This is a genomic window from Pseudomonas urethralis (assembly GCF_021602465.1).
GTDB lineage: Bacteria > Pseudomonadota > Gammaproteobacteria > Pseudomonadales > Pseudomonadaceae > Aquipseudomonas > Aquipseudomonas vlassakiae.
Map to the genome: position 1 here is coordinate 1 of NZ_BQIJ01000012.1, position 57671 is coordinate 57671.

The window sequence follows — 57671 nt, forward strand, 5'->3', positions numbered from 1 at the left end:
AGCATTGGAACCACCTGATCCCATCCCGAACTCAGTAGTGAAACGATGCATCGCCGATGGTAGTGTGGGGTTTCCCCATGTGAGAGTAGGTCATCGTCAAGATTCATTTCGCAAAACCCCTATCTGCACATGCAGGTAGGGGTTTTGTCTTTAAGTAGGAACTACAGAGATTCGCGGGTACGTCCTCGGGACGGACCGGCACACAGAATTTCTTGACGACCATAGAGCATTGGAACCACCTGATCCCATCCCGAACTCAGCAGTGAAACGATGCATCGCCGATGGTAGTGTGGGGTTTCCCCATGTGAGAGTAGGTCATCGTCAAGATTCAAACAAAAGCCCCTGTCTGCATTGCAGACAGGGGCTTTTTCTTTTCCGGGCTACAGTACCCTGACGTTTGCGCTAGCGGGCGAGTTGTTTGTCCAGGTAGTTTCTGATCACCCGCGATCCATTGTTCAGATGCTGCTCCAGCACCCTTACCGCCTCGTCGACCAATTTGTCAGCGGCAGCATCCACCAGGGCGTTATGGTCGTCCTGGGTCAGCTTGCCCAGCCCCATGGATGACAGGTGAAAGCGCAAGAAGCGTTCTTCCTCGTTCAGCTCGTTCTCGATCAGACGCAGCAGTTTCTGGTTGGATGCCTTGCCATAGAGCGCCATGTGGAAGAGCCGATTGAGACGGCCGATTTCCGCATGGCTGGTTTCGTTCTCCAGTTGCTGGATGTAACCACGCGCACTGGCGATGTCATCGGCATCCAGCAGCGGAATGGATTGGCGAAGCGCTTCGCTCTCCAGGAGCACGCGCAATGCATAGGTGTCGACTGCGTCTTCGCCAATCAAGGGGGCGACCACTGCACCCTTGTGCATTTCCACCTTCAGCAACGATTGCGCTTCCAGCTGGCGCAGCGCCTCGCGCACCGGCATGCGGCTGACACCGTACAAGTCGGCAACTTCCTGTTGGCGCACGGCGGTGCCAGGTGGCAGGCGGCCATCGAGAATGGCACTGCGCAGGCGTTCTTCAATAACGCTACGGGCCAGGTGTGCTGCCAGCTGTTCGCTGGCCAGCACGTTCTTGAGTTTGATTTTCTCGGCCAAGCGAAGTATGCCTCGACGACAAAAAAGTTGGATCCAATGACCCTAGTGACAGGTAGGGGGGCTTGTCAAACCTGCGCTGGCGAAGAAGCGAGCGGCCTGGGTTCACAGTTATGGTGGATGAGATATCCCGGCAAAGGAAGCGACACTTCCTTAGCATTAACTATAAAGTTCTATCTTGCCGACCATTGGCTACATGATTGCGCGGTGCCATTGTCTTTTACGTGGCCAGGCCGCACCATCGCTGCTCTGGACTGATCTGAACAGGGCTTCGCATTGGCGATATCCTGCATGCTCAAAACCCCTGTGCGCCGCGTCTGCCTTGCGCTACTGCTTGGCAGCCTGTTGCTGGGCGGGCTGCAGGCGGATTGGGACTTCACCGAGATCAGCCGCAAGTCCCAGGCCCTCTATGGCCCGCTAGGGCCAGGCAAAGCCCGCATCGATGCCTGGCAGAACCTCATGGTGACGCAGAACCAAGGCACCGAGCTGCAGCGCTTGCAGGTGGTCAACCTGTTCTTCAATCAGCAGCTGCGCTATGTCGAAGACATCGACCTGTGGCATGAAGTCGACTACTGGGCCACGCCAATCCAGGCCCTGATCAAGGGCGCCGGCGACTGCGAAGACTACGCTATTGCCAAGTACTTCAGCCTGCGCCGCATGGGCATCCCTGCCGAGAAGCTGCGCATCACCTATGTCAAAGCCCTTCGCCAGAACCGTGCGCACATGGTCCTGACCTATTATTCAACCCCACAGGCTCAGCCGCTGGTGCTCGACAGCCTGATGGACGCAATCAAACCGGCCAGCCAACGCACCGACCTGCTGCCGGTGTACGCCTTCAATGGCGAAGGCTTGTGGCTGACCGGCGCGGCAGGCAACAAGAAGGTCGGCGACACCAAGCGCCTGTCACGCTGGCAGGACTTGTTGAAGAAAATGCAGGCCGAAGGGTTCCCGGCCGAACCGGTCTATTGAAGGAGCGCAGATGTCACTGTTCAAACAACTGCTGTTGGCCATTTGTCTGTTCCTGGTTGTTGCCTTCAGCGGCAGCTTCATGGTCAGCCTGGAAAGCTCGCGCAGCCAGTACGTCAACCAGCTGCGCTCGCATGCCCAGGACGCAGCCACCGCATTGGCATTATCACTGACCGCTGAGATCGATGACCCGGCCATGGTCGAGCTGATGGTCAGCTCGATCTTCGACAGCGGCTACTATGCCAGCATCAAGGTCATCGACCTGGCCTCCAACGCCGTGCTGGTGGAGCGTCACGCCGAGCCGGACCCAGGTGGCGTGCCTGCCTGGTTCATCCACCTGATCGGACTGGAGGCGGCAGGTGGCGATGCAATCGTTAGCCGGGGCTGGCAACAGGCCGCGCGGGTCGAGGTGATCAGCCACCCCATGTTTGCCATTGGCAAGCTTTGGCGGAGTGCTCTGGGCAGCCTGGGCTGGCTACTGCTGTGCGGTGCCGCGAGCGCGGCGCTTGGTGCTTTGTTGCTGCGCCGGCAACTGCGCCCGCTGGACGCGATGGTTGAACAGTCACACGCCATTGCCCGGCGTGAGTTTCATACCCTCCCGGAGCCGCGCACGCCGGAGCTGCGCCGGGTAGTGCAGGCACTGAACCAGATGGTCGAAAAGCTCAAGGCGCTGTTCAGCGAGCAGGCTGAGCGCAGTGAGCGGCTACGCGCCGAGTCTTATCAGGACAGCCTGACCGGGTTGTCGAATCGGCGTTACTTCGAGATGCAGCTCAACGCCCGAGTCAGCAACATGGAGGAGGCCCGTGCCGGCTACCTGCTGTTGCTGCGTGTACAGGGGCTGGCTGGGCTCAACGCACGTCTTGGCGGACAGCGTACGGACCAGCTGCTGCAAGCGGTGGGTGAGCAGCTGAGGCGCACCTGTGCCACCTTCCCGGAGACCAACGACTTGATCTCCCGCAGCCGTGGGGGTGAATTCGCCGTCTTGGCGCCAGGTATGGTCCACGAAGACGCGGTGCGGCTCGCCCAGGCCCTTGAGGCGGCGCTGCAAAGCCTGCACGAAACCGGAGCCAGCGATATCTCCCCAGTCGCCTGCATTGGCCTGGCACCGTTCAGCCCGGGTGATGCGCCGCAGGCGCTGCTCAAGCTGGCCGACGAGGCCTTGGCACGTGCCGAGCATCAGCCGCTGCCGGGTTGGGTATGCCTGGAGCAAGGCGCCGCCGCTGTTGTGGGTGACACCCAGCACGATTGGCACAAGCGTCTGGACGAGGCGTTCGTCAAAAGCCGCTTCGAGTTGTTCTTCCAGCCGGTAGTCCAGACCAAAGCTCCTGAGCGGGTGCTCCATTACAAAGTCGTTTCGCGGCTACTCGACGAGCAGGGCGAAGCCTTGCCCGCTGGCCGCTTCCTGCCTTGGCTGGAGCGCTTTGGCTGGATGACGCGGCTGGACCTGCTGGTAGTGGAAAAGGTCCTTGCCCATCTGCGCAGCCACGGTCAGGTATTGGCCCTGAACCTGTCTGCCGCAACCCTGGCCGACCAGAAGGCCCTGCAACGCGTCTATGAGCTGCTGAGCCAGAATACGGCACTGGGTGCTCAGTTGATCTTCGAAATCGGCGAGGAGCAACTGCCGGAGCAGGCTGCACTGGAGCAGTTGACCCGGCGCCTGCGCGGGCTCGGTTTCGGCCTGGCGCTGCAGCGCTTTGGTGGCCGCTTCAGCATGATCGGCAACCTGGCGCATCTGGGCCTGGCGTATCTGAAGATCGATGGCAGCTACATTCGCAACATCGACCAGGAACAACACAAGCGGCTATTCATCGAAGCGATCCAGCGTGCGGCGCACAGCATCGACTTGCCACTGATCGCCGAGCGGGTCGAGACGGAAGGCGAGCGCCAGGTACTGCTGGACATGGGCATTGAAGGCATTCAGGGGCAGCTGTCTGGGGAGCCTGCGCCCTGGCGCTGATTTCAGATCAAGCCGCCTTCCTCTTCTTCTTCGATCAGGTTGTTCAAGCTGCCCAGTGCCTTGCGCGCCGTCGAGCGGTTGAGCAACTTGGCCTGAGCTCCGGCAGGCAGATCGGTGATGCTGATCACGCCCTTGGTGGTCAGCACCTCGATCAGGTCTTCGAGCACGCGAATCATGTCCAGGTCGCTTTGCTTGAGTTGCTTGAGGCTGTTCTCGACGACATCGTCGGCAAACCATTCCTGAATCTCCGCATGGTCGGCGGGCAGCACTTCCGTGTACTCGGCGTAGGGTGCGGCTTCGACCCGCGCCAACTGCCCCTCGCCGTCGCGTTGCACATAGAACATGGCGTCCATCCTCATCATGTTGAATCCTTGGGCTTGGCTCTGGCGCAGCATAGGCAACTTTGCCCTGCTGCGCCTGCCAGTCAGCTGTTGTTGTTATCGATCTTGATGGTTGGGTCTGCGCCGCTGATCAGTGAGTTGATGCTGGTGTTCGACCAGTTCACCCCCTCCAGCTTGATCGACACGTCAGCATTGGCCAGCCCGCCGGCTGCATTGAGCTTGCCCTCCGTACTGATCTGCAGGGTCGATTCGCCGCCCACGGTGGTGATTTTCAGGTAGTTGTCGATGGTCGTGCCACGTTCCCCCTGCAGCAGGTCGGTCAGGTCGAGGCGGTCGCCTTCGCTCAGCTTGAAGTCCTTGATCACGTCCTGGCCGATGTCGCCGGCTTTCCACACGAAGGTATCTGCACCGGCGCCACCGCTGAGGATGTCATTGCCCTTGCCACCGATCAGCATGTCGTTGCCGGCCCCGCCGAACAGCAGATCGTTGCCTTCACCACCGAGCAAGGTGTCGTTGCCGGTGCCGCCGAGCAAGATGTCGTTGCCTTTGCCGCCATCGAGGTAATCGTTGCCGCCCTGACCAAAGAGGATGTCGTTGCCACCGCCCCCCATCAGGGTGTCGGCACCGTCGTTGGTGCGCGACAGGTCGAAGTCGGTGTAATGCTCGCTGATGTATTGATGCATCACCTTGGCATCCACCAAGCTCGTGTCCACGCCTAGCTTCGTCGCGACGAAGGCCTGGACTGCCTCGATGCCGCTGCCGGGGATCGAGTCGAAACTCACCAGGTCGCCAAAGATGATGTCGTGTCCATCGCCACCACTGATGGTGTCGGCGCCGGCGATGGTCTGGTCGGTGTGGCCGAGGATCGCATCGGAGATCTTGCTCGGGTCGACGTTGACCTGGGGTACGCCGTCGCTGTCGAACGGTTTCAGGTCGGTGCTGCTGATGCCCGTACCCACGCCGACCGCCTCGACCGACGATAGCGCCGCGAGCAGTGCGAAGCTGGAGGTGGCGTTGCTCAGGGTATCGCTGGTCGTGGTGCTGCCGGTGCCCGCCAGCTTCGACAGCTCATAGCCTCCGTTGCCTTCGGCGTGGATCAGGCCGGTGGTTACGGCGCTCCACTTGTAGCTCAGGCTTAGCAGGTCGAAGCTGCGGGTTTCAGCGGTGAGCTTGCCGGTGGCGTCGATCGACACCCGGTTATTGGTGTCCAGCTGATAGTTGGTCAGGGTGTCGCCCATCTTGTAGCTGATGTTGCCGAGCAGTGTGTCGAGCTTGACCGAGCTGTTGGCCAGTGCCGGGTTGGTCTGCTCGCCGGTCTGGTAGTAGGTCGGCTGGCCGTCGGTGAGGAAGTAGGTCTGGTTGGTGCCGGTGACGCCGGCATTCTTCAGACTCTGGAACCAGTTGGCCGTCGTCTTGAACGCATCCTCGTAGTTGGTGCCGCCGTCCGCGCTCATGCCGCTCAGGGCGTTGAGCAGGGTCTTGAGGCCGGCATCGTTGAGGGTGACTGCAACGGTGCTCTTGACCTGCGTGGCGAAGTCCACCAGCAGCACGTTCACCGTGCCGACCCCGGTGGCCTTGGCATCCGCCAGCAGGGTCTGGAACGTAGTGGCCAGGGACGCCTTGGTCGCCTCGATACCGGTACTGCCCATGCTGCCCGAGGTGTCGACGACGAAGGCGAGGTTGTAGTTGGTACCGGCGGTCATGTGCAAGCCAGCGGTGTCGGCGATGATGATGTCGTCGCCGTAGGTGCCGGTTGTACTGTCGTTGGCGATGGTCAGCTGGGAGGTGGTGTAGTTGTCCGGGTACACCGTGACCTTGAGGGTGCCCTCGGTGGTGGCAAAGCTACCGCCGACCGACTCGGTGGAGGTCGAGGTGACCTTCACATCGAACTGGCCGCTGTAGTAGGCCGGTGGCTTGATCGTCAGGCTGTTCAGGGTCCAGCCGCTGACGTCGACCGCCGTGGCCCCCACGGTAGCGCTATGCCCGGCGCTGTCGCTGATCACCGAACCGGCCGGAATGCCCGCCAGCTTGACGCTCAGGGCCTCGGAACCGTCGGTGTCAGTCAGGTTGCTACTGATGCCCACCAGCTTGACGCTGCCGTTTTCCGGCCCTTCGTTGAGCTTGTAGCCATCGTAGTAGCCCTGGCCGCTGCTGCCGTGCAGGTCGGATACCGTAACGCCGGCGTTGGCCAGGGCGGTGACGTTCGGGTACATGGCGATGCTGGTACTGTTGAAGTCACCCACCGCGCCGCTGCCAACCTTGATATTGATGTCGTAGCTGCCCGGGCCCGACTGGTTGGCGTGGTAGACCTCCAGGGTGTAGTAGCCGCTTGTGGCTGGTGTATAGGTGCCCGCCACGGTGCCTCCAGTACCCCAGGTAGCCGTTACCACGTTCTTGCCGCCGATGTTCACCAACAGGCTGTCGTCGGCAGTCCCGCTGAAGGTGTAGGTCTTGCCGGCTTCCAGGTAGACCAGGCCGGAGGTCTTCGAACCGCTTTGTGCTGCAACGCTGGCGTCGGACTGCACATTGGTGGTGGTCTCGGACTTGGTGGCGGTGCCGGAGTTGGTGAAGACCGTTTTCAGCGCATCGCCGGTAATGCCATTGCCGTTGGTACCCAGGCCGGTCAGGGTGGTCCAGGTTTCCTTGGTCAGGCCCAGCGAGTTGACATTGTTGCTACCGATACTCAGGGTCGGCGTGTCAGCGACCGGGGTGATATCGACTTTCAGCGTGGTCTCGCTGCCCGGGGTGATACCGTCGGTGGGTTTGAACCTGATCTGCGCATAGTCGGCCTGGTTGTTTCCCACGCCAGAGCCGCCATAGCCATCGGCACCGGACTGGTTGGCCAACGGCACGAACTTGAGCTTGCCGGCAGCGATGTCGGCCTGGCTCACGGTCTGGTTGACCGTCACGTTCACCCAGGCGGTGCCGTTGTTGTACTGCAGGGTGCCGAGTGTCGGCAGCTGGGTGAAGGTGACGCCCAGGCTTGCGGTCGGGGTGTCGGCGTCGGTGACGTTGAAATTGCTCCAGTTCAGCACCAGCGCAGTGTCCTCCACGCCGGTGACGATACCTCCGGTGGACACCGGGGCATCGTTGACCGCCACCACGTTGACCGTGGCGGTCGCGGTGTTGGATACATTGACCCCGTCGGTGACCGTGACTGTGATGATCCGCGGCGTGGTGCTCGGGTCCTCGCTGGTGTTGACGAAGGTGATGTTCTTGATCGCCTGCAGGTAGTCGGCCAGCGAGGCGTTGCCTGTCAAGGTCAGGACTACCTTGCCGGCGACCACGCTGGAGGTGGCGGTGATGCCGTTGACGCTGCTGCCCAGGTTCAAGGCATCGCCGGCCTGGGCATTGGTCAGCGTCACGGTGGCACCGGCCATCTGCGAGCTGTCGAAGTCGGTGATGGAAATATCCAGGTCACTGATCGAGTTGCCGCTGCCGTTTTCGGTGAAGGTGGTCTGGAAGTCGGCGCCCGTCTTGCCGCTGGAGTCGTTGGCATCGAGGTCCAGCACCGGGGCTGGCTCGTAGAGTTGGGTAGTGATGCTGCCTGCGGCAGGGCTGATCGCAAGCCCCTCGAAGTTGCCGCCGGTGGCCGAGTCGATCTTGATGGTGAACTGCTCGGTGCCCTCGGCGATGTTGTCCTTCAAGGTTGGGATGGTGAACGTGGCCTGGTTGCTGTTGGCTTTTATCGTCACCGTGGCCACACCGGTGTAGTCGACGCCGTTGCTGGCGGTGCCGCTGTAGCTCAGCTTGACTACCACGTCGGTCTGCGGCGCATTGCTCAGGGTCAGCGTGTAGGTTGCGTTGTTGCCCTCGGCCACGGTGGCTGAGCCGGTGATGCCAAGGGTGGTGGTGTTCAACGTGTCGGTCACGGCGGTGACCGCTGGCGCCGGGTTCACCACCAGGCTTTCGAAGTTGCCGCCGGTGGCGTTGGTGATCGTGGTGCTGACCGTGGACGTGCCGATGTAGACGTCGTCGGCTGGCGCCGCCACGGTGATGCTGCCGGAAGACTGGCTGGCGCCGATGGTGATGGTCTGGCCGTTGCTCAGGGTCACGGTGACCGCTGTTTGCGCCGGGCTGGTCAGGGTTGCGGTGTAAACGATCTGGCCACCCTCGGCCACGCTAGGCGTTGCCGTCAGCGACACCGTCGTAGCGTCCTGCACATCGGTAACGGTGGTGCTGACTGGCGCCTGGTTGGCGACCAGATTTTCGTAATTGCCGCCGCTGACGCTGGTGATGTTGTTGGCGACCGGCGCGTGGCCTTGGTAAACGTCGTTGGTCACGGCGCCCGTGGCGGTGCCGGAGCTCTGGCCGACCGGAATGGTGATGGTCTGGCCGTTGGCCAGGCTGACCAGGACCGGGCTGCCGGTGACGGGCGCATCCACTGTGGCGGTGTAGACGATGGTGCCCCCCTCGGCCACGGAGGGCGTGGCGGTCAGGGTGACGGTGGTGGTGTCCCGCACATCGGTGACCGTCGTGCTGACCGTTGCCTTGTTCGCCACCAGGTTTTCGTAGTTGCCGCCGCTGACGGTGGTGATGCTATTGGTGACCGCAGCGTGGCCTTGATAGACGTCGTTGGTGACGGCGCCGGTGGCGGTACCGGAGCTTTGGCCGACAGGGATGGTGATGGTCTGGCCGCTGGCCAAGGCCACCACGACAGCCGAGCCTGTAACTGGGGCGGTGACGGTTGCGGTGTAGACGATAGTGCCGCCTTCGGCCACAGATGGCGTGGCGGTTAGCGTGACGGTAGAGGTGTCGATGGTGTCACTGACGGTGGTGACTGCCGCCGTACTGTTGATCGCCAGGTTCTCGAAATTGCCACCCGAGGCATTGGTGATGCGGGCGCTCACCTGACCGGCATCGATATACGGATCATCCGCTGGCGCGGCAACGGCGACGCTGCCGGAGGTCTGATTGGCGCCGATGGTGATGGCCTGGCCATTGCTCAGCGTGACCGTTACCACCGTTTGTGCAGCGTTGCTCAAGGTAGCGGTGTAAACGATCTGCCCGCCTTCGGCCACGCTTGGCGTCGCCGAAAGCGAAACCGTCGTGGTGTCCAGGACATCCGTGATGCTGGTACTGACCGGTGCCTGGTTGGCGACCAGGTTTTCGTAGTTGCCGCCGCTGACGTTGGTGATGCTGTTGGTGACTGCCGCGTGGCCTTGGTAGACGTCGTTGGTGACGGCGCCCGTGGCCGTCCCTGAACTCTGACCAACCGGAATGGTGATGGTCTGGCCGTTAGCCAGGCTGACTACGACCGGGCTGCCGGTGACCGGAGCACCTACTGTGGCGGTGTAAGTGATAGTGCCGCCTTCCGCCACGGACGGCGTGGTGGTCAGGGTGACAGTGGTGGTGTCTTGTACGTCGGTAACGGCGGTGCTGACTGGTGCCTGGTTGGCGACCAGATTCTCGTAATTGCCGCCGCTGACGTTGGTGATGCTGTTGGTGACCGCCGCGTGGCCTTGGTAAACGTCGTTGCTCACGGCGCCGGTGGCGGTACCGGAGCTTTGGCCGACCGGAATGGTGATGGTCTGGCCGTTGGCTAGGCTGACTACGACCGGGCTGCCGGTGACAGGGGCACCCACTGTCGCCGTATAGATAATGGTCCCGCCTTCCGCCACGGTCGGCGTCGCCGTCAGCAAGACGGTAGTGGTGTCTTGCACATCGGTGACCGCAGTGCTGACCGGTGCCTGGTTGGCGACCAGGTTTTCGTAGTTGCCGCCGCTGACGCTGGTGATGCTGTTGGTGACCGGCGCGTGGCCTTGGTAGACGTCATTGCTCACGGCGCCGGTGGCGGTGCCGGAGGACTGCCCGACTGGGATGGTGATGGTCTGCCCGTTGGCCAAGCTGACTATGACCGGACTACCGGTGACCGGCGCATTTACCGCGGCGGTGTAGACGATAGTGCCACCTTCGGCCACGCTGGGCGTCGCTGTCAGCGACACCGTTGTGGTGTCTTGTACGTCGGTAACGGCGGTGCTGACCGGTGCCTGGTTGGCGACCAGATTCTCGTAATTGCCGCCGCTGACGTTGGTGATGCTGTTGGTGACGGCCGCGTGGCCTTGGTAGACGTCGTTGGTGACGGCGCCCGTGGCCGTCCCCGAACTCTGACCAACCGGAATGGTGATGGTCTGTCCGTTGGCCAAGCTGACTAAGACCGGGCTGCCGGTGACCGGAGCCCCTACTGTGGCGGTGTAAATGATAGTGCCACCTTCGGCCACGCTGGACGTTGCCGTCAGCGATACCGTTGTGGTGTCTTGCACATCGGTCACGGTGGTACTGACGGACGCCTGGTTGGCGACCAGATTCTCGTAATTGCCACCGCTGACGCTGGTGATGCTGTTGGTGACCACCGCGTGGCCTTGGTAAACGTCGTTGCTCACGGCGCCGGTGGCGGTACCGGAGCTTTGGCCGACCGGAATGGTGATGGTCTGCCCGTTGGCCAAGCTGACTATGACCGGGCTGACAGTGACCGGCGCACCTACTGTGGCGGTGTAAGTGATAGTGCCGCCTTCCGCCACGGACGGCGTGGTGGTCAGGGTGACAGTGGTGGTGTCTTGTACGTCGGTAACGGCGGTGCTGACTGGTGCCTGGTTGGCGACCAGATTCTCGTAATTGCCGCCGCTGACGTTGGTGATGCTGTTGGTGACCGCCGCGTGGCCTTGGTAAACGTCGTTGCTCACGGCGCCGGTGGCGGTACCGGAGCTTTGGCCGACCGGAATGGTGATGGTCTGGCCGTTGGCTAGGCTGACTACGACCGGGCTGCCGGTGACAGGGGCACCCACTGTCGCCGTATAGATAATAGTCCCGCCTTCCGCCACGGTCGGCGTCGCCGTCAGCAAGACGGTAGTGGTGTCTTGCACATCGGTGACCGCAGTGCTGACCGGTGCCTGGTTGGCGACCAGGTTTTCGTAGTTGCCGCCGCTGACGCTGGTGATGCTGTTGGTGACCGGCGCATGGCCTTGGTAGACGTCATTGCTCACGGCGCCGGTGGCGGTGCCGGAGGACTGCCCGACTGGGATGGTGATGGTCTGCCCGTTGGCCAAGCTGACTATGACCGGACTACCGGTGACCGGCGCATTTACCGCGGCGGTGTAGACGATAGTGCCACCTTCGGCCACGCTGGGCGTCGCTGTCAGCGACACCGTTGTGGTGTCTTGTACGTCGGTAACGGCGGTGCTGACCGGTGCCTGGTTGGCGACCAGATTCTCGTAATTGCCGCCGCTGACGTTGGTGATGCTGTTGGTGACGGCCGCGTGGCCTTGGTAGACGTCGTTGGTGACGGCGCCCGTGGCCGTCCCTGAACTCTGACCAACCGGAATGGTGATGGTCTGCCCGTTGGCCAAGCTGACTATGACCGGGCTGCCAGTGACCGGCGCACCTACTGTGGCGGTGTAAATGATAGTGCCACCTTCGGCCACGGAAGGCGTGGCGGTCAGGGTGACAGCGGTGGTGTCTTGTACATCGGTGACCGCAGTGCTAACTGGCGCCTGGTTGGCCACCAAGTTTTCGTAATTGCCGCCGCTGACATTGGTGATGCTGTTGGTAACTGCCGCGTGGCCTTGATAGACGTCGTTGGTCACGGCGCCGGTGGCGGTGCCGGAGCTTTGGCCAACCGGAATGGTGATGGTCTGGCCGTTAGCCAGGCTGACTATGACCGGATTACCAGTGACCGGAGCACCTACTGTGGCGGTGTAAACAATGGTGCCACCCTCGGCCACGGACGGCGTGGCGGTCAGGGTAACGCTGGTGGTGTCTTGCACATCGGTCACGGTGGTGCTGACTGGTGCCTGATTGGCGACCAGATTTTCGTAATTGCCACCGCTGACGTTGGTGATGCTGTTGGTGACTGCCGCGTGGCCTTGATAGACGTCATTGGTCACGGCTCCCGTGGCGGTACCGGAGCTCTGCCCGACCGGGATGGTGATGGTCTGGCCGTTGGCCAAGCTGACTATGACCGGGCTGCCAGTGACCGGCGCATTTACCGCGGCGGTATAGACGATAGTGCCACCCTCGGACACGCTGGGCGTCGCTGTCAGCGACACCGTTGTGGTGTCCTGTACATCGGTAACGGCGGTGCTGACCGATGCCTGGTTGGCGACCAGATTTTCGTAATTGCCGCCGCTGACGCTGGTGATGCTGTTGGTGACTGCCGCGTGACCTTGGTAGACGTCATTGGTCACGGCGCCCGTGGCCGTCCCCGAACTCTGACCAACCGGAATGGTGATGGTCTGGCCGTTAGCCAAGCTGACTACGACCGGGCTTCCGGTGACCGGAGCCCCTACTGTGGCGGTGTAAATGATACTGCCGCCTTCGGCCACGCTTGGGGTCGCGGAAAGCGACACCGTCGTGGTGTCCTGCACATCGGTGACGGTGGTACTGACCGATGCCTGATTGGCGACCAGGTTTTCATAGTTGCCGCCGCTGACGCTGGTGATGCTGTTGGTGACCGCCGCGTGGCCTTGGTAGACGTCATTGCTCACGGCACCGGTAGCGGTGCCGGAGCTTTGGCCAACCGGAATGGTGATGGTTTGGCCGTTAGCCAAGCTGACTACGACCGGACTGCCGGTGACAGGGGCACCCACTGTCGCTGTATAGATAATGGTCCCGCCTTCCGTCATGGACGGCGTTGCCGTCAGCGACACCGTTGTGGTGTCTTGCACATCGGTAACGGCGGTGCTGACCGGTGCCTGGTTGGCGACCAGGTTTTCGTAGTTGCCGCCGCTGACGCTGGTGATGCTGTTGGTCACTGCCGCGTGACCTTGATAGACGTCGTTGCTCACGGCCCCCGTGGCCGTCCCTGAACTTTGACCAACCGGAATGGTGATGGTCTGCCCGTTGGCCAAGCTGACTATGACCGGACTGCCGGTGACAGGGGCACCCACTGTCGCCGTATAGATAATGGTCCCGCCTTCCGTCACGGACGGCGTTGCCGTCAGCGACACCGTTGTGGTGTCTTGCACATCGGTCACGGTGGTGCTGACCGGTGCCTGGTTGGCCACCAGGTTTTCGTAGTTGCCGCCGCTGACGTTGATGATGCTGTTGGTAACTGCCGCGTGGCCTTGGTAGACGTCGTTGCTCACGGCGCCGGTGGCGGTGCCGGAGCTTTGGCCAACCGGAATGGTGATGGTCTGGCCATTGGCCAAGCTGACTATGACCGGGCTGCCTGTGACGGGCGCATCCACTGTGGCGGTGTAAATGATAGTGCCGCCTTCGGCCACGCTTGGCGTCGCCGTCAGCGATACCGTCGTGGTGTCTTGCACATCGGTGACGGTGGTAGAAACCGGTGCCGGGTCGGCAACCAGGTTTTCGTAATTGCCGCCGCTGACGTTGGTAATGCTGTTGGTCACTGCCGCGTGACCTTGATAGACGTCGTTGCTCACGGCGCCGGTGGCGGTGCCGGAGCTTTGGCCAACCGGAATGGTGATGGTCTGGCCGTTAGCCAAGCTGACTACGACCGGGCTTCCGGTGACTGGCGCATTAACCGTGGCGGTATAGACGATGGTGCCGCCCTCGGTCACAGACGGCGTGGCCGTCAGGGTCACGGTCGAGGTGTCGATGGTTTCACTCACCGTTGTAACTGCCGGGGTACTGTTGATCGCCAGGTTCTCGAAATTGCCACCCGAGGCATTGGTGATGCGGGCGCTGACCTGACCGGCATCGAGGTACGGATCATCCGCTGGCGCGGCAACGGCGACGCTGCCGGAGGTCTGATTGGCGCCGATGGTGATGGTCTGGCCACTGCTCAGCGTGACGGTTACTGCCGTTTGTGCGGCGTTGCTCAGGGTAGCGGTGTAAACGATCTGCCCACCTTCGGCCACGCTTGGTGTGGCCGAAAGCGACACCGTCGTGGTGTCTTGCAAATCGGTAACGGCGGTGCTGACCGGTGCCTGGTTGGCGACCAGATTTTCGTAGTTGCCTCCGCTGACTGCAGTGATTTGATTACTGACGGCAGCGTGACCTTGGTAAACGTCGTTGGTGACGGCTTCCGTAGCGGTACCGGAGCTCTGACCGACCGGAATGGTGATGGTCTGCCCGTTGGCCAAACTGACTATGACCGGGCTGCCAGTGACAGGGGCGCCCACTGTCGCCGTATAGATAATGGTCCCGCCTTCCGCCACGGACGGCGTGGCGGTCAGGGTGACGGTGGTGGTGTCTTGTACGTCGGTGACGGCGGTGCTGACCGGTGCCTGGTTGGCAACCAGGTTTTCGTAGTTTCCGCCGCTGACGCTGGTGATGCTGTTGGTAACTGCCGCGTGGCCTTGATAGACGTCGTTGCTCACGGCACCAGTGGCGGTACCGGAGCTTTGGCCAACCGGAATGGTGATGATCTGTCCATTGGCAAGGCTGACTACGACCGGATCGCCGGTGACTGGTGCGTCGAGGGTCGCGGTGTAGATGATGGTGCCGCCTTCCGTCACGGACGGCGTCGCCGTCAGCGAAACGGTGGTGGTGTCTTGTACGTCGGTGACGGCGGTAGAAACCGGTGCCGGGTCGGCAACCAGATTCTCGTAGTTGCCGCCGCTGACGCTGGTGATGCTGTTGGTGACCGCCGCGTGGCCTTGATAGACGTCATTGGTCACGGCGCCGGTGGCCGTACCGGAGCTCTGGCCGACCGGAATGGTGATGCTCTGGCCATTGGCCAGGCTGACTACGACCGGGCTTCCGGTGACTGGCGCATTAACCGTGGCGGTATAGACGATGGTGCCGCCCTCAGTCACAGACGGCGTGGCCGTCAGGGTCACCGTCGAGGTGTCGACGGTGTCACTCACCGTTGTAACTGCCGCGGTACTGTTGATCGCCAGGTTTTCGAAGTTGCCCCCGGAGACATTAGTGATGCGTGCGCTGACCTGACCGGCATCGAGGTACGGATCATCCGCTGGCGCGGCAACGGCGACACTGCCGGAGGTCTGATTGGCGCCGATGGAGATGGTCTGGCCATTGCTCAGCGTGACGGTTACCACCGTTTGTGCGGCGTTGGTCAAGGTAGCGGTGTAAACGATCTGCCCGCCTTCAGCCACGCTTGGCGTCGCCGTCAATGATACCGTCGTGGTGTCTTGCACATCGGTAACGGCGGTGCTGACCGGTGCCGGGTCTGCAACCAGCTTCTCGTAATTGCCGCCGCTGACATTGGTGATGCTGTTGGTGACTGCCGCATGGCCTTGATAGACGTCGTTGGTCACGGCGCCGGTGGCGGTACCGGAGCTTTGGCCAACCGGAATGGTGATGGTCTGGCCGTTAGCCAGGCTGACTATGACCGGATTACCAGTGACCGGAGCACCTACTGTGGCGGTGTAAATGATAGTGCCGCCTTCGGCCACGCTTGGCGTTGCCGTCAGCGAAACGGTGGTGGTGTCTTGTACGTCGGTGACGGTGGTAGAAACCGGTGCCGGGTCGGCAACCAGATTCTCGTAATTGCCGCCGCTGACATTGGTGATGCTGTTGATAACTGCCGCGTTGCCTTGGTAGACGTCGTTGCTCACGGCACCGGTGGCGGTACCGGAGCTTTGGCCAACCGGAATGGTGATGGTCTGGCCATTGGCCAAGCTGACTACGACCGGGCTGCCAGTGACGGGGGCGCCCACTGTCGCCGTATAGATAATGGTCCCACCTTCCGTCACGGACGGCGTGGCGGTCAGGGTAACGCTGGTGGTGTCTTGCACATCGGTGACAGTGGTACTGACTGGCGCCTGGTTGGCGACCAGGTTTTCGTAATTGCCACCGCTGACGCTGGTGATGCTGTTGGTGACTGCCGCGTGGCCTTGATAGACGTCGTTAGTGACGGCGCCGGTGGCGGTGCCGGAGCTTTGGCCAACCGGAATGGTGATGGTCTGGCCGTTAGCCAAGCTGACTACGACCGGGCTTCCGGTGACAGGAGCACCTACTGTGGCGGTGTAAGTGATAGTGCCGCCTTCGGCCACGCTCGGCGTTGCCGTTAGCGAAACGGTAGAGGAGTCTTGTACGTCGGTGACGGTGGTAGAAACCGGTGCCGGGTCGGCAACCAGATTCTCGTAATTGCCGCCGCTGACATTGGTGATGCTGTTGGTAACTGCCGCGTGGCCTTGATAGACGTCATTGGTCACGGCGCCGATGGCCGTACCGGAGCTCTGGCCAACCGGAATGGTGATGGTCTGCCCGTTGGCCAGGCTGACTACGACCGGGCTTCCGGTGACTGGCGCATTAACCGTGGCGGTATAGACGATGGTGCCGCCCTCGGCCACGCTCGGCGTTGCCGTTAGCGAAACGGTAGAGGTATCTTGCACGTCGGTGACGGTGGTAGAGATCGTTGCCGGGTCGGCGACCAGATTCTCGTAATTGCCACCGCTGACGTTGGTGATGCTGTTGGTGACGGCCGCGTGGCCTTGATAAACGTCGTTAGTGACGGCGCCCGTGGCTGTACCGGAGCTCTGGCCAACTGGAATGGTGATGGTCTGGCCGTTGGCCAGGCTAACTACAACCGGAGTGCCGGTGACCGGCGCATTAACCGTGGCGGTATAGACGATGGTGCCGCCCTCGGCCACGCTCGGCGTTGCCGTTAGCGAAACGGTAGAGGTGTCTTGTACGTCGGTGACGGTGGTAGAGATCGTTGCCGGGTCGGCGACCAGATTTTCGTAGGTGCCACCGCTGACATTGGTGATGCTGTTGGTAACTGCCGCGTGGCCTTGGTAGACGTCGTTGCTCACGGCACCGGTGGCGGTACCGGAGCTCTGGCCAACCGGAATGGTGATGGTCTGGCCGTTAGCCAAGCTGACTACGACCGGGCTGCCGGTGACCGGAGCCTCTACTGTGGCGGTGTAAATGATAGTGCCGCCTTCGGCCACGGACGGCGTGGCGGTCAGGATGACAGTGGTGCTGTCTTGCACATCGGTAACCGTGGTGCTGACCGGTGCCTGGTTGGCGACCAGGTTTTCGTAGTTGCCGCCGCTGACGTTGGTGATGCTGTTGGTCACTGCCGCGTGACCTTGATAGACGTCATTGCTCACGGCCCCCGTGGCCGTCCCTGAACTCTGACCAACCGGAATGGTGATGGTCTGGCCGTTAGCCAAGCTGACTACGACCGGACTGCCGGTGACAGGGGCACCCATTGTCGCCGTATAGATAATGGTCCCGCCTTCCGCCACGGACGGCGTGGCGCTCAGGGTGACGGTGGTGGTGTCTTGTACGTCGGTGACGGCGGTGCTGACTGGTGCCTGGTTGGCGACCAGATTTTCGTAGTTTCCGCCGCTGACGCTGGTGATGCTGTTGGTAACCGCCGCGTGGCCTTGGTAGACGTCATTGGTCACGGCGTCGGCGTCGGTGGCGGTACCGGAGCTCTGGCCGACCGGAATGGTGATGGTTTGGCCGTTAGCCAGGCTGACTATAACCGGATTACCAGTGACCGGAGCCCCTACTGTGGCGGTGTAAATGATAGTGCCGCCTTCGGCCACGCTTGGCGTTGCCGTCAGCGAAACGGTGATGGTGTCTTGTACGTCGGTGACGGTGGTAGAAACCAGTGCCGGGTCGGCAACCAGATTCTCGTAATTGCCGCCGCTGACATTGGTGATGCTGTTGGTAACCCCCGCGTGGCCTTGGTAGACGTCATTGGTCACGGCCCCCGTGGCCGTCCCTGAACTCTGACCAACCGGAATGGAGATGGTCTGCCCGTTGGCCAAGCTGACTACGACCGGACTGCCGGTGACAGGAGCACCTACTGTGGCGGTGTAAGTGATAGTGCCGCCTTCGGCCACGCTTGGCGTTGCCGTCAGCGAAACGGTCGTGGTGTCCAGGACATCCGTGATGCTGGTGCTGACTGGTGCCTGATTGGCGACCAGATTTTCGTAATTGCCACCGCTGACGTTGGTGATGCTGTTGGTGACTGCCGCGTGGCCTTGGTAGACGTCGTTGGTGACGGCGCCCGTGGCCGTCCCTGAACTCTGACCAACCGGAATGGTGATGGTCTGCCCGTTAGCCAGGCTGACTACGACCGGGCTTCCGGTGACTGGCGCATTAACCGTGGCGGTGTAGACGATAGTGCCGCCTTCGGCCACAGATGGCGTGGCGGTTAGCGTGACGGTAGAAGTATCGACGGTGTCACTCACCGTTGTAACTGCCGCAGTACTGTTGATCGCCAGATTTTCGAAGTTGCCACCCGAGGCATTGGTGATGCGGGCGCTGACCTGACCGGCATCGAGGTACGGATCATCCGCTGGCGCGGCAACGGCGACGCTGCCGGAGGTCTGATTGGCGCCGATGGTGATGGTCTGGCCATTGCTCAGCGTGACGGCTACCGCCGTTTGTGCAGCGTTGCTCAGGGTAGCGGTGTAAACGATTTGCCCACCTTCGGCCACGCTTGGCGTCGCCGAAAGCGAAACCGTCGTGGTGTCCAGGACATCCGTGATGCTGGTGCTGACTGGTGCCTGGTTGGCGACCAGATTCTCGTAATTGCCACCGCTGATGCTGGTGATGCTGTTGGTGACCGCCGCGTGGCCTTGGTAGACGTCGTTGCTCACGGCGCCGGTGGCGGTACCGGAGCTTTGGCCGACCGGAATGGTGATGGTCTGCCCGTTGGCCAAGCTGACTATGACCGAGCTGACAGTGACCGGCGCACCTACTGTGGCGGTGTAAATGATAGTGCCACCCTCGGCCACGGAAGGCGTGGCGGTCAGGGTGACGGTGGTGGTGTCTTGTACGTCGGTGACGGCGGTGCTGACCGGTGCCTGATTGGCGACCAGATTTTCGTAATTGCCGCCGCTGACGCTGGTGATGCTGTTGGTAACTGCCGCGTGACCTTGATAGACGTCGTTGCTCACGGCGCCGGTGGCGGTGCCGGAGCTTTGGCCAACCGGAATGGTGATGGTCTGGCCGTTAGCCAGGCTGACTACGACCGGGCTGCCGGTGACCGGAGCCCCTACTGTGGCGGTGTAAATGATAGTGCCGCCTTCGGCCACGCTTGGGGTCGCGGAAAGCGACACTGTCGTGGTGTCCTGAACATCGGTGACGGTGGTACTGACCGATGCCTGATTGGCGACCAGGTTTTCGTAGTTGCCGCCACTGACGCTGGTAATGCTGTTGGTGACCGCCGCGTGGCCTTGGTAGACGTCATTGCTCACGGCACCGGTGGCGGTGCCGGAGCTTTGGCCAACCGGAATGGTGATGGTTTGGCCGTTAGCCAAGCTGACTACGACCGGGCTTCCGGTGACTGGCGCATTAACCGTGGCGGTGTAGACGATAGTGCCGCCTTCGGCCACAGATGGCGTGGCGGTTAGCGTGACGGTAGAGGTGTCGATGGTGTCACTGACGGTGGTGACTGCCGCCGTACTGTTGATCGCCAGGTTTTCGAAATTGCCACCCGAGGCATTGGTGATGCGGGCGCTCACCTGACCGGCATCGATATACGGATCATCCGCTGGCGCGGCAACGGCGACGCTGCCGGATGTCTGATTGGCGCCGATGGTGATGGTCTGGCCATTGCTCAGCGTGACGGTTACCGCCGTTTGTGCAGCGTTGCTCAAGGTAGCGGTGTAAACGATCTGCCCACCTTCGGCCACGCTTGGTGTCGCCGAAAGCGATACCGTCGTGGTGTCCAGCACATCGGTGACAGTGGTACTGACCGGTGCCTGGTTGGCGACCAGGTTTTCGTAGTTGCCGCCGCTGACGTTGGTGATGCTGTTGGTAACTGCCGCGTGGCCTTGGTAGACATCATTGCTCACGGCCCCCGTGGCCGTCCCTGAACTCTGGCCAACCGGAATGGTGATGGTCTGGCCGTTAGCCAGGCTGACTATGACTGGGCTGCCGGTGACTGGCGCATTAACCGTGGCGGTGTAGACGATAGTGCCGCCTTCGACCACAGATGGCGTGGCGGTTAGCGTGACGGTCGAGGTGTCGACGGTGTCACTCACCGTTGTAACTGCCGCAGTACTGTTGATCGCCAGGTTTTCGAAATTGCCACCCGAGGCATTGGTGATGCGTGCGCTGACCTGACCGGCATCGAGGTACGGATCATCCGCTGGCGCGGCAACGGCGACGCTGCCGGAGGTCTGATTGGCGCCGATGGTGATGGTCTGGCCATTGCTCAGGGTGACGGTTACCGCCGTTTCTGCGGCGTTGGTCAAGGTAGCGGTGTAAACGATCTGCCCACCTTCGGCCACGCTTGGCGTCGCCGAAAGCGACACCGTCGTTGTGTCCAGGACATCCGTGATGCTAGTGCTGACTGGTGCCTGATTGGCGACCAGGTTTTCGTAGTTTCCGCCGCTGATGCTGGTGATGCTGTTGGTGACCGCCGCATGGCCTTGATAGACGTCGTTGGTGACGGCTTCCGTGGTAGTACCTGAGCTCTGACCGATCGGAATGGTGATGGTTTGGCCGTTAGCCAAGCTGACTACGACCGGGCTTCCGGTGACAGGAGCACCTACTGTGGCGGTGTAGGTGATAGTGCCGCCTTCGGCCACGGACGGCGTGGTGGTCAGGGTGACAGTGGTGGTGTCTTGTACGTCGGTGACGGTGGTAGAAACCGGTGCCGGGTCGGCAACCAGATTCTCGTAATTACCGCCGCTGACGTTGGTAATGCTGTTTGTGACTGCCGCATGGCCTTGGTAAACGTCGTTGGTGACGGCGCCGGTGGCGGTACCGGAGCTCTGGCCAACCGGAATGGTGATGGTCTGGCCGTTAGCCAGGCTGACTATGACTGGGCTGCCGGTGACTGGCGCATTAACCGTGGCGGTGTAGACGATAGTGCCGCCTTCGACCACAGATGGCGTGGCGGTTAGCGTGACGGTCGAGGTGTCGACGGTGTCACTCACCGTTGTAACTGCCGCAGTACTGTTGATCGCCAGGTTTTCGAAATTGCCACCCGAGGCATTGGTGATGCGTGCGCTGACCTGACCGGCATCGAGGTACGGATCATCCGCTGGCGCGGCAACGGCGACGCTGCCGGAGGTCTGATTGGCGCCGATGGTGATGGTCTGGCCATTGCTCAGGGTGACGGTTACCGCCGTTTCTGCGGCGTTGGTCAAGGTAGCGGTGTAAACGATCTGCCCACCTTCGGCCACGCTTGGCGTCGCCGAAAGCGACACCGTCGTTGTGTCCAGGACATCCGTGATGCTAGTGCTGACTGGTGCCTGATTGGCGACCAGGTTTTCGTAGTTTCCGCCGCTGATGCTGGTGATGCTGTTGGTGACCGCCGCATGGCCTTGATAGACGTCGTTGGTGACGGCTTCCGTGGCAGTACCTGAGCTCTGACCGATCGGAATGGTGATGGTTTGGCCGTTAGCCAAGCTGACTACGACCGGGCTTCCGGTGACAGGAGCACCTACTGTGGCGGTGTAGGTGATAGTGCCGCCTTCGGCCACGCTCGGCGTTGCCGTCAGCGAAACGGTGGTGGTGTCTTGTACGTCGGTGACGGTGGTAGAAACCGGTGCCGGGTCGGCAACCAGATTCTCGTAATTACCGCCGCTGACGTTGGTAATGCTGTTTGTGACTGCCGCATGGCCTTGGTAAACGTCGTTGGTGACGGCGCCGGTGGCGGTACCGGAGCTCTGGCCGACCGGGATGGTGATGGTTTGGCCGTTAGCCAGGCTGACTACGACCGGACTGCCGGTGACAGGGGCACCCACTGTCGCCGTATAGATAATGGTCCCGCCTTCCGTCACGGACGGCGTTGCCGTCAGCGACACCGTTGTGGTGTCTTGCAAATCGGTCACGGTGGTGCTGACAGGAGCCTGGTTGGCGACCAGATTTTCGTAATTGCCGCCGCTGACGTTGGTGATGCTGTTGGTGACTGCCGCGTGGCCTTGATAAACGTCGTTTGTGACGGCTCCCGTGGCTGTACCGGAGGACTGCCCGACTGGGATGGTGATGGTCTGGCCGTTGGCCAAACTGACTATGACCGGGCTTCCGGTGACTGGCGCATTAACCGAGGCGGTGTAGACGATAGTGCCGCCTTCGGCCACGGACGGCGTGGCGGTCAGGATGACAGTGGTGGTGTCTTGCACATCGGTCACGCCGGTGCTGACTGGTGCCTGATTGGCGACCAGGTTTTCGTAGTTTCCGCCGCTGACGCTGGTGATGCTGTTGGTAACTGCCGCGTGGCCTTGATAGACGTCGTTGCTCACGGCCCCCGTGGCCGTCCCTGAACTCTGACCAACCGGAATGGTGATGGTCTGCCCGTTGGCCAAGCTGACTACGACCGGACTGCCGGTGACAGGGGCACCCATTGTCGCCGTATAGATAATGGTCCCGCCTTCCGCCACGGACGGCGTGGCGGTCAGGGTGACAGTGGTGGTGTCCTGAACATCGGCGACTGTCGTGCTGACCTCCGTCTTATTCGCCACCAACTTCTCGTAGTTGCCGCCGGATACATTACTAATGCTGTTGCTGACGGCTGGATGGCCCTGATAGACGTCATTGGACACGGCCGCCGTAGCAGTGCCGGAACTTTGACCCACCGGAATAGTGATGGTCTGGCCGTTGGCCAGGGCTACCACGACAGCCGAGCCTGTAACTGGGGCAGTGACGGTTGCGGTGTAAACGATGGTTCCACCCTCAGCCACCGATGGCGTGGCCGTGAGATTCACGGTCGATGTATCCAGGGTGTCGGTGACGTTGGTCACCGCTGGCGTGCTGTTGATCGCCAAGCTCTCGAAATTGCCACCCGAGGCATTGGTGATACGTGCGCTGACTTGACCGGCATCAAGGTAAGGATCATCCGCTGGCGCGGCAACGGCGACGCTGCCGGATGTCTGATTGGCGCCGATGGTGATGGTCTGGCCATTGCTCAGCGTGACGGTTACCGCCGTTTGTGCAGCGTTGGTCAAGGTAGCGGTGTAAACGATCTGCCCACCTTCGGCCACGCTTGGTGTCGCCGTCAGCGATACCGTCGTGGTGTCCAGCACATCGGTGACAGTGGTACTGACCGGGGCCTGGTTGGCGACCAGATTTTCGTAGGTGCCACCGCTGACGCTGGTGATGCTGTTGGTAACCGCCGCGTGGCCTTGGTAGACGTCGTTGGTGACGGCGCCCGTGGCCGTCCCTGAACTCTGACCAACCGGAATGGTGATGGTCTGCCCGTTGGCCAAGCTGACTACGACCGGGCTGCCGGTGACCGGAGCCCCTACTGTGGCGGTGTAAATGATAGTGCCGCCTTCGGCCACGCTTGGGGTCGCGGAAAGCGACACCGTCGTGGTGTCCAGCACATCGGTGACAGTGGTACTGACCGGTGCCTGGTTGGCGACCAGGTTTTCGTAGTTGCCGCCGCTGACGTTGGTGATGCTGTTGGTCACTGCCGCGTGACCTTGATAGACGTCGTTGCTCACGGCGCCGGTGGCGGTGCCGGAGCTTTGGCCAACCGGAATGGTGATGGTCTGGCCGTTAGCCAAGCTGACTACGACCGGGCTTCCGGTGACTGGCGCATTAACCGTGGCGGTGTAGACGATAGTGCCGCCTTCGGCCACAGATGGCGTGGCGGTTAGCGTGACGGTAGAGGTGTCGATGGTGTCACTGACGGTGGTGACTGCCGCCGTACTGTTGATCGCCAGGTTTTCGAAATTGCCACCCGAGGCATTGGTGATGCGTGCGCTGACCTGACCGGCATCGAGGTACGGATCATCCGCTGGCGCGGCAACGGCGACGCTGCCGGAGGTCTGATTGGCGCCGATGGTGATGGTCTGGCCATTGCTCAGGGTGACGGTTACCGCCGTTTCTGCGGCGTTGGTCAAGGTAGCGGTGTAAACGATCTGCCCACCTTCGGCCACGCTTGGCGTCGCCGAAAGCGACACCGTCGTTGTGTCCAGGACATCCGTGATGCTAGTGCTGACTGGTGCCTGATTGGCGACCAGATTTTCGTAATTGCCGCCGCTGACATTGGTGATGCTGTTGGTAACTGCCGCGTGGCCTTGGTAGACGTCGTTGCTCACGGCACCGGTGGCGGTACCGGAGCTCTGGCCAACCGGAATGGTGATGGTCTGGCCGTTAGCCAAGCTGACTACGACCGGGCTGCCGGTGACCGGAGCCTCTACTGTGGCGGTGTAAATGATAGTGCCGCCTTCGGCCACGGACGGCGTGGCGGTCAGGATGACAGTGGTGCTGTCTTGCACATCGGTAACCGTGGTGCTGACCGGTGCCTGGTTGGCGACCAGGTTTTCGTAGTTGCCGCCGCTGACGTTGGTGATGCTGTTGGTCACTGCCGCGTGACCTTGATAGACGTCATTGCTCACGGCCCCCGTGGCCGTCCCTGAACTCTGACCAACCGGAATGGTGATGGTCTGGCCGTTAGCCAAGCTGACTACGACCGGACTGCCGGTGACAGGGGCACCCATTGTCGCCGTATAGATAATGGTCCCGCCTTCCGCCACGGACGGCGTGGCGCTCAGGGTGACGGTGGTGGTGTCTTGTACGTCGGTGACGGCGGTGCTGACTGGTGCCTGATTGGCGACCAGATTTTCGTAGTTGCCGCCACTGACGCTGGTGATGCTGTTGCTGACTGCCGCGTGGCCTTGATAGACGTCGTTGCTCACGGCACCCGTGGCGGTACCAGAGCTTTGGCCAACCGGAATGGTGATGGTCTGGCCGTTAGCTAGGCTGACTACGACCGGGCTGCCGGTGACCGGAGCCCCTACTGTGGCGGTGTAAATGATAGTGCCGCCTTCGGCCACGCTTGGGGTCGCGGAAAGCGACACCGTCGTGGTGTCCTGAACATCGGTGACGGTGGTACTGACCGATGCCTGATTGGCGACCAGGTTTTCGTAGTTGCCGCCACTGACGCTGGTGATGCTGTTGGTGACTGCCGCATGGCCTTGATAGACGTCGTTGCTCACGGCGCCGGTGGCGGTGCCGGAGCTTTGGCCAACCGGAATGGTGATGGTTTGGCCGTTAGCCAAGCTGACTACGACCGGGCTTCCGGTGACTGGCGCATTAACCGTGGCGGTGTAGACGATGGTGCCGCCCTCGGTCACAGACGGCGTGGCCGTCAGGGTCACGGTCGAGGTGTCGATGGTTTCACTCACCGTTGTAACTGCCGGGGTACTGTTGATCGCCAGGTTTTCGAAATTGCCACCCGAGGCATTGGTGATGCGGGCGCTGACCTGACTGGCATCGAGGTACGGATCATCCGCTGGCGCGGCAACGGCGACGCTGCCGGAGGTCTGATTGGCGCCGATGGTGATGGTCTGGCCACTGCTCAGCGTGACGGTTACCGCCGTTTCTGCGGCGTTGGTCAAGGTAGCGGTGTAAACGATCTGCCCGCCTTCGGCCACGCTTGGCGTTGCCGTCAGCGAAACGGTAGTGGTGTCTTGTACGTCGGTGACGGTTGTAGAAACCGGTGCCGGGTCGGCAACCAGATTCTCGTAATTGCCGCCGCTGACGCTAGTAATGCTGTTGGTGACTGCCGCATGGCCTTGGTAGACGTCATTGGTCACGGCACCGGTGGCCGTACCGGAGCTCTGGCCAACCGGAATGGTGATGGTTTGACCGTTCGCCAAGCTGACCACAACCGGACTGCCGGTGACGGGCGCATCCACTGTGGCGGTATAGACGATGGTGCCGCCCTCGGTGACGGCAGGCGTCGCCGTCAGGGTCAGGGCGATGCTGTCTGGCACATCGGTGACACGGGTACTGACCGGCGCCGGGTTGGCCACCAGGTTTTCATAATTGCCACCCGAGACCCCGGTAATGCTGTTGGTCACCGGGACGTGCCCCTGGTAAACGTCGTTGCTAGCCGTCCCGGTGGCCGTGCCGAAGCTCTGTCCAACTGCAATGGTAATGGTCTGCCCATTGGCCAGGGTGATGAGCAGCGGTGCGCCGGTTACCGGTGCATCCACGGTGGCGGTATAGAGGATAGTGCCGCCCTCGGCCACCGAGGGCGTCGCGCTGAGTGTCACGGTCGAGGTATCGAGGGTATCGGTGACCGTGGTCAGCGCTGGTGTGCCGTCGATCGCCAACTGCTCAAAGTTGCCGCCGTTGGCATTGGTGATACGCGCACTGACCAGCCCACCGTCGGCATAGCGATCATCGCCCGGTGCGGCCACGTTGATGCTGCCGGAAATCTGGTTGGCCGCGATGACGATGCTCTGGCCGTTGCTCAGGGTCACGGTGACGGCAGTCTGGCCGGGGTTGCTGAGGGTCGCGGTGTAGACGATCTGGCCGCCCTCGGCCACGCTCGGGGTTGCACTCAGGCTCACCGTGGTGGTGTCCTGCACTTCGCTGATGCTGGTGCTGACCGGTGCCTGGTTGGCGACCAGGTTTTCGAAGTTGCCGCCGCTGACTGCAGTAATGCTGTTACTGACTTGCCCCGGCCCCTGATACACATCGTTGCCCACCGGCACGCTGACCGTACCGATGCTCTGGCCCACCGCCACGGTTATGGTCTGGCCAGTCGCCAGGGTCACCACAACTGGCGTACCAGTAACCGGCGCCGAGAGGCTGGCAGTGTAGAGGATGGTGCCGTTTTCGCTCGCCGAAGGGCTGGCGGTGAGGGTCACCGTGCTGATATCGGCCGAATCGCTGATCACGGTCACGGCGGGAGCAGGGTCGGCCTCCAGGTGCTCGAAGTTACCCCCGCTCACCGATGTGATGCTGGCGCTGAGCGTGCTCGTGCCTTTGTACACATCGTTGGCCGTCTGCACCGACACGCCGCCACTGCTCTGGCCCGCGCCAATGCTGATGACCTGGCCATTGGACAGGCTGACCGTGACGGCGGTCTGCGCCGGGTTGCTCAGGGTCACGGTGTAGGTGATCGCCCCGCCTTCGGCAACCGTGGGGCTGGCGCTGAGGGTGGCGGTGGTCGTGTCGATGCTGTCTACCACGCGGGTGTTGGCCGGGGTGCTGTCGATGCTGACGGGGAGGCCGCCACCACGGGTACCGGTGATGGTTACCGACAGCGTCTGGTCATCGAGGTATACCGTGTCGTTGGCAGGTACTGCGACCTTCACCGAACCACTGGTCTGCCCGGCGGCAATCAAGATCATCGCACCATTGGACAACGTCACGGTCAGCGCGCTGAGCGGGGCTTGGCCAACCGTTGCGACATAGACGATGGTGCCACCGTCCTCGCCGATCGACGGCGTCGCGCTCAGGGTCACCGCCGTACTTGTGTCTGCGGCAACGGTCGTGTCCAGGCCAGCGAACTGCTCGGAGCGCAGGCCCGCGCTGAAATCAAGCGGCCCGGTCTGGTAGCCGACAGTGGTGTCGACCCGTCCCGCGGTCTCCTCGAGCATGACGAAGCTGTGCCCGCCACCGAGCGCGCCATTGCTGCTACCAGACGGCGTGACGCCCGCAGCCGTTGCCTCCAGCGCGGTAGTAGGGTCGGCGCCCGCCTGGATGGCCTGCTGCAGTTGCTCCACCGACGGCGCCGCCTGGGCGGTGGCCAGGGCCATGTCGGTACTATTGTCGGGCATGCCAGCGCTCCACTGGCTGTCGCGACCCAGGTCCAGATAGCGCCCGTCGGGTAGCTGAAGGGTGACGGCCCCCCCTGCGCCCGTCAGTACCTGCTCGCCTGCATACAGGCGGTCTCCCTCGATGAGCAGGCGGCGGATGCCCTCTGGGGATACCGCGATGACTTGGCCAACAATGCTTTTGACGATGGCAACTACCGTGCTCATGGGGCTCTCCAGGTGACTCGACCAGTACTGTCCATGCCCCGCTAACGGGCTTGTGGAATGATTAGAAAGTGCCTTTATTCAATGAACATAAAACGTTGGCTCGCTAAAAGTTCGAGAGCTGGAAGACTGACGAAATATTGACTGCAACGGCCCTGCGACGAAGCTCGGGCAATCTAAAGTCATATCGTTAAATAGCCGCTTGCCAACTCTCACTTTCGTATTAGTTGCAAGGTGTTTTCGATGGTTCAAGCGTGAACCTTGCGCCTCAGGCCGCGTTCTACAAGGCCTTGCGTAAGGTCGATCGTCGCTGATATCGGGCGACGAAGAACTTCGACTTGCGCTGGCGCGATCAATCGTTAGTCTTTTGATAAGCGCTGCTGGAAAGGTGGCTATATGCACAGGGAGTTCCGCTGTGCAGCAGTAATGAACCCTTAGGGTTTTGCTGTCGTCTGCTTGAAAGAGCAATGAGCAATTGTTGAAGGGGCCATCCCAACTACCGCAAGGAAGAGCGCCACGTGGAATCCGACGTAAGACGAATCCAGCTGAGCCACGATCCGCGCAGCCAGCACGATGATCCCTTGCTGGACTGCCTGCTCACCCTGTGTGTGCTGCATCAAAAGCCCGCCAGCCGGGTGATGCTGACCACCGGGTTGCCTTTGCCCGCCCAGCGCCTGAGCCCTGAGCTGTTGCCCCGTGCCGCGGCCCGTGCCGGCCTGCAGGGGCGCTTGTTGCAGCGCAAGCTGGAACAGATCCCAAGTATCGCCATGCCGGCCATGCTGTTGCTCAAGGAGGGGCGTGCCGCCGTCCTGCTCGGTTGGGAAAACCCCGAAACCGCACGCTTGCTGCTCAGCGAGAGCGACGGCGGTGAAGTGCTGGTCAGTCGCGAAGCCCTTATCAGCGATTACAGTGGCCGGGTGTTCTTCGCCCAGCCGCAGCACAAGTACGACGTCAACCACGGCAACCTGATCCCGCGCGCTAAATCCTGGTTCCGCGACACCTTGCTGCGCAGCAAGTGGCTGTACATCGACGCCATTGCGGCAAGCCTGGTGATCAACCTGATCGCCCTGGCCGCGCCGTTGTTCGTCATGAATGTGTACGACCGGGTTGTCCCCAACCAGGCCACTTCGACCCTGTGGGTACTGGCGGTGGGCATAACCGGTGCCTACATTTTCGACCTGATCCTCAAGGGCCTGCGCAGCCTGTGCCTGGACCTGGCTGGCAAGAAGGCCGACCTGATCATCTCGGCCACGTTGTTCGAGCGCATCGTCGGCATGGCCATGAAATACCGACCCGCGAGGGTCGGCAGCTATGCGCAGAACATTCATGAATTTCAGGGGCTGCGCGATTTCCTCGCGTCCCTGACGCTTACCAGCCTGATCGACCTGCCGTTCACCCTGATCATTCTCATCGTCATCGGCATCATCGGCGGCCATCTGGTGTGGATCCCGGTGCTGGCCTTCCCGTTGGCCCTGGGCATCGGCTATGCCCTGCAGAAGCCGCTGATGGCGACCATGGAGCGGACCATGGCGCTGGCTTCCGAACGCCAGTCCAGCCTCATCGAAACCCTGGCCGGGCTGGACGCCGTCAAGGTCAACAACGCCGAGAGCGAACGCCAATACAAATGGGAGCAGACCCTCGGCACCCTCAGCCGCCTGGAAATGCGCGTGAAAGTGCTGTCTGGCCTGGCCATGAACATCACCTTGCTGATCCAGCAACTGGCAGGCGTGGCGATGATCTGCCTCGGCGTCTACCTGATTATCGACGGCAGCCTGAGCATGGGCGGGCTGGTCGCCTGCTACATGCTCAGCGGCCGCGCCCTCGGCCCGCTAGGCCAGTTGAATGGCCTGCTGGCGCGTTACCAGCAGGCCAAGGTGACCATGACCGCCACTGACCAGATGATGGAGCTGCCTCAGGAACGCAATTTCGAGGAGCGCCCGCTGAGCCGTCAGGTGCTGCAGGGCGCCATCGAGTTCCGCGGCGTCGATTTCACCTATCCCAATCAGCAGAACCAGGCCCTGAAGAACATCAGCCTGAGCATTCGCCCAGGCGAGAAGATCGGCATCATCGGCCGCAGCGGTTCGGGCAAGAGTTCACTGGCCAAGCTGTTGGTGGGCCTGTACGAAGCAGACAATGGCTCGCTGCTGGTCGACGGTGTGGATATCCGCCAGATCGACGTCAGCGAGCTGCGCCACAACATCGGCTATGTGCCTCAGGACATTCAGTTGTTGGCCGGCAGCCTGCGCGACAACCTGGTCAGCGGGGCACGCTACATCGAGGACGAGATCATCCTGCAGGCCGCCGAGCTGTCTGGCGTGCACGAGTTCGCCCGGCTACACCCGGACGGCTACGAACTGCAGGTCGGCGAGCGTGGGCAAAACCTGTCGGGTGGCCAGCGGCAGAACGTGGCCCTGGGCCGTGCCCTGTTGCTGAACCCTCAGATCCTGCTGCTCGACGAGCCCACCGCAGCCATGGACAACACCGGCGAAGAGCGCCTCAAGCAACGCCTGCAGGCGGTGATCGAGAGCAAGACCGTGCTGCTGGTCACCCACCGCGCTTCGCTGTTGTCGCTGGTCGACCGGTTGATCGTTATCGACCGTGGCCAGGTTGTCGCCGATGGCCCGAAAACCGCAGTCATGGATGCACTGAAGAAGGGGCAGATCAGTGTTGCATAAGCTTGATATCGGTGAGTTCAAGGAGCAGCTGCGCCGTTACTTCAAAGGCTCGCAGTCGCTGCACGGGCAGCCGTTGCCCGAGGTCAACAAGGCACTGATCGAAGACGCGCCACGGGTGGTGCGCCTGACCATCTGGGGCGTGATCGCGTTCTTCCTGTTCATGATCATCTGGGCCAGTTTCGCGCCCATCGACGAAGTTACCCGTGGTGAGGGCAAGGCCATTCCTTCGTCCAAAGTGCAAAAGGTCCAGAACCTTGAAGGCGGTATCGTCGCCGAAATATTCGCCAAGGAAGGGGAGGTGGTCGAAGTCGGCGAGCCACTGTTGCGCCTGGACGAAACCCGCTTCGCCTCGAACAAGGGCGAAACCGAGGCCGACCGCGTGGCCATGGCCCTGCGCGTCGAACGCCTGAGTGCCGAAGTCGAGGATGTCCCGCTGGAAATAGAAGCGAACCTGCGCCAGGCGGCCCCCAGCCAGGCCGCCAGTGAAGAGTCGCTTTACCAGAGCCGTCGCCAGCAGTTGCAGGATGAAGTCAGCGGCCTGCAGCAGCAGCTGGTGCAGAAACAGCAAGAGCTGCGCGAGTTCAATTCCAAGCGAGACCAGTATGCCAACAGCCTGCAGCTGCTGCGCCAGGAGATCGGCATGTCCGAGCCGCTGGTGGCCAAAGGGGCGGTTTCCCAGGTCGAAATCCTGCGCTTGCGCCGCTCCGAAGTGGAGCTTCGTGGCGAGCTGGATGCCACTGCGCTGGCCATCCCGCGTGCCGAAGCTGCAATAAAGGAGGTGCAGAGCAAGATCGAGGAGACCCGCGGCAAGTTCCGCAGCGATGCCCTTACTCAGCTCAACGAGGCCCGGACCGAACTGAACAAGGCCACGGCCACCAGCAAAGCGCTGGATGACCGCGTCCACCGTACCCTGGTCACTTCGCCGGTGCGCGGCATCGTCAAGCAGTTGCTGGTCAATACCATCGGCGGGGTGATCCAGCCGGGTAGCGACATCATCGAAATCGTCCCGCTGGATGACTCCCTGGTGATCGAAGCGAAGATCCTGCCCAAGGACATCGCATTCCTTCACCCCGGTCAGGAGGCCATGGTCAAGTTCACTGCCTACGATTACACCATCTATGGCGGCCTCGAAGCCAAGCTGGAGCAGATTGGTGCCGACACCATCACCGACGAGGACAAAAAGACGACCTATTACCCGATCCGCCTGCGCACCGAGAAGAGTCACCTGGGTAGCGATGACAAGCCGCTGTTGATCATCCCGGGCATGGTCGCCACCGTGGATATCAAGACCGGCAAGAAAACCATCATGAGCTACCTGCTAAAGCCGATCATCAAGGCACAGACCGAGGCGTTGCGTGAACGTTAAGCAGTTGCAAGGCGCAATCGATCACGTTTTCCAAAACCTGGCGAACCGCTGTCAAATATCATCTTGACACCATTTTCACCTAGTGCTGTAGAATTGACGTCCTTAACCCAAGCCCAATCTGCAAGCGTCGTATTTTTGACACTTTTCTTCGTCAAAAAGCCGCAGCTGCCTGCGTGCGGCTTACGTCCCTGAATCAGCTAAGATTTCGAATTCAGAGCCATTGACTTGACGAAAAGCATCCCGTTGTTGGCTATCCCCGGACTAGGCGCCGAGCATGGCCAGTTTCACGAGCACGGCCTGTATTGGTTGGCCTGTGACACCACAGAAAACGCCGCTACGCTCTGCCGCCAAGTGATCGGAGCCATGCCTGAACAAGGCCGGGCGGCGTTGCTGGGTGGCGCGCGCGTGATGCAAGACGCCCTCGAAGGGTTGGACGCGGCTTGCGGCCCTGCCGAATTGACCCTGTTCGAGGCTGACACTCGGGCCATCCTGCACCTGGCCAAAGACCTGCCGCGTATCGACTTGCCTGGCCGGGTGCTGCTGGCCATCGTGCCATCGGCGGCCTGGGAGGGCGGCAACGCCGAGCACTGGTGCCAGACGCTGCGCCAGGCGGCGCTTGCGGCGGGTGCGCTGATAGTGGTGATCAGTGAAGGGCAGAGCGCCTCGCTGATCGAGCGCCTGCGCGCATTCAACCAGTCGCTCGACGGGCTCGCCCAGCTGTATCGCGGCCAGGGCAGCATGCGTTACCTGCAACACTTCTGGAGCAACAGGCTCGGCGTTGCTGGCACCCAGGACTTTGAACTCTCACGCCACGCCGGTGGTTTTGCCATTGCCGGGCGGCCGCTGCCGTTGACCGATGCCGGCGGTGATGAGCTGCTCTGCCTGGCCCAGAGCCAGGTGCTCGAGGGGGCACCTGCCTTGTCGGAGCACTGGCAGGTGTTCGACAGCATCAGCGAGGTTGGCGCCAAGGCCAGCCGTGCCGTGTCGGCCACCGTGATCTTCGCCATGGATGGGGGCCAGCGCCTCGATATCCTTGCCCGTCAGTTGCACACCTTGCGGCAGCTGCGTGGCAACGCCCTGAAGCTGGTCGTGCGGGAAATGGCGCCAACCCTGCGTTACCAGGACGAACAGCTGTTGCTGGCCTGCGGTGCAAGCCAGATCGTGCCGTTCGGCGCCAGCCTGTCGCGTTTCCTGACCATGGTCGACAGCATTCAGGGTTATGTCTGGCGCCGCCATCTGCCGGCCGATTTCGATGCCTTGCTCGCTCGCCTGCGGCCAATGCCGGTCTGCGGCCTGGTGGCGCCCCGGGTGTTTGCCGAAGCGGTGCAGCAGATGTGGCATGGCCACCGCAACGGTGAAATCGTCCACCAGTTGCTGGTGCTACGTCCTGCGCCGGGCCTGAGCCCGCTGCAGGCCTGCTCACGTACGGTGTTCCGCCGCGATGGCGACATCGCCTGCGTGGTCGGCGAGGTGTTGTTCCTGTTCCTGTTCGCCTGCCGTTCGGAGGGCGTCGAGCAGGCGCTTGACCATATCTTCCAGTTGTCCTGGAAGGAGTTGTTCATCAGCCAGGACCTGTTGGTCAACCTCGACAGCCTGGACGCTCCGGCGTTTCTCGATGAAACCGTACCGCAGCCGCCACTGGCCGAGTCGGTGGCACTGCCAGCGGCGTTGAAACGGCCCGCCCTGGCGCCTCGGCGGATTGCCCTGGGCCATGGAGGGGCAGCATGAACTTCGTGCAATTGCTGCAGGTAGCCGGCCTCAGTGTGCTGGCTACCTTGATCCTGGTCCTGTTCGTGGTGAGTGTGCGTGGCACCGTGCAGGGCTGGCTGAACCGCTTTTTGCGACCTCGTTACCTGAAGCCGGTGGGTGTACGCCGCCGTGTGGTGCGTCAGGACTCTGAACAATGACCAGCTCTACATTTTCCGCGCAGGTGCCGGCCCGTTGGCACGGTCTGGGTGCCTGGAACCTCTATTTCCTGGCCAAGTTCCTGTTGGTCGCGGTTGGCATGCTGGACTTCCAGGCGCTGCCCAATCTGCTGTTCGCGGCATTTCTGCTGATACCGTTGGCAAAGCGCTGGCTGCGCGTCGGGCGCCAGGTCGTGGCCGTACCAGTGGGCATCGCGCTGTTCTATCACGACACCTGGCTACCACCGTTCCGGCGCTTGCTGGCGCAGCCGGGGGTGCTCGATTTCTCCTGGGATTATCTGCTGGAGCTCATGGCCAGGTTCATCAACTGGAACTTGATGGGCGCCCTGGTGCTGCTACTGGTGGGCTACCTGTTCCTGCGGCATTGGCTGCGCCTGAGCACCTTGAGCCTGGCCGGCCTGGCATGGCTGGCGGTCGGCGGCTTGCCGGCACTGAGCATCGGTGGCGGCCAACCTGTCGTCAGCGCTGCAGCCGCCACGGCTGGCACGGCTGCTGCGGCACCGGCTGCGGCCGTGGCCGACACGGCGACCCTGAATGCCTGGCTGGAGCGCTTCTTTGCCAGCGAGCGGCAGCGGGTGACTGCATTCCCTGTCGCGAAGCCGGACGAGCAGACCTTCGACCTGCTGGTGATCAACGTGTGCTCCCTGGCCTGGGACGACCTTTCGGCCGTGGGCATGCATGACAACGCCTTGTTCTCGCGCCTGGACGTGGTCTTCGACCAGTTCAACTCGGCGACCTCCTACAGCGGCCCGGCAGCGATCCGCATGCTGCGCGCCAGCTGCGGCCAGTCGTCCCATGCAGGCCTGTACCAGCAGGCGCCGGAACAGTGCCTGCTGTTCCAGAACCTGGCCAAACTTGGCTTCCAGAGCCAGACGCTGCTCAACCACAGTGGCCGCTTCGACAACTTCATCGGTGACATCACCACCCAACACATGCCGCAGCCGAGCTTCGGCGTCAGCGACTTCCCGCGGGCACTGGTCAGCTTCGACGGCTCGCCGATCGCCGGCGACCTGGACGTGCTGCACGGCTGGTGGGGCAAGCGCAAGACCTCCGGCGCCAACCATGTCTCGTTGTTCTACAACACCATCAGCCTGCATGACGGCAACCGCATGGTGACCGCCGACGGCGGCACGCGCCCGGCCGATTACGCCACACGGGCCAACCGCCTGTTTGGTGACCTGGGCAAGTTCCTCGACGAGCTCGAAGGCAGCGGCCGTCGCGTGGTGGTGGCCATCGTTCCCGAACACGGCGCGGCCTTGCACGGTGATCGCATGCAGCTGTCGGGCATGCGTGAGATCCCGACGCCGTCGATCACCCATGTGCCGGTCGGCCTCAAGTTCATCGGCATGGGCCAGCCGGCCCGCAGCGAGCCGCTGCGCGTTACCGCACCCACCAGCTTCCTGGCGCTGTCCGAGCTGGTCTCCCGTGTGTATGCCGGCCTCGGCGCGGGGCAGACGCTCGACCTGCCGAGCCTGCTGACCGACCTGCCGACCACCGAGCGTGTCTCGGAAACCTCTGGTGCCCAGGTGCTGGACTACCAGGGCCGAACCTATATGCGCCTGCAAGGCCAGCCGGATTGGCAGCCTGTTCCGAAGGAGAGCCCATGAAGGCTGGCAACGCTGACCCATCCGACCGCAGTGACGATATCGCCCAGTTGCGTCGGTATCTGGCCATGCCTGCCTTGAGCTATCAGGACATTTCCATGATGGTGGGTGTGCAGCAGGCGTTGCAGCGCTGGCCGCTGCTGGGCGAAAGCTGCATGGCTCGCCTGCAGGAGGCTACCTTGGCGCGGACCGAGCAGTCCAAGGCCGTGCAGTCATGATCAGCCTGGCCTTGCATGGGCTGCGGGGTGGCTTGGGCCGTACCGCGCTGCTGGCGGCGCTGGGCTATGCCTTGCGTGAACTGGGTGAGCGCGTGCTGCTGGTCGACATGAGCCCGGACAACCTGCTCGGCCTGCACTTCAACCTGGCGCTCGAACAGCGCGACGGCTGGGCCTGTGCCGAGCTGCAGGGGCGGCCCTACGACGAGCCTCTGTATGAGGTTCTCGACGGCTTGTGCGTGATGCCTTTTGGTGAAGTGGATGCGCACCGGCTCGGCGAGCTGAAGGGGTATCAGCAGCCTGAAGTGTGGCGCGCGCGGCAAGCTGAACTGGCCAAGCATTTCGACTGGCTGTTGTTCGATCTTGCTCACCCGGTAGCGGCCAGGGCAACGCAGGGTTTCGTCACCGACATGCGGGTCCTGGTGGCTGAGGCTGAAATGACCAGCCACATCCTGCTGGGGCGCCAGCAGGTCGAGCGTTATGACATGCTGCTGGTCAACCGTTTCGACCCGGCCAGCAGCCTGCAGAGCGATGTGCTGATGGTGTGGCGTGACCTGTTCCGCAAGCGCCTGCCCATGCAACTGGTGCACCGTGACGAAGCGTTCGTCGAGGCCTTTGCCTGCAAGGCGCCGGTCGGCCACTATGCACCGCATTGCCTGGCATCCCGGGATGTGCAAAGCCTGGCGGTGCGTTGCCTGGCGAGGCGCGAAGCGTGAACGTGACCCCGCTCTCGGCCTACGGCCATTTCACCGCGCGCGGCGCACAACGGGGTGTTGCTCTGTTGTTCACCCTCGGGGTGTGGCTGGCGTTCCTGCTGCTACGGCTCGAATCACCTGCCTGGCAGGCACTGCTGGCTGAGCGTCAGCGCCTGTTCCCGCAGTTTGTCGGCAAGCGGCCGACCTTGGGCGACCCGCTGCGGCTGCTGATCCAGTGCGGCTGGCTACTGCTGCGGCGGGTCCCACCGCCGCGCAAACCCGCTCGGCCGTTGCGTGCCTTGTCGTTGGCAAGCGGCTACCTGCGCAGCCTTTCGAAGGTGCTGCGCAGCTGCCGTGCCCGGCTGGCCGAAACCATGGGCCAGGTGCCGGCGCGTTTTCGCGACAGCGACTTGCAGCAAGGTGCCGCACAGCGTCTGAAGCGTCTGAGCGTGTTCGGCCGGCGGCTGTTCTATACCGTGCTCACCTCGTTCGCTGTGTTGCTGGCGGTGCTGTGCGTGACCGAGCCGTTCGGTTACCTGGCGCAGCTGGTGTTCATCTTCCTGCTGTGGGGCATCGCCATGCTGGTGCGCTACATGCCGGGCCGCTTCCCGACCTTGATGCTGATCGTGCTGTCGACGATCATTTCTTGCCGTTACCTGTGGTGGCGCTACACCTCGACCTTGAACTGGAACGACACGCTCGACCTGGTCTGCGGGGTGATCTTGCTGGCAGCAGAAACCTACTCCTGGTTCGTGTTGATCCTCGGTTACATCCAGACCTGCTGGCCATTGGAACGTAAGCCGGTGAACCTGCCGGAAGACCCGGCCCATTGGCCCAAGGTCGATTTGTTCATCCCCACCTACAACGAGGACCTTTCGGTGGTACGAACCACCGTCCTCGCTGCCCTGGGCCTGGACTGGCCACGCGAGTGCCTGCACATCTACATCCTCGACGATGGCAAGCGTGCGGAGTTCCGCGCCTTCGCCGACGAGGTCGGCGTGGGCTACATCGTGCGGCCGAACAACCACCACGCCAAGGCCGGTAACCTCAACCATGCGCTGGGGGTCACCCACGGCGAGCTGGTTGCCATCTTCGACTGCGACCACGTGCCGGTGCGTTCCTTCCTGCAAATGACCGTCGGCTGGTTCCTCAAGGACCCGAAGCTGGCGCTGGTGCAGACGCCTCACCACTTCTTCTCGCCCGACCCGTTCGAGCGCAACCTGGGTTCGTTCCGCCGCCGCCCCAACGAAGGCGAGCTGTTCTACGGGCTGATCCAGGACGGCAACGACATGTGGAACGCCGCCTTCTTCTGCGGCTCCTGTGCCGTGCTGCGGCGCACCGCGATAGAAGACATTGGTGGCTTTGCCGTGGAAACGGTCACCGAAGATGCCCATACCGCGTTGCGCCTGCACCGTCAGGGCTGGACCTCGGCCTACCTGGGCATTCCCCAGGCTGCCGGCCTGGCCACCGAGAGCCTGTCGGCGCACATTGGCCAGCGCATCCGCTGGGCGCGCGGCATGGTGCAGATCTTCCGTACCGACAACCCGCTGTTGGGCCGCGGCCTGAGCCTGTTCCAGCGGATCTGCTACGCCAACGCCATGCTGCACTTCCTTGCCGGCCTGCCGCGGTTGATCTTCCTCACCGCGCCGCTGGCGTTCCTGCTGCTGCACGCCTACATCATCTACGCGCCTGCCGTGATGATCCTGCTGTACGTGCTGCCACACATGATTCATGCCAGCCTCACCAACTCGCGCATGCAGGGCAAGTACCGGCAGACGTTCTGGGGCGAGGTCTACGAGACCGTGCTGGCCTGGTACATCGCCCGTCCGACCACGGTCGCGTTGTTTGCGCCGAAGAAGGGCAAGTTCAACGTCACCGCCAAAGGTGGCCTGATGGAGGAGGGCCAGTTCGACTGGCGCATCGCCCAGCCCTACCTGTTCCTCGCCGGCCTCAATGTGGCCGGCCTGGGTTTTGCTGTCTGGCGCCTGTTCACCGGCCCGGCTGCGGAAATCGGCACGGTGATCGTCAGTTCGTTGTGGGTGACCTACAACCTGCTGATCCTCGGCGCCGCCTGCGCAGTGGCCGCCGAAGTGCGCCAGGTGCGCCGTGCGCACCGCGTGCAGATGCACCTGCCAGCCGCACTGCAGCTGGAGAGTGGCCACGCTTTCCCCTGCACGCTGGTCGACTATTCCGATGGGGGGATTGGCCTGCAACTGGGTGACGGTGTGAAGCCTGCCTCAGGGGCGCGTGTGCGCTTGCTGCTGAGCCGCGGGCAGCGTGAGTTTGCGTTCAACGCCCAGGTTACCCGTATCGTCGGCCGGCACGTGGGTCTGACCTTCGAGGGCCTCAACCTGCAACAGCGCATCGACCTGGTGCACTGCACCTTCGCGCGGGCCGATGCCTGGCTGGGTTATCAGGACAAGCATGAAGTCGACCGCCCACTGCGCAGCCTGATGGACGTGCTCAAGCTGGGTGGCGTTGGCTACCTGCGCATGATCGAGCACACCCCCATCTGGCTGCGCGGGTGGCTGTTGCCCTTGTATGAGCTGCTGCGCTGGCTGGCCAGCTACCTGCCGCATACACCCCGACCACTTCCTTCCACGAACCTTGCTGACCGAGACGCATGATGACTCGTTATCCCGCACGCACCTGGGGCTTGGCGATGGCGCTGCTTGCCTCGCTGTTGCAGAACGCTGCTGTCGCCGCTGTAGCCCCCCTTGCCATACCGGCCGAGCCATCGGTGCCCAACTGGCCCGTCACCCAGACCTTCGAGCAACTGGGCCGGCCGGCCGACAGCCTGATGTTGGGCGTTCGCAACAGCGAGAACATCGAGTTCGGCCTGCGCCGGGATCGCCTGGCCACCCATGCGGTGCTGCAACTGGACTACACCCCGTCGCCAGCCCTGCTGCCGAACCTGTCGCATTTGCGTGTCTACCTCAACGACGAGCTGATGGGGGTAGTGCCGATCGAGAAGGACCAGCTCGGCCAGCGCGTGCGTCGTCAACTGCAGCTGGACCCGAAACTGATCAGCGACTTCAACCGGGTGCGCCTGGAGTTCGTCGGGCACTACACCGATATCTGTGAAGACCCGGCGCACAGCGGCCTGTGGCTGAACGTCAACCGCAAGAGCCAGGTGCAGCTGCACGAGCAGGCGCTGGCGCTGGAAAATGACCTGGCGTACTTCCCGCTGCCGTTCTTCGATGCGCGCGATACCAACAAGGTCGAGTTGCCGGTGGTGTTTGCCGACACTCCAAGCCTGGGCGAGCAGCGCGCCGCTGCCATCCTGGCGTCGTACTTTGGCAGCAAGGCCGGCTGGCGCAAGGCGACCTTCCCGGTGTCGTTCAACAGCCTGCCGGCCAGTGGCGACAAACCGCAGCCGGTCATTGTCTTCGCCAGCAACGACCGACGCCCGGCGTTCCTCGCCGACCTGGAAAAGTACCCGGCGGTCGATGGCCCGGTGGTGCAGCTGATCGATCACCCGAGCGACCGCTGGAGCAAGCTGCTGCTGGTGCTGGGCCGCAATGACGAAGACCTGGTCAAGGCCGCTTCGGCGCTGGCCGTCGGCAGCGACCTGTTCCGCGGTTCGCGGGTCAAGGTCGAACAGATGACCGCCCTGCAGCCACGCAAGCCTTACGACGCGCCGAACTGGACGCGTACCGACCGCCCGGTGCGGTTCTCCGAGCTGCTCGACTACCCGGAGCAATTGCAGGTCAGCGGTTTGCAGCCACGCCCGATCACCCTGGACGTGAACCTGCCGCCAGACCTGTTCGTCTGGCGCAACCAGGGCATTCCGCTGCAGACCCTGTATCGCTACACACCGCCAGCGGTCACCGATGAGTCGCGCCTGAGCATCAGCGTCAACGATCAGTACATCACCAGCATGCCGCTGGTGGGCAACGACCGCCGCAGCAGCACCCTGGAGGAGATGCGCCTGAACGTGCTGTCTACCGACAGTACCGCCCTGACCGAGCAATCGCTGGTACCGGCCCTGAAGATCGGCGCGCGCAACCGCCTGCGGTTCGACTTCAGTTTCGCCAGCACCCTGGGCAGTGCCCAGCGCGACCACTGCCAGACCTCGCTGCCGGTAGACGTGCGTGCGGCGATCGACGAAAACTCGACCATCGACCTGTCTGGCTACTACCACTACATGGCCATGCCTGACCTGCGTGCCTTCGTCCGCAGTGGCTTCCCATACAGCCGCATGGCCGACCTGTCCGAGACCCTGGTCGTGGTACCGGCCAAGCCCACGGCGATGCAGGTCGGCACCTTGCTCGACGTGATCAGCAGCATCGGCGGGCAGGTCGGCTACCCTGCCTTGAATGTACGCTTGAGCGACAACTGGAAGCAGGCGGCGGACGCCGATGCCGACCTGCTGCTGATCGGCAGCCTGCCCGAAGACCTGCGTGAGCAGCCGAACCTGGGCTTGTTGCTGAATGCCCAGCGCGACTGGATGGTGCAGGGGCGGGTGGTGGAGCAACCCGGCATGCGGCGCTTCGACACGACGCCAGTGGTGTCCAACAGCCGCATCGAAGTCAGTGCGCAGGCGCCGATTGCCGCGATCACCGGGCTGAAATCGCCGTTCCACGAGCAACGCAGCGTCGTTGCCCTGCTGGCCAGCTCCGATGACGCCTACGCCTTGCTGCGTGAAGTGCTGGCCGACTCCGGCAAGCTCGACGCCGTGGCAGGCTCCGTCGCACTGGTGCGCAGCAGCGGGGTCAGCAGCCAGTTCGTCGGCGAGCACTACTACGTAGGCCAGCTGCCCTGGTGGTTGTTGATGTGGTTCCACCTCTCTGATTACCCGACCCTGATCGCGGTGATTGCCGTTATCAGCGTGCTGCTGTTCGCCTTCCTGTTGTGGCGAGCGCTGCGTTGGGCCGGGCGTCGTCGCCTGGGTGGGGCCGATTGACCATGCGTCAGCTGTTGGCCTTGCTGCTGGTGTTGTGCATGCCCGCTGTCGCCAGCGCTTCGGCGGCTTGCCCCTGGCCGGCCTGGGAGCGCTTCAAGACCGACCTGATGAGTGCGGATGGGCGGGTGCTCGACCGCAGTGACGAGCGCCTGGTCACTACCTCCGAAGGGCAGAGCTATGCGCTGTTCTTCGCCCTGGTCGGCAACGACCGCCAGGCCTTCGACAACCTGCTGCGCTGGACCGGCAACAACCTGGCCGAAGGCGACCTTTCCCGGCATTTGCCGGCCTGGCTCTGGGGCCGCGGCAAGCAGCAGTGGCAGGTGCTGGACAGCAACAATGCCAGCGATGCCGACCTGTGGATCGCCTACAGCCTGCTCGAAGCGGGGCGGCTGTGGAATGAGCCGACGTACACTCGGCTGGGCACGCAGATGCTCTGGCGCATCGCCGCGCAGACCGTACGCAAGGTGCCGGGCCTGGGCGTGATGCTGCTGCCAGCGGACTATGGCTTCGACGACCACCGCGGCTGGCGCCTGAACCCCAGCTACCTGCCGCCGCAACTGTTCGATCGCTTTGCTCTGGTAGACCCGCTCTGGGGCGAGATGGCCAGCAACGTTCGTCGCCTCTGGTTGCAGGCATCGCCCAAGGGTTTTGCCCCGGACTGGCTGCTGTGGACGTCCGCGGCGGGCATCGAGCCAGACCCTGAGCACGCCAGCGCCGGTAGCTATGACGCCATCCGCGTGTACCTGTGGCTGGGCATGCTGGCCGACGGTGCACCGCAGCGTGACGAATTGCTGCGTCACTTTGCACCGATGGTCGCCGCCACTACCCAGGGCGGCCTGCCACCGGAGAGCGTCGACGCTCGCACGGCCAGACAGAGCGGGCATGGCCCGGTAGGCTTTTCCGCAGCGTTGTTGCCGTTGCTGGCCAGCGTCGCGGCGGATGGCCACGCTGCGCTTGAAGCCCAGCGCCAGCGGTTGCGCGAGCAGCCTGCCGAGCCGCAGGCGTATTACAACCAGGTCCTTGCCCTGTTCGGCCAGGGCTGGGACCAAGCCCGCTATCGCTTCGACAACCAAGGTCGTCTGCTGCCCGCCTGGAGTGCTCCATGTTCCGAATGATCGGCGTGCTGACGCTGGCCGCCTTGTCCTGTGCCGTGGCCGCGCAGCCGAAAGACCGCGATGAGCAGCGCCAATGGCTCTTGGAACAGGTACGTATTGGCGAGGCGCTGCACCGTGACGACTTGATTCACAACGCCCTGGCCAGACTGCGGCTGTTGGACCCGCGCAACCCTGATGCCTTGCTGGCCTCGTTGAGCCTGGCGTTGCGTCAGCAGAAACCTGAAGAAGCCGAACAATTGCGGGCAAGCATCGCTCAAGTGGCACCGGGGAGCCTTCAGGACCGGCAAGCCCGACGGCTGATGGCGCTGCAGCAGCCCGAGCAGGCGCAGCGCTTGCAGCAAGCGCGGCTGATGGCGGTCACCGGGCGTTACGATGAGGCCCTGGTCGCTTATGACCAGTTGTTCGGCGGCGAACTGCCCACGCTGGATCTGGCACTGGACTATTGGCGCGTGCGTGGCAACCTGGCCGGGCAGCGTCCGGAAGCGATCCGTCAGTTGCAGCAACTCGATCGTCAATACCCAGGCAATCCGGGGCTGCGCCAGACCTTGGCGGCCTGGCTGTTCAGCGAGGACCGTGACACCGAGGCCTTGGCCGTGCTCGACCAGTTGTCGCGCGACCCGACGGCGCGCGATGCCGCTGCCCAGCGCGAGTTCGACTACCTGTCCGAGCAACCGGTGAGTGCCAGCAGCGTTGCTGCCTGGCAGGCATTCGTCCAGCGTTATCCGGCATCGCCCCTGTTGCCGCTGGCCAATGACAACCTCAAGCAGCAACGCACCCTGGTGGCCGACCCGGCCTGGCAGGCCGGCCAGCGTGGCAAGGCGTTGCTCGACCAGGACCGCAACGTCCAGGCTGAAGCACAGCTGCGCCTGGCCCTGCGCCGCTATGCCGATGATGCCAGCCTGCACGGTGCGCTCGGTGTTGCGCTGATGCGTCAGCGCCGCTATGGGGAAGCCAACGTGGCGTTCCACCAGGCCGTTACCATCGAGCAGAACACCCGGCTGATGAGTAAATGGAAAGACCTCGAAGCCTCCAGCCAGTACTGGGGTATGCTGCAGCGCGCTGATAGCGCGTTGGAAAAGCAGGATTTGCGTACTGCCCGTTCGCTCTACCAGCAGGCACGCCAGCAGCGCCCTGACGACGAGTTCGCCATGCTGGGTTTGGCTGATGTGTCGTTCGCGGAAGGCGACCTGGCCAGTGCCGAGCGGCAATACCTGCAAGTGCAGCGCAAGGTGCCGGGCAATGAAAGCGCAGTGCGCGGCCTGATGCGGATCTATCAGGCGCAGTCGACTGACAAGGCCGAAGCGTATCTGAGCAGCCTGCCGGCAGCCCAACAGGCCCAGTTCGCCAGCCTGCGCCGCAGCCTGGCACTTGGCCGCCTGCGCGAGCAGGCTGATGCCGCCGTGCAGCGCCAGGACTGGGCGACCGCCAGCCGGCTGTTAGGGCAAGCGGCCGAGTTGTCGCCCGATGAGCCCTGGCTGGCCTATCAACTGGCCAACAGCCTGCGCCAGCAAGGCCGTAACGCTGAGGCAGACGCCGCATTCAATCACGTGCTGCAGCGCCAGCCTGCCGATCCCGCCACACGTTACGCCCATGGCCTGTACCTGGAATCCAGCGACCGCGATGCACAGGTCCACGGCACCTTGCGCGCCGTGCCGCAAGGCGCCTGGACCGACGACATGCGCACCCTCGACAAGCGCGTGCGCCGGCGCATGACCCTGGCCCAGGCCCAACGCCTGCAGAACCAGGGCCGCACCGACGAAGCCAGCGCCGTGCTGGAAGCCGGCCTGGCCCATGGCGAGGGCGACCCGGACGACCTGCTGCTGATGGCCGACTGGGCGGCAGAGCGTGGCGATCATCGCAAGGCACTGGGTTACTACCAGCGCGTGCTGCAGGTTCAGCCGCAGCGCGCCGAGGCCCGCCTGGGGGTGATGGAAAGCTGGATTGCCGAAGGCGACCTGGCCCGCGTACGCCAAGCACTGGCGGCGCAACCGCTGCAGTTCACCGACGAGCAGAGCGATGCCCAGCGCCGCTATGCCGAAGTGCTGGTGGCCTTGGGCGAGAAGGAAGAAGCGGCTCGGCTCCTGGAGCATGTCGCCGCCAGACAGGCGCTGCCCGACCCGTTGCTGCGCCGCGACGCAGCCAGGCTGGTGGCGGCCAACGACCCGCAGCGGGCGTTGGATCTGTATGCCGCAGCCATGGCCGATGCGCAGATGATCAGCCACTCGCAGGCCTCGCCACGTGACGACCGCGCGATGACCTTCGCCAGCCGGGCGAAGGACACCGATGACTGGCTGGCGCGCAGCTTGCGCAGCGACGTCGATGAGCTGTACCAGCAGCGCAATACCAATGTCACCCTCATGCATGACTATGGCTGGCGCAAGAACGACGGCACGCCCGGTATCTCTCGCTTGAGCACGCAAACGACCTTGCTGCATGTCGACACCCCTTGGGAAGACGGCAGGGCGTTTGCGCGGGTCGAGCGTATCGGGATGGATGCCGGCTCGTTCGACCTCGACGAAAACGGTAACAACACTGCTGACTTCGGTACCTGCCAGTTCGTCGGCGTCACCCGCAGCGGTGCACCGCTGCCGACCTGCCAGCCGGGTTCGCAGACCGCCAATGGTGGCGTGCTGGCGATGGGCTGGCAGAACAGCCGCTGGGGCTTCGACCTGGGCACGACCCAAGGCTATGAGGTCAACAACTGGCTGGGCGGCGCTATCGTCAATGGCGACCTGGGGCAGGTGGGGTGGTCGCTGGCGGCCTCGCGTCGGCCGATGAGCAACTCGCTGCTGTCGTTCGCCGGCACGCGTGACCCGGCTACCAACGTGCGTTGGGGCGGTGTCACGGCCAACGGTGCCACGCTGGGCCTGAGCTGGGACCAGGGGGGTGATTACGGCGTCTGGGCAAGCCTTGGCCACCATTGGCTGGTCGGCGAGAACGTTGCCGACAACCAGCGCACCCGTGCAATGGCAGGGTATTACTACCGCCTCGTGGAGAAGGCCGACGAGCGCATGCGCGTGGGCCTGACCGTGATGGACTGGCGCTATGACAAGGACCTGGGCGGCTACAGCCTCGGTCAGGGTGGTTACTACAGCCCGCAACGCTACGAGTCGATCGGTGTGCCGGTCAGCTATGCCTGGCGCAACTATGACTGGTCGTTCCTGCTGGAAGGCTCGGCCAGCTGGTCCCACGCCAGCAGCGACAGCAGCCGGCTCTACCCGGACGATAGCCTCAACCGCAAGTTGCTGGCGCGTTACGACATCATCGAGTCGAACATCGATGCGACCACCGATGCCAGCAGCAGCACCGGCGTGGGCTATCGCCTGCATGGTGCCTTCGAGCGGCGCCTGAACGATCGCTGGGCGCTGGGCGGAGGTTTCGACTGGCAGCACAGCAAAGATTATGCGCCCAGCCATGCCATGCTCTACGTGCGCTACCTGTTCGAGCCGTGGCGCGGCAACCTGGCCTTGCCGGTCACCTCGCTGGAGCCTTACAGCGAATGGCGTTGAGGGGCGTCTGGCGCCCCTTTTCAGTGCGTGAACCGTTTCATATGGTTATGCGCTAACGGTATTTAAATTATTTTTCTTATGCATTTATAGTCACCCCACTGCGTACCCGTCGACCAATCGATGCGCCGCACGACTTGAACCCACACGGGTAATCCCCGTGCGTTTCTGATCGTTGCGCGCCCTTGAAGTCGCGCACTGCGTGGGAGTGACACATGCCAGCCGCCTCGAACGCCTTGTCGACCATCGACAGCGCCCAGCCGCAAACCTTCGAAATCCGCCCGTTCTCCGGTGCCGTCGGCGCCGAGCTCATTGGCCTGGACCTGGCCAAGCCGGTTACCGCCGAGGATTTCGCCCGTATTCATCGCGCCCACCTCGACCACCATGTGCTGGTGTTCCGTGACCAGCGCATCAGCCCGGAACAACAGATCGCCTTCAGCCGCCGCTTTGGCGAATTGCAGATCCATGTGCTCAAGCAGTTTCTGCTTGCCGGCCACCCGGAAATCCTGATCGTCTCCAACATCATCGAGAATGGCCAGAATATCGGCCTTGGCGATGCCGGCAAGTTCTGGCACTCGGACCTGTCGTACAAGGAGCTGCCGAGCCTCGGCTCCATGCTGCATGCACAGGAGCTTCCCAGCGAAGGCGGCGACACCCTGTTCGCCGACATGCACAAAGCCTGGGACGCGGTACCCGAAGCCCTGCGCAAAGTGGTCGAGGGCCGCAGTGCCGCTCACTCCTATACCGCCCGTTACGCCGAAACCAAATTCGAAGGCAACTGGCGTCCGACCCTGACCGCCGAACAGCTCGCGCAGGTGAAGGAAGTCATCCACCCGGTGGTGCGTACCCACCCGGAAAACGGCCGCAAGGCGCTGTTCGTCAGCGAAGGCTTCACCACCCGCATCGTCGGCCTGCCGGATGATGAAAGCCGCGACGTGCTGCAACAGCTGTACGCGCTGAGCGTGCTCGAACAGAACATCTACCGCCACCAGTGGCAGCCCCATGACCTGGTGTTCTGGGACAACCGTTCACTGATCCACCTGGCCACCGGTTGCCCGGCGCACCTGCGCCGCAAACTGTTCCGCACCACCATCCAGGGCGATGCCCCGTTCTGACGACTGAGGAATTCATCATGCGCAAATCCATCAGCCGCCTGGCGGCAAGCATCGGCCTGGGCGCCAGCCTGGTCGTCGGCAGCCTGGCGGCCCCCGCCGTGGCACAAGCCGAAGGCAAGATCCGCATCGCCGAGCAGTTCGGCATCGTCTACCTGCTGCTCAACGTGGTACGTGACCAGCACCTGATCGAGAAGCACGGCAAGCAGCAGGGCATCGACATCGAGGTCGACTGGGCCCAGCTGTCTGGCGGTTCGGCGATCAACGACGCGCTGCTGTCCGGTTCGGTGGACATCGCCGGTGCCGGGGTCGGCCCGCTGCTGACCGTGTGGGACCGTACCAAGGACCGGCAGAACGTCAAGGCTGTGGCCTCATTGGGCAACTTCCCGTACTACCTGGTCAGCAGCAACCCGAACGTGAAGACCATCGCCGACCTTTCTGACAAGGACCGCATTGCGGTGCCTGCGGTAGGTGTTTCGGTGCAGTCTCGCTTCCTGCAATATGCCGCCGCCCAGCAGTGGGGCGACAAGGAATACAACCGCCTCGACAAGTACACCCTGGCCGTGCCGCATCCGGATGCCACTGCCGCGCTGCTGGCCGGCGGTACCGAACTGAATGGGCACTTCTCCAACCCGCCGTTCCAGGACCAGGCGCTGGCCAACAAGAACGTGCATGTGGTGCTCAACAGCTATGACCTGCTCGGCCCCAACTCGCCGACCCTGCTGTTCGCCACCGAGAAATTCCGCAACGACAACCCCAAGACCTACAAGGCCTTCGTCGACGCCCTGGCCGAGGCGGCGGACTTCGCCCAGAACGACAAGGCCGCCGCAGCGGATACCTACATCCGCGTGACCAAGGCCAAGATCGACCGCGACGCGCTGATCAAGCTGATCGACAACCCGCAGTACGAGTTCACCGTCACGCCGAAGAACACCTACAAGCTGGCCGAGTTCCTGTATCGGGTTGGCGCCATCAAGCACAAGCCGGCATCGTGGAAGGACTACTTCTTCCAGGATGAACGCCCGCTGCAAGGGAGCTGACCGACCATGACCGCCCCATTGCCAGGCCACACGGCCAGCAACCTGAGCCGTGTCGCTACACCGCCGTTGCTCAAGGTGGACAACCTGAGCCTCGAATACCGCACCGCGCAACGCGTGGTGCGGGCCACCCACCAGGTCAGCTTCGAAGTCGATCGCGCTGACCGCTTTGTCCTGCTGGGCCCGTCAGGCTGCGGCAAGTCCACCTTGCTCAAGGCCGTGGCCGGTTTCATCGCCCCTCAGGAAGGGCAGATCCTGCTGCAGGGCCAGCCGGTCAACGGCCCCGGGCCTGACCGCATCGTGGTGTTCCAGGAGTTCGACCAGCTACCGCCCTGGAAGACGGTGAAAGAGAACGTCATGTTCCCGCTGCTGGTGTCCGGCCAGCTCAAGCGCGCCGAGGCCGAGGAGCGGGCCTTGCATTACCTGGACAAGGTCGGCCTGGCCGCCTTTGCCGATGTCTACCCGCACATGCTGTCGGGCGGGATGAAGGCACGCGTGGCGATCGCCCGGGCGCTGGCGACCCAGCCGAAGATCCTGCTGATGGACGAGCCGTTCGCCGCGCTGGATGCGCTGACCCGGCGCAAGATGCAGGAAGAGCTGCTGCTGCTGTGGGAGGAAGTGCGTTTCACCTTGCTGTTCGTCACCCATTCCATCGAGGAGGCGCTGGTGGTCGGCAACCGCATCCTGCTGCTGTCGCCCCATCCGGGCCGGGTACGAGCGGAGGTGCATAGCCACCAGTACGACCTCGGCAGCCTCGGCGCTGCCGACTTCCAGGCCAGCGCGCGGCGCATCCATCGCTTGCTGTTCGACGAGGCCGAAGCCCCTGAGCCGGCCGATGACCTGGGCTTCAACGACATTCGCATCGCCTACTGAAAGGAGCTTCAGCCATGACCCCTACACCTGTACGCCAGGAATACGAGGTGCAGCTGGAGCCTTTGCTCAGTGTGCCTGTGGAACGCAATCTACCCTTGGCCCAACGGCTGTGGCAGCACGGCTGGTTGCGCAAGGCGGTGATCCTGGTAGTGATCGCCGCCTTGTGGGAAGCGATCGCCCGCTACCAGGGCAACGACCTGCTGCTGCCGACCTTCCTGCAGACGGCTGCGGCACTGTGGGACGGCCTGCTCAGTGGTGAACTGCCGGCCAAGGTCGGCGTGTCGCTGGTGATCCTGCTCAAGGGTTACCTGCTGGGCATCGTGCTGGCCTTCGGCCTGACCAGCCTGGCAGTGTCGACCCAGCTCGGTCGCGACCTGCTGGGGACCCTGACCTCGATGTTCAACCCATTGCCGGCGATTGCCCTGCTGCCGCTGGCGCTGCTGTGGTTCGGGCTGGGTGACAACAGCCTGATCTTCGTGCTGGTGCATTCGGTGCTGTGGGCGCTGGCACTGAACACCTATGCGGGTTTTCTCGGGGTGTCGGAAACCTTGCGCATGGCGGGGCGCAATTACGGCCTGAAAGGGCTGCGCCTGGTCCTGCACATCCTGGTACCTGCCGCGTTGCCGTCGATCCTCTCGGGGCTGAAGATCGGCTGGGCGTTCGCCTGGCGCACCCTGATCGCCGCCGAACTGGTGTTCGGTGCCAGCAGCGGCAAGGGCGGGCTGGGCTGGTACATCTTCCAGAACCGCAACGAGCTGTATACCGACAAGGTGTTTGCCGGATTGGCAGTGGTGATCCTGATCGGTCTGCTGGTCGAAGGGTTGGTGTTCAACACGCTGGAGCGTTTGACCGTTCGGCGGTGGGGGATGCAGCGGTAGTTTTTCTCTGCCGGCCTCTTCGCGCAGGCTTGAATGCTGCGCAGTACCTGTAGGAGCGGGTTTACCCGCGAAGAGGCCGGCACAAGCGACTAATTCATGTACTGTGCTGCCGCATTGCTCAAGGTCCTGGCGATCTCTTCGCGCAGTGCCTGCGGCTCTTCGACCACCACGCCGTCGCCCTGGCTCAGCACCCACCAGCGCAATGGCCCGCCATCTTCCACCGTCGCCCGCAGCCGATGCCCCTGGTCCAGTGCCGTCAATTGCATGTCCACGCTCAATGGCGCTTCACGCAACTGCTTGGCCAATGGATCGCTGACCCAGGCTTGCATCTCGATTCCTGCCCCTTGCCCAGGCTGAAGCGAATCACCACGCAAAAATCCCTGCAAATCGAAATTACCCCGCAGCTCGCCAGCAACGTTCGCCGACCAGTGCCAGCCAAACGGGATGCTCTTGTCATTGCGGTCCAGCGGAAAGATCAGCGACAGCTCGTTGAGGTCCCGTTCCACCGTACGTTTGCTGACGTTGAAGCCGACATCGCGCAGGCGCCACACCAGTTCGGCACTGGTGATACCTGGAGAACGGCTGGGTAACTGGCGCAGCAGCGCCCATTGACGGCTGAGGGTGGCGCGGGTGGTGGCGAACGGCAAAAGGTAACGTCCTTGTCTAGGCTTGCCGCAACAGGATGGCGGCTCGAACAGGTCATGGCAATTAGCCATAACTCGTTCAGATCAAGGAATGCGCAATTGGTTGCCTTGCCTCGAATCGTTCGCGACAGGTTTTGACGTGACGTCGCGCAGAATCACGCCTCATCACAGCCGCGGTCGGGCCTGTGGGTCGTTCAATGAGGATGAACATGTCTGCTGTCAGCAATATCCATTCGCTGCTCGCCCGTCTTCTGCCTGAGCAGGTCATTTGCCCACCGACACCCGCCGGCAGGCGACAGCGGCTGTTTGCCGGGGTAGGGCAGCCCAGCCAGCGTGCGTTGCTGGTCAACCGACTGGACGAAGCGCACGACCTGCAGGCGGTATACCTCGACCTGCGCCAGCAGGCGCTGGCCGGCAATGTCGCAGCACTCAACGACCTGGGCTGGATCTGGCTCAACGGCAAGTACTGGCGCGCCGACACCGCGCTGGCCGGGCACCTGCTGCGCATGGCGGCGCTGCAGGGCAATGCGGCGGCCTGGTTCAACCTCGGGCAGCAGCATTACTTCGGCAAGGGCGTCGCAACTTCCTATGTCCAGGCCGAGGAATGTTATCGCCAAGCGTTCGAGCGCGGCATGCTGCACGCCGCTGCCGCGCTGGGTGACCTGTATGAAGAAGAGGTCTGCGATGCCGAGCTGGGCTGGCAGGTAAACCTGGTCCAGGCCTATCAATGGTTTCTGCGCGGCGCCGAACGGGGCGAGGCGCGCTGCCGATTCGAGGTGGGCTACCGCTTGCTGCATGGTCTGCATGTGGACGCCGACGTCAAGGCCGCGTTGTATTGGCTGGAACTGGCGGCTGCAGCCGGAGTCATGCAGGCGGCCGAAGAGTTGGCGGTACATTTCAGCAGCCGCGATGAAGCGCGCTATCTGGATTGGCGTGACCGCGCTGTGCAGATGGGCAGCACATTGGCACTGACCATGAAGCTGGAAGATCAGGTTCAGCCCTGAATGAACATGAATTCATGAGGTCCTCCGTCGTACACGGTTGACGACAGGGGGAGGCACAGGCGTATATTGATAGTTAGCAAACTATGAATATCCTTGGTTCCTCACATGTCCATTGACTCCCTGCGCCTGCAAGTCAGCAGCGGCATGGTCGTTGCCGCTCGCCACTGGCGGCGCATCTGCCACAACGCGCTGATCGGCTACGGTATCTCCGAGGCCTGCGCCGCACCGTTGCTGATGATCGTGCGCTTGGGCGATGGCGTGCATCAGGTGGCCGTGGCCCAGGCTGCCGGCCTGGAAAGCCCGTCGCTGGTGCGCCTGCTCGACCAACTGTGCAAGGCTGGCCTGGTCTGCCGCAGCGAGGACCCGCTGGACCGCCGCGCCAAGGGCCTGAGCCTGACCGCCGAAGGCCGTCGCCTGGCCGAAGCGATCGAAGCCGAACTGGTGCGCGTGCGCCATGACGTGCTGCAGGGCATCGACGAGGCGGACCTGCTGGCCGCGTTGCGTGTGCTGCGTGCCTTCGAGGCCGCTGGCCTGGGTATTGCGGGCGGGGTGGCATGAACGGTTTCTTCAGCTCGGTGCCACCGGCCCGCGACTGGTTCTACGGCGTGCGCACCTTCGCCGCGTCGATGATCGCCCTGTACATCGCCCTGTTGCTGCAGTTGCCGCGTCCGTATTGGGCGATGGCCACCGTGTACATTGTCTCCAGCCCGTTCGTCGGCCCAACCAGCTCCAAGGCGCTGTATCGAGCCGTGGGGACGCTGCTCGGTGCTGCCGGGGCGATCTTCTTCGTGCCGCCGCTGGTGCAGTCACCGCTGTTGCTGAGCATCGCCATCGCCCTGTGGACCGGTACCCTGCTGTTCCTCTCGCTGAACGTGCGCACGGCCAACAATTACGTGCTGATGCTGGCCGGCTACACCTTGCCGATGATTGCCCTGGCGGTGGTCGACAACCCGCTGGCGGTGTTCGACGTGGCGTCCTCCCGGGCCCAGGAGATCTGCCTGGGGATCGTCTGCGCGGCGGTGGTCGGTGCGATTTTCTGGCCGCGCCGGCTGGCCCCGGTGGTGGTGGGTGCCACCGGCAACTGGTTCACCGAAGCGATCCGCTACAGCGACACTTACCTCGCCCGTGAAGCCAGCGCCGACAAGGTCGGAGGCATGCGTGCAGCGATGGTCACCACGTTCAACTCGCTGGAGCTGATGATCGGCCAGCTCGGCCACGAAGGTGCCGGCCCGCACACCCTGAAGAACGCCCGCGAGCTGCGCGGGCGGATGATCCACCTGCTGCCGGTGATGGATGCCCTCGACGACGCCCTGATCGCCCTCGAAGGCCGCGCCCCGCTCCATTACGCGCAGCTCCAGCCAGTGCTGGATGCCGCCCGCGAATGGCTCAAGGGCACCGCCGACAGCGCGTCTGTCTCCCGCTGGACGGCTTTGCACGAGCAGCTCGACCGCTTGCAGCCCGGCGCCGCCGCGCTCGATCAGCGTGCCGAACTGCTGCTGTCCAACGCTCTTTACCGCCTGACTGAATGGGCCGACCTGTGGCAGGACTGTTGCTCCCTGCAGCATGCCCTGCGCAGCGACGACCCCAAACCCTGGCGCGCGGTTTACCGCCACTGGCGGCTGGGCCGGCTGACCGCGTTCTTCGACCGCGGCTTGATGCTCTACTCGGTGGCTTCCACGGTGCTGGCGATTGTCGTCGCCTGCGGGCTGTGGATCGGCCTGGGCTGGAACGACGGCGCCAGTGCGGTGATCCTCGCCGCGGTGTCGTGCAGCTTCTTCGCCGCCATGGACGACCCGGCACCGCAGATCTACCGGTTCTTCTTCTGGACCTTGATGTCGGTGATCTTCTCCAGCCTGTACCTGTTCCTGGTGCTGCCCAACCTGCACGACTTCCCGATGCTGGTGCTGGCCTTCGCGATCCCGTTCATTTGCGTTGGCACCCTGACCGTGCAGCCGCGCTTCTACCTCGGCACCTTGCTGACCATCGTCAACACCTCGACCTTCATCAGCATCCAGGGTGCCTATGACGCCGACTTCCTGACCTTCCTCAACTCCAACCTGGCGGGCCCGGCCGGCCTGCTGTTCGCTTTCATCTGGACCCTGGTGATGCGCCCGTTCGGCGTGGAGCTGGCGGCCAAGCGCATGACCCGCTTTGCCTGGCGCGACATCGTCGAAATGACCGAGCCGGCGACCCTGGCCGAGCACCGCCAACTCGGCGTGCAGATGCTCGACCGCTTGATGCAGCACCTGCCCCGCCTGTCGCAGACCGGCCAGGACAGCGGGGTGGCACTGCGCGACCTGCGCGTCGGGCTGAACCTGCTCGACCTGCTGGCCTACCTGCCGCGGGCCGGTCAGCAGGCTCGCGAACGCCTGGGCACGGTGATCGAGGAGGTCGGTGCGCACTACGCCGCCTGCCTGCGGGCCGGTGAGCGTCTGCACGCGCCAGCCGCACTGCTGCGCAACATGGAGCGGGCGCGCCTGTCGCTGAACCTGGATGAACTGTACGAACGCGGCGATGCCCGCACGCACTTGCTGCATGCCCTGGCAGGCCTGCGCCTGGCGCTGCTGCCAGGTGTCGAGGTGATGCTCGAGCCTGCCGAACAACCGCAACTGCCCCCCGGCCTGGACGGAGCGCCCCTGTGATCGGTGAACTGGATATCAGCGGGGTGTTCCTGCCCACGCTGCTGGTGATGATGTTTGGCACCTACCTGCTGTTCCTGGGGGTGCACGCGGTGCTGGTGCGCCTGCATTTCTACCGCCTGGTCTGGCACCGGGCGCTGTTCAACGTTGCCCTGTACGCCGTGCTGCTGGGTGCGGTCGACCACTTTTGCCGAAGCCTGATGCTGCCATGAAAAAACCTTTGCTGACCCTGGGCCGTGTGGTCCTGACCTTGCTGGTAGTGACCTTCGCCGCCGTGCTCGTGTGGCAGATGGTGGTGTACTACATGTTCGCCCCCTGGACCCGCGACGGGCACATCCGCGCCGACGTGATCCAGATCGCCCCGGACGTGTCCGGCCTGATCCAGAAGGTCGAGGTGCGCGACAACCAGACCGTCAAGCGCGGTGACGTGCTGTTCACCATCGACCAGGACCGCTTCACCCTGGCGTTGCGCCAGGCCAAGGCGACCCTCGGCGAGCGCCAGGAAACCCTGGCCCAGGCGTCCCGCGAAGCGCAGCGTAACCGCAAGCTCGGCAACCTGGTGGCGGCCGAGCAGCTGGAAGAGAGCCAGTCCCGCGAGGCCCGCGCCCGCTCGGCGGTCAGCGAGGCCCAGGTAGCGGTCGACACCGCCCAGCTCAACCTGGATCGCTCGGTGGTGCGCAGCCCGGTGGATGGTTATCTCAACGACCGCGCCCCGCGCGACCACGAGTTCGTCAGCGCGGGTCGCCCTGTGCTGTCGGTGGTCGACAGCGCCTCGTACCACGTCGATGGCTACTTCGAGGAAACCAAGCTGGGTGGCATCCACATCGGCGACGCCGTGGACATCCGCGTGATGGGCGACAGCACCCGTCTGCGCGGCCACGTGCAGAGCTTCGCTGCCGGCATCGAAGACCGTGACCGCAGCAGCGGTGCCAACCTGCTGCCCAACGTCAACCCGGCGTTCAGCTGGGTGCGCCTGGCCCAGCGTATTCCGGTGCGCATCGCCTTCGATGAAGTGCCGGAAGACTTCCGCATGATCGCCGGGCGCACTGCCACGGTGTCGATCCTCGAGGGCCAGCGGCCATGAAACAGCTGATCCTCGCGGGGTTCTGCCTGTCCCTGGGGGCCTGCATGATGGTCGGCCCCGATTACGAAGTGCCGAAAGACGCGGCGGTGCAACGCAGCGACCTCAACGGCCCGTTGCGCGAGGATGCCGACAGCGTGGTGTCGGCCCCGGTGCCCGAGGACTGGTGGCAGCTGTATCAGGATCAGCGCCTCAACGAACTGGTGCGCCAGGCGCTGAGCGCCAACACAGAGCTGCGCGTCGCTGCGGCGAACATCGCCAAGGCCCGTGCACAGGTCGAAGTGGCCGAGTCCCAGGGCGGCTTCAACGGCGGCATCAAGGCCGGCGCCCAGCGCCTGCAGGAGTCCGGCCAGGCCTTCCTGCTGCCTGAAAAGGTGCCGGTGGCCAACATCGGCGAGGCGATCATCAGTGCCTCGTATCAGTTCGACCTGTGGGGCACCTTCAAGCGCGGCACCGAGGCCGCCGAGGCCAACGCCGACGCGGTGCAGGCCGCCGCCGACACTGCGCGCATTACCTTGGTGGCCGACGTGGTCAAGGCCTACACCCAGGTGTGCTCGGCCAACGAGGAATACCACATCGCCCGCGAGTCGCTCGACCTGCAGGAGCAGAGCGTGAAGCTCAACCAACGCCTGCGTGACGCCGGCCGCGGCGACGAAACCCAAGTCACCCGCTCGCAGACCCAGTTCAAATCGTTGCGTGCCGAACTGCCGCGCTTCAAGGCCGAGCGCGAGACCGGCCTGTACACCCTGGCAGCGCTGCTGGCCAAGCCTGTGGATAAGTTACCTGCCGGCACCGCTGATTGCGCCGAGCTGCCACAGCTGAACCAGTTGGTGCCGGTTGGCGACGGTGCGGCGCTGCTCAAGCGCCGCCCCGACGTGCGCCAGGCCGAGCGCCAACTGGCGGCGGCCACTGCCGAGATCGGTGTGGCCACTGGTGCGCTGTACCCGGATATCAGCATCGGCGCTCAAGTGGGCACCATCGGTATTCTCGAAGATCTTGGCGATCCGTCGACCAACCGCTGGGGCTTCGGCCCGCAGATCAGCTGGAGCATCCCGACCAACGGTACCCGCGCCCGCATTCGCATGGCCGAAGCCTCGACCCAGGCGGCCTTGGCGCATTTTGATGGGGTGGTGCTGAACGCCATCCGCGAAACCCAGACTCGACTGGCGCAGTACAGCGCCTTGCTGGACCGGCGTGATGCGTTGGCCGAGGCGGAGAAGTCGGCGAAGGAAGCGGCGGACCAGACCCACCGGTATTACCAGGCAGGGCGTGAGTCGTTCCTGGCGGATTTGCAGGCGACGCGAACTTACACCGACATGCGCTCGCAGCTGGCGGCGGCCAACAGCCAGGTGGCGTTGGGGCAGATTGGTGTGTTCCTGGCGTTGGGTGGGGGGTGGAAGGAGGCTGGGAAGCAGTGAGGGTGCAAGGGGAGGGTGAAGGCTGATTGGTGCCTGCCTTGGCATTTTCAGCGCCTGTGAAATCGAGCGCCGCCCGCGCGGCGCGTCGCGGATAAATCCGCTCCTACCGTTTGTTTCGGGCCAGTCCATCCTGTGAAGTCACCGCTCTCCGCCTTGGGTGTCCCATTCGTAATCGAGGTATCGCTGCTGCCGCTCCCCTATCTCCTGCCATGCGCCAAGGGCGCGCGCCAATGGTGCAGAAATAACTGGCCCGAAACAGACTGTAGGAGCGGATTTATCCGCGATGCGCCGCGCGGGCGGCGCTCGATCTCACAGGCGCTGAAAATGCCAAGGCAGGCACCTGTCAGCCCCCACCCATTCTCCCGCCTCAAGAACCACCGCGCCCCCTGGCGACATTCCTTTCCTCACTTCATCAGATTTGTCTCAAGATTTTTCATGAAATCCACCCCCAGCCCTTGAGCGAAGCAAAGTGGAAGTGAACAATGTTCTCTTTCGCATTCCCTTCGAGACTGGCCATGAAAACCCGTTCCCGTCTGCTCGCCTGGTTGCCAGCTGTACTGCTCGGCCAGGTGCTGGCGCTGTGCAGCACCCTGGCGCAGGCCGAAGCACCCGCCGAGGCCGGCAAAGCCCTGCATTTGCTGGACTACATTGGTGCCGACTATCCGCCGACCGTGGAAAACGGCAAGGTCATCGACGACGGCGAATACCGCGAGCAGCAGGAATTCAGCGCGGTGCTGGCCGACCTGGTCAAAGGCCTGCCGGCCAATGCCGAGCAAGCCGGCCTTCAGCAGGGCGTGCAGGCGCTGCGCCAGGCCATCGACCAGCGCCAGGACGGCGCAGCGGTAGCCAAGCAGGCCCGCCAGTTGGGTGCGCGCCTGGCGGTGGCCTACGAGGTCAGCCAGGCCCCGGTGATCACCCCGGACCCGGCCCGAGGTGCGTCGCTGTATGCACAGAACTGCTCGATCTGCCACGGTGATACCGGCGCCGGTGATGGTCCGGCAGGTGTGGGCCTGGAACCCGCACCGGCCAACCTGCGGGACACCGCACGCCTCGACCAG

28 protein-coding genes and 2 rRNA genes (1 of these 30 running past the window's edge) are annotated in these 57671 nt (G+C 63.3%); 26 read left to right on the top strand and 4 right to left on the bottom strand.

Translation table 11 applies throughout. The features are described 5' to 3' along the window. Positions 1 to 102, top strand: a 5S ribosomal RNA gene (gene rrf, locus L6D64_RS18740); the annotation flags it as partial. A gap of 109 nt (positions 103 to 211) precedes the next feature. Further along, a 5S ribosomal RNA gene (rrf, locus tag L6D64_RS18745) occupies positions 212 to 327 on the top strand. Positions 328 to 402: 75 nt separating this feature from the next. Here the strand turns inward: rrf (L6D64_RS18745) and L6D64_RS18750 are convergent. Next, entirely contained in the window at positions 403 to 1092 is a 690-nt protein-coding gene (locus L6D64_RS18750; protein ID WP_176509963.1) for a GntR family transcriptional regulator, read from the bottom strand. Between the two features lie 288 nt (positions 1093 to 1380). Here L6D64_RS18750 and lapG point away from each other — a divergent pair, with 288 nt between their 5' ends. Together lapG and lapD are read left to right on the top strand one after the other, a co-directional pair. Further along, positions 1381 to 2058 (top strand): cysteine protease LapG, encoded by a 678-nt coding sequence (lapG, locus tag L6D64_RS18755; protein ID WP_371870334.1) that lies wholly within the window; start codon positions 1381 to 1383, stop codon positions 2056 to 2058. A gap of 10 nt (positions 2059 to 2068) precedes the next feature. Then, positions 2069 to 4012, top strand: a complete 1944-nt coding sequence (gene lapD, locus L6D64_RS18760) for a cyclic di-GMP receptor LapD (protein ID WP_176509965.1) — start codon at positions 2069 to 2071, stop codon at positions 4010 to 4012. A gap of 2 nt (positions 4013 to 4014) precedes the next feature. On the opposite strand, the gene L6D64_RS18765 is transcribed toward lapD, so the two are convergent. Both L6D64_RS18765 and L6D64_RS18770 read right to left on the bottom strand, forming a co-directional pair. Then, positions 4015 to 4356: a tryptophan synthase subunit beta gene (locus tag L6D64_RS18765; protein WP_176509967.1), complete on the bottom strand. Its 342-nt coding sequence runs from the start codon at positions 4354 to 4356 to the stop codon at positions 4015 to 4017. Between the two features lie 80 nt (positions 4357 to 4436). Continuing rightward, positions 4437 to 27923, bottom strand: a complete 23487-nt coding sequence (locus L6D64_RS18770; RefSeq protein WP_236192529.1) for an immunoglobulin-like domain-containing protein — start codon at positions 27921 to 27923, stop codon at positions 4437 to 4439. Between the two features lie 515 nt (positions 27924 to 28438). Between L6D64_RS18770 and L6D64_RS18775 the strand changes: the two genes are divergently transcribed. From L6D64_RS18775 to L6D64_RS18845, 15 genes are all read left to right on the top strand, one after another. Further along, entirely contained in the window at positions 28439 to 30595 is a 2157-nt protein-coding gene (locus tag L6D64_RS18775; RefSeq protein ID WP_176509396.1) for a type I secretion system permease/ATPase, read from the top strand. Then, entirely contained in the window at positions 30585 to 31961 is a 1377-nt protein-coding gene (locus L6D64_RS18780; protein ID WP_176509395.1) for an HlyD family type I secretion periplasmic adaptor subunit, read from the top strand. Before L6D64_RS18775 ends, L6D64_RS18780 begins: the two co-directional genes overlap by 11 nt. Positions 31962 to 32198: 237 nt before the next feature. Then, the gene (gene bcsE / locus L6D64_RS18785) at positions 32199 to 33689 is read left to right on the top strand and encodes a cellulose biosynthesis protein BcsE (RefSeq protein WP_176509398.1); all 1491 of its coding nucleotides are present in this window, start codon (positions 32199 to 32201) and stop codon (positions 33687 to 33689) included. Beyond that, a complete protein-coding gene (gene bcsF, locus L6D64_RS18790; protein ID WP_176509394.1) occupies positions 33686 to 33868 on the top strand; it encodes a cellulose biosynthesis protein BcsF in 183 nt (60 codons plus the stop codon). Before bcsE ends, bcsF begins: the two co-directional genes overlap by 4 nt. Beyond that, a complete protein-coding gene (gene bcsG, locus L6D64_RS18795; RefSeq protein WP_176509393.1) occupies positions 33865 to 35493 on the top strand; it encodes a cellulose biosynthesis protein BcsG in 1629 nt (542 codons plus the stop codon). Before bcsF ends, bcsG begins: the two co-directional genes overlap by 4 nt. Next, positions 35490 to 35708: a cellulose biosynthesis protein BcsR gene (bcsR, locus tag L6D64_RS18800; RefSeq protein WP_176509392.1), complete on the top strand. Its 219-nt coding sequence runs from the start codon at positions 35490 to 35492 to the stop codon at positions 35706 to 35708. The genes bcsG and bcsR overlap by 4 nt, the downstream gene beginning before the upstream one ends. Further along, complete coding sequence (gene bcsQ, locus L6D64_RS18805; protein WP_176509391.1) at positions 35705 to 36421, top strand: cellulose biosynthesis protein BcsQ; 717 nt, start codon at positions 35705 to 35707, stop codon at positions 36419 to 36421. Before bcsR ends, bcsQ begins: the two co-directional genes overlap by 4 nt. Then, positions 36418 to 39027 (top strand): UDP-forming cellulose synthase catalytic subunit, encoded by a 2610-nt coding sequence (gene bcsA, locus L6D64_RS18810; protein ID WP_176509390.1) that lies wholly within the window; start codon positions 36418 to 36420, stop codon positions 39025 to 39027. Before bcsQ ends, bcsA begins: the two co-directional genes overlap by 4 nt. Next, positions 39024 to 41306, top strand: coding sequence for a cellulose biosynthesis cyclic di-GMP-binding regulatory protein BcsB (bcsB, locus tag L6D64_RS18815; protein ID WP_176509389.1), 2283 nt, complete (start codon positions 39024 to 39026; stop codon positions 41304 to 41306). The genes bcsA and bcsB overlap by 4 nt, the downstream gene beginning before the upstream one ends. Before the next feature lie 2 nt (positions 41307 to 41308). Beyond that, positions 41309 to 42421 (top strand): cellulose synthase complex periplasmic endoglucanase BcsZ, encoded by a 1113-nt coding sequence (gene bcsZ, locus L6D64_RS18820; protein ID WP_176509388.1) that lies wholly within the window; start codon positions 41309 to 41311, stop codon positions 42419 to 42421. Next, positions 42409 to 45930 (top strand): cellulose synthase complex outer membrane protein BcsC, encoded by a 3522-nt coding sequence (gene bcsC / locus L6D64_RS18825; RefSeq protein WP_176509387.1) that lies wholly within the window; start codon positions 42409 to 42411, stop codon positions 45928 to 45930. The genes bcsZ and bcsC overlap by 13 nt, the downstream gene beginning before the upstream one ends. Positions 45931 to 46142: 212 nt before the next feature. Further along, complete coding sequence (locus tag L6D64_RS18830) at positions 46143 to 47042, top strand: TauD/TfdA dioxygenase family protein (protein WP_176509386.1); 900 nt, start codon at positions 46143 to 46145, stop codon at positions 47040 to 47042. A gap of 17 nt (positions 47043 to 47059) precedes the next feature. After that, a complete protein-coding gene (locus L6D64_RS18835; protein ID WP_099814410.1) occupies positions 47060 to 48079 on the top strand; it encodes an ABC transporter substrate-binding protein in 1020 nt (339 codons plus the stop codon). A 6-nt stretch (positions 48080 to 48085) separates the two neighbouring features. Then, positions 48086 to 48949: an ABC transporter ATP-binding protein gene (locus L6D64_RS18840; protein WP_176509385.1), complete on the top strand. Its 864-nt coding sequence runs from the start codon at positions 48086 to 48088 to the stop codon at positions 48947 to 48949. A gap of 14 nt (positions 48950 to 48963) precedes the next feature. After that, positions 48964 to 49827 carry an ABC transporter permease gene (locus tag L6D64_RS18845; RefSeq protein WP_027919390.1) on the top strand — a complete coding sequence of 288 codons (864 nt, stop codon included), beginning with the start codon at positions 48964 to 48966 and terminating at the stop codon, positions 49825 to 49827. Between the two features lie 89 nt (positions 49828 to 49916). Here the strand turns inward: L6D64_RS18845 and L6D64_RS18850 are convergent, their stop codons facing one another. Then, positions 49917 to 50474: a WYL domain-containing protein gene (locus L6D64_RS18850; RefSeq protein ID WP_176509384.1), complete on the bottom strand. Its 558-nt coding sequence runs from the start codon at positions 50472 to 50474 to the stop codon at positions 49917 to 49919. Positions 50475 to 50680: 206 nt separating this feature from the next. On the opposite strand from L6D64_RS18850, the gene L6D64_RS18855 reads away from it, so the two are divergent. The 7 genes from L6D64_RS18855 to L6D64_RS18885 form a co-directional block, all read left to right on the top strand. After that, positions 50681 to 51475 (top strand): tetratricopeptide repeat protein, encoded by a 795-nt coding sequence (locus L6D64_RS18855; protein ID WP_176509383.1) that lies wholly within the window; start codon positions 50681 to 50683, stop codon positions 51473 to 51475. 105 nt (positions 51476 to 51580) lie between these two features. Next, a complete protein-coding gene (locus tag L6D64_RS18860) occupies positions 51581 to 52033 on the top strand; it encodes a MarR family winged helix-turn-helix transcriptional regulator (RefSeq protein ID WP_176509382.1) in 453 nt (150 codons plus the stop codon). Continuing rightward, on the top strand, positions 52030 to 54117 hold the full coding sequence (locus L6D64_RS18865; protein WP_176509381.1) for an FUSC family protein: 2088 nt from the start codon (positions 52030 to 52032) through the stop codon (positions 54115 to 54117). The genes L6D64_RS18860 and L6D64_RS18865 overlap by 4 nt, the downstream gene beginning before the upstream one ends. Further along, the gene (locus L6D64_RS18870) at positions 54114 to 54326 is read left to right on the top strand and encodes a DUF1656 domain-containing protein (protein WP_016392395.1); all 213 of its coding nucleotides are present in this window, start codon (positions 54114 to 54116) and stop codon (positions 54324 to 54326) included. The genes L6D64_RS18865 and L6D64_RS18870 overlap by 4 nt, the downstream gene beginning before the upstream one ends. After that, entirely contained in the window at positions 54323 to 55198 is an 876-nt protein-coding gene (locus L6D64_RS18875) for an efflux RND transporter periplasmic adaptor subunit (RefSeq protein WP_176509380.1), read from the top strand. Before L6D64_RS18870 ends, L6D64_RS18875 begins: the two co-directional genes overlap by 4 nt. Continuing rightward, entirely contained in the window at positions 55195 to 56613 is a 1419-nt protein-coding gene (locus L6D64_RS18880) for an efflux transporter outer membrane subunit (RefSeq protein ID WP_176509379.1), read from the top strand. Before L6D64_RS18875 ends, L6D64_RS18880 begins: the two co-directional genes overlap by 4 nt. 482 nt (positions 56614 to 57095) lie before the next feature. Then, a protein-coding gene (locus L6D64_RS18885; RefSeq protein WP_176507528.1) for an FTR1 family protein crosses the window boundary here: on the top strand, positions 57096 to 57671 show its 5' portion. Its footprint extends 1365 nt past the window's final position; 576 of the gene's 1941 nt are visible here — the first part of the coding sequence; its start codon is at positions 57096 to 57098; the stop codon falls past the right edge of the window.

Coding starts and splice junctions, on each gene's coding strand:
- L6D64_RS18880 (WP_176509379.1), top strand. CDS start 55,195: ATGAAACAGCTGATCCTCGCGGGGTTCTGCCTGTCCCTGGGGGCCTGC.
- bcsC (WP_176509387.1), top strand. CDS start 42,409: ATGTTCCGAATGATCGGCGTGCTGACGCTGGCCGCCTTGTCCTGTGCC.
- L6D64_RS18830 (WP_176509386.1), top strand. CDS start 46,143: ATGCCAGCCGCCTCGAACGCCTTGTCGACCATCGACAGCGCCCAGCCG.
- bcsZ (WP_176509388.1), top strand. CDS start 41,309: ATGCGTCAGCTGTTGGCCTTGCTGCTGGTGTTGTGCATGCCCGCTGTC.
- L6D64_RS18765 (WP_176509967.1), bottom strand. CDS start 4,356: ATGTTCTATGTGCAACGCGACGGCGAGGGGCAGTTGGCGCGGGTCGAA.
- bcsG (WP_176509393.1), top strand. CDS start 33,865: ATGACCAGCTCTACATTTTCCGCGCAGGTGCCGGCCCGTTGGCACGGT.
- bcsQ (WP_176509391.1), top strand. CDS start 35,705: ATGATCAGCCTGGCCTTGCATGGGCTGCGGGGTGGCTTGGGCCGTACC.
- L6D64_RS18770 (WP_236192529.1), bottom strand. CDS start 27,923: ATGAGCACGGTAGTTGCCATCGTCAAAAGCATTGTTGGCCAAGTCATC.
- L6D64_RS18860 (WP_176509382.1), top strand. CDS start 51,581: ATGTCCATTGACTCCCTGCGCCTGCAAGTCAGCAGCGGCATGGTCGTT.
- L6D64_RS18835 (WP_099814410.1), top strand. CDS start 47,060: ATGCGCAAATCCATCAGCCGCCTGGCGGCAAGCATCGGCCTGGGCGCC.
- L6D64_RS18875 (WP_176509380.1), top strand. CDS start 54,323: ATGAAAAAACCTTTGCTGACCCTGGGCCGTGTGGTCCTGACCTTGCTG.
- lapG (WP_371870334.1), top strand. CDS start 1,381: ATGCTCAAAACCCCTGTGCGCCGCGTCTGCCTTGCGCTACTGCTTGGC.
- lapD (WP_176509965.1), top strand. CDS start 2,069: ATGTCACTGTTCAAACAACTGCTGTTGGCCATTTGTCTGTTCCTGGTT.
- bcsB (WP_176509389.1), top strand. CDS start 39,024: ATGATGACTCGTTATCCCGCACGCACCTGGGGCTTGGCGATGGCGCTG.
- L6D64_RS18865 (WP_176509381.1), top strand. CDS start 52,030: ATGAACGGTTTCTTCAGCTCGGTGCCACCGGCCCGCGACTGGTTCTAC.
- bcsF (WP_176509394.1), top strand. CDS start 33,686: ATGAACTTCGTGCAATTGCTGCAGGTAGCCGGCCTCAGTGTGCTGGCT.
- L6D64_RS18855 (WP_176509383.1), top strand. CDS start 50,681: ATGTCTGCTGTCAGCAATATCCATTCGCTGCTCGCCCGTCTTCTGCCT.
- L6D64_RS18840 (WP_176509385.1), top strand. CDS start 48,086: ATGACCGCCCCATTGCCAGGCCACACGGCCAGCAACCTGAGCCGTGTC.
- bcsR (WP_176509392.1), top strand. CDS start 35,490: ATGAAGGCTGGCAACGCTGACCCATCCGACCGCAGTGACGATATCGCC.
- L6D64_RS18845 (WP_027919390.1), top strand. CDS start 48,964: ATGACCCCTACACCTGTACGCCAGGAATACGAGGTGCAGCTGGAGCCT.